We start from the raw sequence: 57671 nt of genomic DNA, 5'->3' as shown, positions 1-57671 counted from the left end.
TGAGGGGGCTGTCTTGCAGCAGTTCGAGGGCAGCCTGCTGGGCGGTGAGCGGGGTTTTGAGTTCGTGGGTGAGGCCTAAGACATAATTTTCAATGTGTTGGCGGTGGTCGAGTTCGTCGCGCAGGTGGGCGACGGCATTGACGAGGCGGTAGAGGTAGCTGTCGCCGAATTGGGGTTGCGGGGCTGGGCGGTTGGCGGCCATGGCTTCGGCATAATGGCGGATGCGGCTGATGCTGCGGGCAAGCCACCAGGCGAGTGTGCCGAGCACGGCGAGGTTGGCGGCGAGCAGGTGGGGGACGTAGGGGCTGCCGTGCGCCAGTGCCCACACGGTGAGCAGGAGGAGGATGCCGAGGATGGCAAAGAATAGGCGGAGGCTGAGGTGTTGGAAATATTTGAGCATGGGGAGCTTGGTTTGGGGTTTCAGGCTGCCTGAAAGCTGCCTTGGAACGACGCGTGGGCAATAAGTGCCCACCCTACGGAGCGTATCCGTTTTCAGGTATGGTGGATATGCTGGGGGCTTGGAGGCTACCTGAAAAGTGATATGGCTTGAACGCAGGGCATTTATGCCTGCGTGGTTTGCGAAAACCTAACAGGCGGCGATAAACAGGGCAACGATACACATCAAGCAGCCGTACCAGATATTGGAGCGCAAGGCGGCCTTATCCTGTGCGTATGCCCAAATATAGGCGGCGCGCAGTAGCAGGAACAGGGCGGATAGGATATTGACCGTGCTTTGCGCGGCTTCGCCCGTGGCGTGGGCGATGATGACGGCGGCGGCATAAAGCGGCAGCATTTCGTAGCCGTTCTGTTCTGCGGCAAAAAGCCGTGCCGCTTTGCCAGATGCCTGTGCGCTGTGGCGGCGGGGCTCGCGGTTGGCTTCGGCATCAAGCAGGCGGGCGGACTTTTTGGCCAAGAGGGAACACAGGCTGTTGAGCAGAGCAAAAACGAGTATGCTGAAATAGGCGAAGGTCATCGGGGTTTCCTGATTATTGGGCAGTTCTGGCATGGATAGCGTTCGCTCCGGCAATCGGATTCCGAGCTGTATAGGCTGCATTGGCGGGCGGGCACTGGCTGCCACCCTATGAAACCGAACGGGAAAGGCTACCTGAAAACCGTCAGGTTCATCAATCCGGCCTGCTCGCTGATCAGCGATGGCAAGCCGGGTAAATGATGGCTTTTCTATGATGATACGTGAGAAATATAGTGAATTAAATTTAAACCAGTACAGCGTTGGCTCGCCTTGCCGTACTATTTGTACTGTCTGCGGCTCGCCGCCTTGTCCTGATTTAAATTTAATCCACTATAATATCCGAATTGATGGCGAAATATTGCTTCAGGCTACCTGAAAACTTTTCAGGTAGCCTTTCCTATTCAGCCGAACAACGCGCCGATGGCGGCATATACGCTCAATACGGCTATCAGCGAATCCACGCGGTCGAACACGCCACCGTGGCCGGGGAGCAGGTTGCTACTATCTTTCACCCCGGCGGCACGTTTGAACCAGCTCTCCAAAAGGTCGCCGCCGATGCCCACGAACGTGAGCACGGAGGCGGTGAGCATGATACCGAGCCAGGAAATATTAAAGCCGAACCAGCCTGCAGCACGCGCCAATGAAGCGTACACCAGCACACACAACAGCCCGCCAAACACGCCTTCCCAGCTTTTGCCGGGGCTGATGGCGGGGGCGAGTTTGTGTTTGCCCCACAGCCGGCCGAACACATAGGCAAATACGTCGGCAACCCACACCAGCATCATCACGGCCAAAAGATGGAGCGCGGATTGGCTGTCGGGGCGCAGTTCCTGCAGGGCAAACCAGAATGGCAGCATCAGCAGCCAACCGGCAGCCAAGCCTTTCCAATCGGCCTGCAAACGCCACTTGAAACGCAGCCAGGCGGGCATACCGAGCAGCCAGAAGGTGAGCACGGCTGCCCACGCCGCCGCCGGCAGCCGCCAGCCGCCGCCCCAGGCCAGCGCCATAAACAGCGCAGTGCCGGCCAAATAAGGCCGCTGCACTTGCTCCGGCATGCTGCACAGCCGGCTGTATTCCCACAGGGCGAGCAGGGCAATCAGGCCGGAAAACAGCGCCCATAAGCCGCTGCCGGCGGCAAACAGCATGCCGAGCATCAGCGGCAGTAAAACCAGGGCGGTGAGGATTCGTTGTTTGAGCATAGTTGGATTCTTTCAGGTAGCCTTTGGGGGGATGGCGGCAAAACCGATACCGTATTGAAGGTTTATGGCCAATTTGTTTAAACGCCGGGATTATAAGCGAAACCGCCATACATAAGAAAAAAGGCTACCTGAAAAACCGAAAATGGGTTTTCAGGTAGCCTTTCTCCTGCTCCCGCCGCCGAACAACCAAACGCTTTTTGCTATAATCCCATCCTTGTTTTCACTCGATTTTCCCCAGCCAAATGGACCTCTCCCAAACCCTCTCCAAAGACCGCCACTTCCTGCAATCCGCCTTCAAAAATCCCAACAAATACGGCGGCTTGTCCAAAGTCGAAGAAAAATACCGAAAATCGCACGACCTCTATCTGCAACGCCTATCCAAACTGCCCAAACCTGAGTTCGACAACACTCTGCCCGTTCACGAAAAGCTCGAAGAAATCAAAAAAGCCATTGCCGAAAATCAGGTAACGATTATTTGCGGCGAAACCGGTTCGGGCAAAACCACGCAGTTGCCCAAGATTTGTTTGGAACTCGGACGCGGGGCGGCGGGTTTGATCGGGCATACCCAGCCGCGCCGTTTGGCCGCGCGCTCGGTGGCGGAGCGGATTGCCGAAGAGCTGAAATCGGAAATCGGCAGCGCGGTGGGCTATAAGGTGCGCTTTACCGACCACACCTCGCGCGATGCCTGCGTCAAGCTGATGACCGACGGCATCCTGCTGGCGGAAACCCAGACCGACCGTTATCTCACCGCCTACGACACGATTATCATCGACGAAGCGCACGAACGCAGTCTGAACATCGACTTCCTGCTGGGCTACCTGAAACAGCTGCTGCCGCGCCGCCCCGATTTGAAAGTCATCATCACCTCGGCAACCATAGATGCAGAACGCTTCTCCCAACACTTCAACGGCGCGCCCGTGCTGGAAGTGAGCGGGCGCACCTATCCCGTCGAAATCCTCTACCGCCCGCTGACCAGCAAAGACGAAGACGACGCGGAAGTGGAGCTGACCAACGCGATTGTCGATGCGGCGGACGAATTGGCGCGATATGGCGAAGGCGATATTTTGGTGTTCCTGCCGGGCGAACGCGAAATCCGCGAAGCCGCCGAAGCCCTGCGCAAATCCACGCTGCGCCGCAACGACGAAATCCTGCCCCTGTTCGCGCGCCTATCGCACGCCGAACAGCACAAAATCTTTCACCCCACCGGCGCAAAACGCCGCATCGTGCTGGCAACCAACGTCGCAGAAACCTCGCTCACCGTGCCGGGCATCAAATACGTCATTGACACCGGCCTCGCTCGCGTCAAACGCTATTCCGCACGGGCGAAAGTGGAACAGCTCCATGTCGAAAAAATCTCCCAAGCCGCCGCGCGCCAACGCTCCGGCCGCTGCGGACGCGTCTCCGCAGGCGTGTGTATCCGACTGTTTTCAGAAGAAGATTTCAACAGCCGCCCCGAATTCACCGACCCCGAAATCGTCCGCAGCAACCTGGCCGCCGTCATCCTGCGCATGGCAGCGTTGAAACTCGGCGACGTAGCGGCGTTCCCGTTTTTAGAAATACCTGACTCGCGGTATATCAATGATGGGTTTCAGGTGTTGTTGGAATTGGGGGCGGTGGAGGTCGTCTGAAAACAGGGAAATGTGTTGTGATTGTTATTTCTCGAAAAGAGAATAAGGGTGGTAGTATGGGTATTTTTCTGATTAATTTTTAGATATTTCTTGAATAAGGTATTACATGATATGGAACAAAAAGAGAATTGTATTAAGACAGTTAATGATTTGGCATTAGATGCTTGTAATTATTGGCCAACAGAGTTATCTGAAGAAGCAGCAGAAACAAGCACGTTAATGCCTTTACTGGAAACACAAGATATATTTTTAAGTATTTTGAAAGTGGCAGATAAAACACCATATATATGGAAAGATATAGTTAGATCTAATAGTAAATTGTCTGCTAATTTATTTTTGAAACACCTTATGGTGCTATCTGATATTGGTGGAGAAAGGTTGCAAAGATTTAGTAAAGACTTTGATAAATTATTTCCTTCATCTGAATTACATTTTGAGTTTTGTGGAGAATCATTTATTCATAAGTTTCATACGTCAAGTGGAAAAGTTAATTGGACAAATAAAAAACTAAGGGTTGAAAAATCTGTTTTATTAGAAAACCGCGAAGATTTTACTGAATCAATGCTTGATGTATGTATGCTGCTATTGTGGGGATCTGAGGCTAAAAATAGTAGCATATTACCTGATGAAATTTTAGAAAAATGTGTCATTGGTAGTTTGATAGGGAAGCCTGAAGAACTGGATAAATATGTTAAAGAACGATATTTATATGTGAGTAGACAAACAGGTGGCTCAGAGGCTAATGATTTAGGCTATGCTTGTGAACGATTTGCAAAGAAAAAGTTACTTTCCTATTTGCCCGAAAACTATTCAGCAAATGGACACACATTAGAAAATGTTACACAAAATTCAAATAACCTAACCAAATTTGATTTAGTCATTACAAATAGCAAGACTAAGAAATCTATTGGTATTGAAATCAGTTTCCAGGTAACCACCAATTCTGTTATTGAAAGAAAAGCACAAAATGCTTTAAATAGACAAGAGTTAGCTCACAAATATGGGCATAAAGTAGCCTATTTGATTGACGGGTCAGGTAATTTTCAGCGAAAAAATGCGATTCAGACTATATTGAATTATAGCGATTGCACAGTAAATTTTTCTGACATAGGTTTGCAACGATTAGCTAAATACATAGAAGAAAACATATAAAAATGATTAGATTTGTAGATTTATTTTCAGGAACTGGCGGCATTCGATTAGGATTTGAAAGTGCTATGCACGAACTTGGATATAAAACTCAGTGTGTGAAAAGTGCAGAGATTGATAAAGCAGCTTGTCAGACTTATGAATTAAATTTTGGTGAAAATCCATACTGCGATGTAACTACATTAGAAAATATAGAACCATTTGATGTTTTGTTAGCAGGTTTTCCATGCCAAGCATTTTCATCAGCAGGAAAGCAGTTAGGTTTTCAAGATACACGAGGTACTTTATTTTTTGATATAGCTCGGTTGATAAAGAAATATCAGCCATCATTATGTTTACTTGAAAATGTTCGCGGCTTATTATCACATGATCATGGAAAAACTTTTAATACAATAAAAAATGTACTTTCTGATTTAGGCTATTTTGTAGATTATCGATTGCTTAATTCAAGTAACTTTGGTGTGCCACAAAACAGGGTGCGAATTTACATTATCGCAACTAAGAAGATTAAACCAGTATTAACGCTAAATTCTGATTTGGGAGCAAAGGACTCTCATTCTTTTCAAGAGTACACAAAATCGCCTTTATTTGACAACTATCATCATTGTTTAGTTAAAGATATTTTAGAAAATAATCCTGATAAAAAATATGACTGTTCAGAAAAATTTGTTTCCCAGTTAAAAAAGGCTTTAAAAAATAATTTAAAAAAACTCCATGGATTGCGTTTGATTGATAGTAGAAATGGCAATTCTCTACATTCGTGGGATTTAGGTCTAAAAGGTGAATGCCAACCAAATGAGATTGAGTTTATGAACTTATTAATTGCTAATCGCAGAAAAAAAATTTTTGGAACGCATCAAGATGGAAAAGCTTTGAGTAAAGAACAAATTAAAACGTTCTACAAACATACAGATGTTGATATTGTTATCAAATCTCTATTGGATAAAAATTATATTAAGGAAAATGATGGTATGTACAATCTTGTAGCTGGCAATATGTCTTTTGAAGTGTTTAAATTCCTTGATCCTGAGAGTATTTCTATTACGTTAACAGCTTCAGATTCAAATCGATTAGGCGTTTATCATAACAATAGAATAAGAAAGTTAACGCCAAGAGAGTGTGCAAGACTACAAGGCTATCCTGATGATTTCATATTACATCCGATAGATTCTTCTGCGTATAAACAACTTGGAAATGCCGTTAGTGTTCCTGTAATTAAAAAAATTGTTGAGAATATTATGAATAATAATAAAAATATTATCTGATAACATTAATATATCAAAAGGAAATTCTATGTCCGACAGAAAGCCAACTTCATTCAAACCATGTCGGACATAAATAGCCGACCTACGAATTATGCAAAACACCAAAAACCACTATAACACACCCTCTGTCCCCCTTTCAGGCAGCCTGCTCCCCCGTCCAAACAAACCAAGTCTGTCTGGACCCTCTCCCCGTTACCGCTTGACCAAACTCGGCGAACAAATGGCGCGCCTGCCCATCGACCCGAAAATCGCACGCATTTTGCTGGCGGCGAAGAAACACGACTGTATGGCGGAAATATTGGTGATCGCGTCCGCGCTATCGATTCAAGACCCACGCGAACGGCCGCTTGAAGCACGCGATGCCGCCGCCAAGGCACACGAGCGTTTTACCGACAAGCAGTCCGATTTCCTTGCCTACCTGAACATTTGGGACAGCTTCCAGCGCGAGCGCGACAAAGGCTTGTCCAACAAGCAGTTGGTGCAGTGGTGCCGCCAATATTTCCTGTCGCACCTGCGGATGCGCGAATGGCGCGAGCTGCACCACCAGCTTGCCCAAACCGCGATTGAAATGGGTTTGACCACCAAGGAAGCCGCTTTCAGACGGCCTCCCGAAGTCAAGCAGCTCACGTCGTCTGAAAATGCAGGCGACCAAGACCTATCCGCCAAACTCAAACAAAAACAGTTGGATAAGAAACAACACCGCGCCCAAATCCGCGCTGCCAAAGAAGCAGGCTACGAACAAATCCACCGCGCCCTGCTCACCGGCCTCATCGCCAACGTCGGCATGAAATCGCCCGACGGCAACGACTACACCGGCGCGCGCGGCAGCCGCTTCCACCTTTTCCCCGCCTCCGCCCTGTTCAAAGCCAAACCCAAATGGGTGATGGCGGCAGAACTGGTTGAAACGACAAAACTTTATGCTCGCGATTTAGCTGCCATCCAACCCGAATGGATCGAGCAGGAAGCGCCGCACCTCGTCCGCTACCACTATTTCGAGCCGCACTGGGAACAAAAACGCGGCGAAGTCATCGCCAGCGAACGGGTAACGCTCTACGGCCTGACCGTCTTGCCGCGCCGCCCCGTGTCCTACGGCAGAATCGCTCCCGAAGAAGCGCGCGAAATCTTTATCCGCAGCGCGCTGGTGGCGCAGGAATGCGATTTGAAAGCGGACTTTTTTGTCCACAACAAAAAGCTGATTAAGGAAATTACCGAACTCGAACACAAATCGCGCAAGCAAGACGTGCTGGTTGATGACGAAGCGCTGTTTGCGTTTTATAACGAACGACTGCCCGATTTTTATACGGCGGACGCGGTTTCAGACGACCTGCGTCCTACAAATCCGCAGCAAACCACCCCCTCCCCCGTGGGGGAGGGCTGGGGAGAGGGCAAAACAGTTGCCGCACAAACCAAGTTTTCCGCAACCTCAGCAAGCCCTCTCCCTAACCCTCTCCCACAGGAGAGGGAACAGAGTGCCGCAGCTTCAACGGTTTCAGGCAGTCTGAAAACAATGTCTTGCGAAGCAAGGCTGAATTTCTGCGAAGCTAAAACTAAAACCGAAAGCAGCCTGCACTCCCAAAGGCTACCTGAAAACCACACACCCCAGTTTTCAGACGACCTGCGTCCTACAAATCCGCAGCAAACCACCCCCTCCCCCGTGGGGGAGGGCTGGGGAGAGGGCAAAACAGTTGCCACACAAGCCAACGTTTCCGCAACCGCAGCAAACCCTCTCCCGCAGGAGAGGGAACAGGGTGCCGCAGCTTCAACGATTTCAGACAGCCTGCACAGCGTAGGGTGTGTGGCGCAAGCCACGCACGCGGATTCCAAAGATACGGACAACCGCATGCGTGAACCGAGTTCACACACCCTACAAAACGTTTCAGACGACCCCAAACCCAAAAAGCAGCCTGCACCCCCAAAAGGCCGTCTGAAACCCCTCCCCCTCGCCGACATCCGCACCTTCCAAGCCTGGCTCAAAACCGCCGAGCGCGACAACCCGCGCCTGCTGTTCCTCAGCCGCGACGACCTCATGCAGCACGCCGCCGCGCACATCACCGAAGAACAATTCCCCAAACACTGGCAAACCGCAGACGGCAAATTCAAACTCAGCTACCGCTTCGAGCCGCACCACCCGCTCGACGGCGTTACCCTCACCCTGCCGCTTACCGTGCTCAACCGCATCAGCCCCGCCGCCCTCGAATGGCTTGTGCCCGGCATGATACGCGAAAAAATCCAGTTGCAAATCAAAGCGCTGCCCAAACAAATCCGCCGCATCTGCGTACCCGTGCCCGAATTCATCACCCAATTTTTAAGCCAAAACCCCGACCGCAACGCCCCCATCCTGCCCCAACTCGCCCAAGCCATCGCCAAAACCGCAGGCGACATCCGCATACTGGAGCAAATCAACCAAGACGAATGGGCCGCGTTCAGGCTGCCCGAACACTGCTATTTCAACCTCCGCATCATCGACGACGGCGGGCAAGAATTAGCCATGGGGCGCGATTTCATCCAAATCCAACAACAACTTGGCAAAGCCGCCGCCACCACCTTCCGCGACAACACCCAAGAATTCGAGCGCGACAACGTTACCGCATGGGACATCGGCACCCTGCCCGAATCCATCAAATTCGCCCGCGGCAAACAGCAGCTCACCGGCTACCTCGGCCTGCAAAAAGAAAAAGACGGCCGCATCGCCCTGCGCCTGTTCGACACGTCCGCCGCCGCCGGACAAGCCCACCGATTAGGCGTAATCGAGCTCATGAAACTGCAACTAAAAGAACAAGTTAAAGATCTGAACAAAGGCATCCAAGGCTTCACCCAAGCCGCCATGCTGCTCAAACACATCAACGCCGACACCCTGCGCGACGACCTCACCCAAGCCGTCTGCGACCGCGCCTTTATCGGCGAAGACGAGCTGCCGCGTCACGAAAAAGCCTTCAAAGAACAAATCAAACGCGCCCGCAGCCGCCTGCCCGCCGTCAAAGAAGCCCTCAGCCGCTACCTGCAGGAAACCGCCGCCGCCTACGCCGAACTCAACGGCAAACTCGGCAAACACCCGCTCACCCACCTCCTAAGACTACGCCTGCAAACCCTGCTCGCCGCCGGCTTCGCCACCCGCACCCCGTGGGCACAATGGCCGCGCCTCCCCATCTACCTCAAAGCCATGACCCTGCGCCTCGAAAAATACAGCGGCAACCCCGCCCGCGACGCAGCCCGCGAAGCCGATATACAGGAATTGGAACAAATGTGGCAGGAAAAAAACGACAGCCTGATCAAACAAGGCCTCCCCGTTTCAGACGACCTCGCCACGTTTAAATGGATGATTGAAGAATTGAGGGTGTCACTGTTTGCTCAGGAGTTGAAGACGCCGTATCCGGTGTCGGTGAAGAGGTTGTTGAAGGAGTGGGAAAATGTATAGTACAGATTTTATCTCATATGACTAACTCATCAATGATAACGTATAATTGATATAGTTAAGAAGAAAAATAATTGGAACTAAAATTTATGGAAATATCAAAACAGAAGGTTGGTTTACTTTATAATAAATTTGAAAATTGGATTACTGGGGGAGTGTTTTTATGGTATGGTATAAAACTTCCTAAGCTTTATGAAAAATATTCAAACATTACAAATTTAAATCTGTTAAATCAAAATGATTTGATTGATTTATTATATATATTGCCTATTCTAATTTTTTTGGCTCTTTGTTGGTATTTTAAATCTATTGAAACACCTAAAGAAATTAAGCTTACACAAGAAATAGATAATAAAAATGATGAAATACAAAATTTAAAAGATAGTTTAGATGAGGCTCAAGATGCTATATTGGTAATAAAATCACAAAATATAGATGATTTATTTTTAATAAGCTCACAATTCTTAAGGATGTTGGCATATGAACTAAAGTTTAATAATTATGATAGATTATCTGTTTATGCTCATGATCCTAAGGGTAATATGTTTAATTTGGTTGCAAGGTTCTCAAAAAATACCAAATTTTGTAAAAAGCATAGGAAAACATTTTCAGATGATGAGGGGGTATTAGGTCATGTCTGGAACAACAGGAATGGATTTTCTTTCAATAAAATATATCATTGTGGCCACACAAACCAAAAGTTTGCAAAGTTCTCTGAAGAATTAGGAATTCCAAGAGAGATATCGAAAAATTTTACTATGAAGAGCACAGAGTTCTTACTTTTCCCTATTATAAAAAATGAAAATGAAGTGGGAGTTGTAATGATTGAATCCACAAGGGTTCAGCAAGTAAAAGAAGATAATAGTTCTTTTATGCATCAACAAAAAGATAATATTAATGAATGCATTAGAAGAAATAATATGTATCTTGTTGAGCTTATAGATGCGTATAAGGTTGTTCAAGATCGAATTAATATTGCTAAGGAGAGTAATCATGAATGATTTAGCATATGTAATGGCTTATTTCTGTAAAAATTACCCTCATAAAAATGAAATATCTAATGCTAGACTAACTAAAATGGTATATTTAGCAGATTTATTCTCAATAGAAACTCGTAATATTCCAATTACAAAAATACGATGGTATTTTGATAACTATGGTCCATATGTTGATTCTATAAAAAATGAAGCTGAAAATAATTCTATTTTTAAAGCTATTGATGATGAAACTATATATGGCACCCCAAAATTACAAATCAAATTAGCTGATAATTCATTAAATTTATCTAATCAATCCAGAGATTATGACTATATTTTAGACAAGGTCATACAAGAAACTAAACATCTAAACTGGAATGATTTTATAAGATATGTATATAATACTAATCCCGTTAAACAAGGGCACAGATATAGCTATTTAAATTTAAATTCAGCAGAAAATCATAGCAAACCGTAGCTTGCATCAAGCCGCGTACCTGCCTTTCAAAACACACACTACCTACAAATCACGCAAAACTTGGAATCCTTGTATAGGGTGTGTGCGGTACGCACGCGGTCTTTCTAAACTACTCCTTTTCCAACCGTCCAAAAGGTCGTCTGAAACCCATTTTCAGACGACCTTTTGCCACTTTGCCAAACAAGAATTCCCGCCCCCCTCTCCCCAAACGTCGCCCGAACCAGTAAACTCCCCATATTTCAACAACTTTTTGGAAGCCAACCATGCCCCGTATCCATCCGCTCCATCTGTTCCCGCCCCATATCGCCGAACGCGGCCTGTTGTATTTTCAGCAGGGCAAGGTTCGCGATGTCCAAAAAACTTCCGCTGGGCGTTATCGGGCGGAAGTGTGCGGTTCGGAAAACTATTGGGTATGGCTGAAGCTGGATAGTGATTTGTACATTAAGGACGGGGGCTGCGATTGTCCTTATGGCTGGGCGTGCAAGCATATGGCGGCGTTGTGGTATGCGGTGCGCGCCCAAACGCCGGACGGGCAGCCTGACGAAACCGACGCGCAACAGCCTAAACAGGGCGGCAATCCGTATCGGCAGCAGCTCTCCCGAATCTTTTCCCGAACCCGATATTATGATTACTACGAAGCCGCTGATTTGGGCTTCAGGTTGCAAAACTGGTTGGAAGATGTGGCGCAGGAGGGGACGGCGGCGTTGCAGCAGGCTTTACCTCTGTTGATACCGCGTTTGCAGGATGCTTTTGAAAAGGCGGACGATTCGGACGGTATGTTGGGCGATGCTATGTATATGGCAATCGACCTGCTGGAAGAGGCGGTCATGGAAAACGTCCCGAAGCGTTTGATTAATTTTTTGGACAAATGTTTGGACGACAGCCGCTATTTTGATTTCTCGGAGGCAGGCAATAAAATCTACCAAATCCGCGCCCGAATCTGGCGGCTGCGCGGCGAATGGCAGGCGTGGCAAGATTATGTGGCTAAACGTTTGGCTGTTACCAAGTCGGGTTGGGAACATGAACTTTGGGCATTCGAGGGTTGGCAGGTTTTGCAGGCGAAAGGCGATACTGCTGCCGCGCAGGATTATTTCAGACGACATCTGCACCTGCCGCAATTCAGACAAATTGCGGTAGAACAAGCAGTCGGACAGCAAGATTGGGCGGAATCGGAACGCCTCTTGCGCGAAGGCATCAGCATTGCCGAAGATGAAGGAACACTCGGCACAGCGCACAAATGGAAGCTGCAACTTTTCGATGTATTGAAGGAAACCGGTAAAAATGTACGCGAAATCGCAGCGGATTTGGCATTTTCCACCAGCCTTTCATTGCCACATTACGAGGCATGGAAAGCCACGTTTCCCGCCACCGAATGGCCGAATGAATTCAACCGCCTGCTTGCGCGTTTGTCGGGTCAATATTCGCTGCAAGCTGAAATATTGGAGCATGAACAGGAATTCGATCTGCTGCTCGCCCTATTGCAGCAACATCTTTCGTTGTACATGATGGAACGTTTTGCCCCGTCTTTCCCCGAGCCGTATCACGATCAAATCGTAGCTTGCTACCTGAAAATCTTTGCGGCTGAAATCAATAAGGCAAGCAACCGTAAGCAATACCACCAGCTCTTTAACCAATTAAAGGTCCTCCGCCGCCAATATTCCGCACAACGGCAGGCAATAGGAGACTTCGCCGCCGAAATCAGGGCGCGGTATAGCGTCAAACCGCGCCGGCCGGCGCTGTTGGAAGAATTGGCTCAGGCTGGGTTTTAGGGTGCAGGCGGTTGGATTTGGCGTGCCTCACATCCTTGCCATTGTGGCCACATGGATAGCGGCCATTTGGCTCAGCAACTCATGCAGCTGTTCCAGTTTTTCTTTAGAAAGCTGATTTTCGATGCCGTCGTAACAGGCATCGATTTTGCCAACAAAGTCGTTGAAGGTACGCTCGCCTTCTTCGGTGAGCTTGAGGTAAACGCGGCGGTGGTCGTTGGCCGGGCGCAGGCGCACCACCAGTTTCATTTTTTCCAGGCGGGTGAGGATGCCGGTGAGGCTGGGTCGCAGGATGCAGGCGCTGCGTGCCAGGTCTTGGAAATCCATCGTACCGTTTTCGGCCAAAAGGCGCAGGATGCGCCATTGCTGGTCGGTCAGGCCGATTTCGTTGAGCAGCGGGCGAAAATGCGTCATCAACGCTTCGCGCGCCTGTATTAACGCAATATTGAGCGAAGAATGTTTGGAATGCTTGATCATCACGATCTCCCTTGGTACAGATAAAGTAGTTGGCAACATTTTTGTGTGGTTTTTTATAATTAATTCCCTATTAACAATCAGGGTATTGTTCAGTTTATTATATAACTCAAGCCTATAGTGTGCGGATAATTGATTTTCTTGATTAAAGTCAAGTTATTGACCATGCTGGGCAAAATTGTCTGCCTAAAAAGGCATCTTGGTCGAAAAATCAAAATAAATCACATTAGCAAGTATGTTTTTAAAAATCTATCGTTGCTAAGATAATGGTAGGCTAGATAATTATCAAGGCTACCTGAAATAATTGGCAAAAATTTTACAAACACTGTTGCATGTTTTGCCTCATTATCAGGTGAATAGATACAGTATGCTGAAGTTGCCAGTTTTTACGTCAGAAAAAGCCACATAAAAACAGCCGAACCTCAAAATAGGTTCGGCTGTTTTTCAGGTAGCCTCTACACGCGGCTGAAAATCAGCGTGGCATTGGTGCCGCCGAAGCCGAAGCTGTTCGACATCACGGCATTGAGCTTTTTGGCAATGTTTTCACGCACAATCGGCAGGCCGGTGGCTTTTTCGTCCAAATTTAGGATATTGGCGCTGGCACATACGAAATCGTTGAGCATCATCAGGATGGAATAAATCGCCTCGTTCGAGCCTGCCGCACCCAGCGCGTGGCCGGAGAGGGATTTGGTGGAACTGATGAGCGGCACGTCTTTGCCTTCAAAGGTTTCGCGGATAGCGCCGAGTTCTTTGGTGTCGCCCACCGGGGTGGACGTGCCGTGGGCATTGATGTAGTCCACACTGCCGCCGTGCTGGGCGAGTGCCATCTGCATGCAGCGCACTGCGCCTTCGCCGGACGGCTGTACCATGTCGTGGCCGTCGGAAGTGGCGCCGTAGCCGGTGAGTTCGCACAGGATATTGGCGCCGCGCGCTTTGGCGTGTTCGTATTCTTCCATCACCAAAATGCTGCCGCCGCCGGAAATCACGAAACCGTCTCGGTCGGCATCGTAGGCGCGGCTGGCTTGTTCGGGCGTGTCGTTGTATTTGCTTGATAACGCGCCCATGGCGTCGAACAGGGAGCTCATCTGCCACGATACTTCTTCGCCGCCACCGGCAAACACGATATCTTGTTTGCCAAGCTGGATGAGTTCGGCGGCGTGGCCGATGCAGTGGGCGGAAGTGGAGCAGGCGGAACTGATGGAATAGTTCACGCCTTTGATTTTAAACGGGGTAGCCAGGCAGGCGGCCACGGTGGAGGCCATGGTTTTGGTTACGCCGTAGGGGCCGATGCGCTTCACGCCGCTTTCGCGCAGGGTGTCGGCGGCTTCCACTTGCGAGGCGGGGGAGGCGCCGCCGCTGCCGGCCACGATGCCGGTGCGCACATTCGATACCTGCTCTTCGGTGAGCCCGGCGTGGGCGATGGCTTCTTTCATGGCGATATAGGCATAGGCGGCGGCGTTGCCCATAAAGCGCAGGATTTTGCGGTCGATATGCTCTTTGGTGTCAATTTTGATGTTGCCAGCCACGTGCGAGCGCAGGCCCATTTCGCGGTAGCTTTCGTCAAAAGCGATACCGGATTTGAGCTGGCGCAGCGATTCGAGCACTTCGCGGCAGTTGTTGCCCAAGCTGGACACGATGCCTATACCGGTTACAACTACTCGTTTCATAATAATGAACTCCGTTAGGAAAGTAGGCTACCTGAAAATTAAACGCAGTGGCTTCTGTTGGATTAAAGCCGGTGTTTTCAGGTAGCCCGTTGGCTAGAAATCGTCTGTGCTGGTAAACAAACCTACGCGCAGGCCGTTTCCTTCGTAAATCTTATGGCCGTCCACACTCATTTCCGCATCGGCAATGCCCAACACCAGCTTGCTGTTCATCACGCGTTTCATGTGGATGTGGTAAGTGATTTTCTTGTGTTTGGGCAATACCTGGCCGGTGAATTTCACTTCGGCGCAGCCCAAGGCGCGGCCGCGGCCGGGCGCGCCCGTCCAGCCCAAGAAGAAGCCCACTAATTGCCACATGGCGTCCAAACCCAGGCAGCCGGGCATCACCGGATCGCCGATGAAATGGCAGCCGAAGAACCATAAATCAGGGTGGATATCCAATTCGGCGATGATTTCGCCCTTGCCGTATTTGCCGCCGGTGTTGTTGATGTTCACGATGCGGTCGATCATCAGCATATCGGGCAGCGGCAGCTGCGCGTTGCCCGCGCCGAAAAGCTCGCCGCGGCCGCAGGCCAAGAGTTCTTCTTTGGTGTAGCTGTTTTGTGGAACGAAATTGCTCATGGGTATCCTTAATGCTGCCAAAAGCAGCTTGATATAGTGGGAGAAAAGCCAGGCAATGCACTGTGCTTGCGCAGCGTCGGAATTTCCAATGCATTGTTGCCAAAAGTTTATTTTGGAAATCCGGATTGAGGCTTTAGCTCTAGACCAAGCATTCTATTTGATTCCAGCGGGCGGCGCAATCTGCCTCCTGCGCCATCCTTGCCGCTGCCCAGTTTAGAGCCAGCTTGCGGGCATTCTAAACCTATCGGAACGGTTTGTGTGGTTTGTTGCTTGGGCGGGACGGCAAGAGGCTACCTGAAAAATGGTTTTCAGGTAGCCTTTTATTTGACTTGTTTGGCAAGGCTGCCTAAAAGTAATTGAATCAAGCACTCGTCTCCCATAAAAAGTGAATCAATTCATTTTGGTATTCTGCAACTGCTGATATACAGAGATCTGTTCTGAAGTCATGTAACAGAATGCCTCGAATAAAGGTATCAGTTGGATTAAGCGGCAAAGTAGGAGGAGATTTTAAATCACTGCACCAATCCGCAACTAATTTTTCCCAAGCTTGAACATTGAGCGGTTCAAATAGGGCGTTTATTAAATGATCCTGATAAAGCTCTTTCATAGGCATGAAAAAGCCTTCATAAGTTTCTGAGTTTATCCAAAATAGCAAATTTTTATTTGGGTATCTCCCAGGGAATTGCTGCTGTATGTGCTTATCGGCTCGGGTAATACGTATGTACTGTTCATTTGGACAATAAAATCCGTATGAGGAATATTTCAGGCACTGCGTTATACCAGAGAAGTCCCAACCTTCTGGAAAACTGAATTGTGTTTCATCAAACGGGAACTGTTGTACTAATTCAATCAAATCATTTTTTGTAAACATCGATATTCTCCGACTTTATTTAAACTTTATTGAAGCTAAATCTTTCAGATATCCTCCAAGGGTTGAGTCTAATTTGCTTTTGAGGCTACCTGAAACGGCTTTTCAGGTAGCCTTCTTCAAGCGCAGGAAAGGTTTACTCTTTAAGCTTCGCCAATGCGCTTTGCACTTTCGCCATCTTCTCTTCCAACTCCGCCAGTTCGGCTTTGTCTTTTTCCACCAAATGCGCGGGGGCTTTGTCCACATAGCCGGGTTTGCCCAATTTGGCGTTGAGTTTATCCAAGGCTTTTTGCAGTTTCTCGGCTTCTTTGCTCAAACGGGCGGTTTCGGCGGCTTTGTCGATTTCCACTTTCAGCATCAGGCGCGCGCCGTTGCAGACGGCGACGGGGGCGTCTTCGTTTTCAGGTAGCCTGTCCACTGTTTTGGCTTCGGTCAGTCGCGTGAGGGCGGGCAGGTATTTCAGTAATGCTTCGGGCACGCTGCCTTCCACAAACAGCGGCGCTTTCACGTTCGGGGCGATGCCCATTTCGCCGCGCAGGTTGCGCACGGTGCCTGCCAGGTCTTGCAGTTGCGCCATTTGGTCAAAAGCAGCCTGCACGATTTTTTCCGGGTCGGCTTCGGGGTAGGCGGCCAGCATGATGCTGTCGGCGGTTTTGGCGTTGGCCAGCGGGGCGACGGTCTGCCACAGTTCTTCGGTGATGAACGGGATAATCGGGTGCAGCAGGCGCAGGGTGGCTTCCAGCACGCGGACCAGGGTGCGGCGCGTGGTGCGCTGGGTGGTGGGGCAGCCGGTTTGGATTTGCACTTTGGCCAATTCGATATACCAGTCGCAATAGTCGTTCCACACGAATTCGTACAGCGTTTGCGCGGCCAAGTCGAAGCGGTAGGTTTCAAATGCTTCGGCGGCGGCGGCTTCGGTTTGTTGCAGGCGGCCGATAATCCATTGGTCGGCGAAGGTGTAGGCCAGCGGCTGGGTTTCGTCTTGGCCGCAATCTTGGTTTTCGGTGTTCATCAAGACGAAGTTGGTGGCGTTCCAGATTTTGTTGCAGAAGTTGCGGTAGCCTTCGGCGCGTTTGAAGTCGAAGTTCACGCTGCGGCCGAGGCTGGCGTAGCTCGCCATGGTGAAGCGCAATGCGTCCGCGCCCATGCTGGGGATGCCTTCGGGGAAGAGTTTTTTCGTGGCTTCTTCCACTTTCGGTGCGGTTTCGGGTTTGCGCAGGCCGGTCGTACGTTTCACCAGCAGCTTGTCCAAGTCGATGCCGTCAATCAAATCCACAGGGTCGATGACGTTGCCTTCGGATTTGGACATTTTTTTGCCTTCGTGGTCGCGCACGATGCCGTGGATATACACGTCTTTAAACGGTACTTTGCCGGTGAAGTGGGTGGTCATCATAATCATGCGCGCCACCCAGAAGAAGATGATTTCGTAGCCGGTAACTAGCACGTTGGACGGCAGGAAGGCTTTGAGTTCGTCGGTTTCAGACGGCCAGCCGAGCGTGGAGAACGGCACGAGTGCGGAGGAGAACCATGTGTCCAATACGTCTTCTTCGCGCGTGAGCCGTATGCCTTGCGGTTCGATATAAGTCCTAACAATATCGTCAAGTAGTTCTTTTAGGTAGCCTTCTCGTTCGATGCGGTATTCGGCGGTTAGATTGGGCTTTGACCAAGTTTCCTGCTCTTGGCGAATAACTTGGTTCAGATACATCGCTATCGCGCCCAACATATTAGTATTACCACCATTGGACAAATAATATTCAACAGCTTTCAGGTATGCCTGTGCTTCGCTACGGGCGACATAAACATTACCTGCTTCGTCGTACCACGCGGGGATTTGATGCCCCCACCACAGTTGGCGTGAGATACACCAGTCTTGGATGTTGTTCATCCATTGGTTGTAGGTATTGACCCAGTTTTCGGGGATGAAGCGTACCGCGCCGCTGTCCACCGCCTTTTTCGCCTTTTCCGCCAAACTCAGGCCGCGGTATTCGCTGTTCGGCTCGATGCCCTGCGGCTTGGCATTCATGGCGACAAACCACTGGCTGGTCAGCATCGGCTCAATCACGGAGCCGGTGCGGTCGCCTTTCGGGGTCATCAGCGTGTGCGGTTTGACTTCTTTCAGGTAGCCCTGTTCCTGCAAATCGGCCACCATTTGTTTGCGCGCTTCAAAGCGGTCGAGTCCCGCGTATTTTTCAGGTAGCCCGAAGCCCGGCTGCGCTTCGCCTTTGAAGTTGAACACTTCGGCGTTTGCCAGCACTTTGGCTTCCAAATCGAACACGTTAATCAGGCGCGTGTCGTGGCGTTTGCCGACTTCGTAGTCGTTGAAGTCGTGTGCAGGCGTGATTTTCACGCAGCCGGTTCCGAAGTCTTTTTCGACGTATTCGTCGGCAATCACGGGAATGGTGCGGCCGGTCAGCGGCAGAATCAATTCCTTGCCAATCAAATGGGTATAACGTTCGTCTTCAGGATTGACGGCAACGGCCACGTCGCCCAGCAGAGTTTCGGGACGGGTGGTCGCCACGATAACGGCTTCGGCGGGATTGTCCGCCAACGGATAGCGGATGTGCCACATGGAGCCTTGTTCTTCCACGCTTTCCACTTCCAAATCCGACACCGCCGTGCCAAGCACCGGATCCCAGTTCACCAAGCGTTTGCCGCGGTAAATCAAGCCTTGTTCAAACAGGCGCACGAACACTTCGGTAACAGTTTCGGCGCGCACGTCGTCCATTGTGAAATACTCGCGCGTCCAGTCGGCAGAGCAGCCCACGCGGCGCATTTGTTGGGTAATCGTGCCGCCGGAAACTTCTTTCCATTCCCACACTTTTTCCAAGAATTTTTCGCGGCCCAAGTCATGACGGGACACGTTTTGCGCGGCAAGCTGACGCTCGACCACGATTTGCGTGGCGATGCCCGCGTGGTCGGTGCCGGGAATCCAGGCAGTGTTGCAGCCTTTCATGCGGTAGTAGCGGGTCAGGCCGTCCATGATGGTTTGGTTGAAGGCATGGCCCATGTGCAGCGTGCCGGTTACGTTGGGCGGCGGCAGCTGGATGGAAAAAGACGGTTTGGTCAAATCCATATCGGGCTGGAAATAACCTTGGGTTTCCCAGTTTTGATAGTGTTTGGATTCGATTTCGGAGGGGGCGTATTTGTCGAGCATCGGAGGCTACCTGAAAATTATTGGCGTAAAGAGCGGATTATAGTGGAAGCAGATGGTTTTCAGGTAGCCCGGAGCGAGAGAGATGGCTAGCGGTAAGCCTTTTCTGCTTTCAGGTAGCCTTGCCAATTTGGCAAACCGTATAGGCTTCTTTTATAGTGCCGTTTATTTCTCGAGGAGAGCCTTTTATGCATATTCTGCCTTTTTCCATGCCGGTTAAGCCCTTCCAAATGCGTGGCATCGGGCCGCATCGGCCGATTATGATGGCTTTGGTGGCGCTGTTGTTGATGCTGCCGGTGGGCGCGATATTTGTTGCGTGGCAGAGTCATGTTGCCGCCGAAATTTATCAAGACTACCAAATCGGCCAACATGCCGTGCCGGTAAACGCGCGGATCGATGGTGAATGCACCACTCGCAAATCCATCTTCACCAGCTGCAAAACTACCATCACATACCGCGGTTACACAGTGAAAAAATCCTTTAGCTTTTTCAGTACTGGCGGCGATATTTACGCCCGTGCGCTGGCCGACGCCAACGATCCCTCGCGCCTGACGCTGGATGTGGCGGTGGAAAAAGTGGTTAACCGCAGCATGGGTGTGTTGTTGTTTGGCGGGCTGGGGCTGTTGATGATTGGCGCCGCGTTTTATGTCGCGCTGGTGCGTGTGCCGCGCTACCGCCGGATTTTGGCCGCCATCAACCGCCCCGAAGCCCAGCCTTGGCAGCTGGCCGCCGTGCCCTGCCTGAGTACCGGCAATGCGGGTAAAGACGCGGTATATCAAGCCGAAATCGACGGCAAAACCCGCAAAATCAGCCTCAGCTTCGGCAAACAGGAAAACCGTGCTTGGACGTTTCAAACCCCCGGCGGGCAGCACTACCTGCTGGCTTTCGTGCCTAATGGCGGCGGCGTGCCGGTGGCGCTGGATAGAAAGCTGCTGGCAGTGGCAGGCTTGAACAAGGAAGAGAAAAGCAAGCTGGCTGCCGAATTGAAGCGGGCGGCGGCAGCGGCAAAGGCAGAATGCTAGCGTGCGGTTTGGCATAAAATAGAGGCTACCTGAAAACGCATTTCCGGGTTTTCAGGTAGCCTTTCCCGCTATAATAGCGCCCGTTTTTCGATTCCAATCAAACCATGAAAACCGCCAAACGTTATCCCTTTCCCGATCTGTTGCGCCAACGCCTGCAACTGTATTTTGCCGACCAAGCCCGGCTGCCCGGCTGCCCGGGCGAGGCGCAATTCCGCCGCTGGGCCTGGCAGGCCGTGAAATCGCAGTACCGCCGTGCCGAAATCGGCCTGCTGCTGCTCGATGAAGAAACCGCCCGCGCCTACAACCGCGACTACCGTCAAAAAGACTACGCCACCAATGTGCTCAGCTTTGCGCTGGATGAAGGCGAGCAGGCCGCTTTGGCCGGGCTTTCAGGTAGCCTGCCCGTTTTGCGCGGCGACCTGGTTATCTGCCCGCAAGTGGTGGCGCGCGAGGCTGCCGAACAAGGCAAAACCTTAGAAGCACACTTCGCCCACCTCACCTTGCACGGCGTGCTGCACCTGATGGGGTACGACCACATCGAGCCCGATGAAGCCGAAGCCATGGAAGCACTTGAAATCCGCCTGATGAATCAGTTAGGATACCCCAACCCCTACGCACAGGATGCAGACTGAAATGGACGACCACCCGGCCAAGCCCGGATTTTTTGAACGGCTGTTCGGCCGCCTCGCCGGCGACAGCCCCGATTCCCCCGAAGACATACTCGCCCTGCTGCGCCAAGCGCGCGAACAGAAAATCTTCGATGAAGACACCCAGCAATGGCTGGAAAAAATCATCGATTTCCGCGGGCTGGAAGTGCGCGACGCCATGATCAGCCGCGCCCAAATGGACGTGGTGAAGGCCGGCGACAGCATCAGCCGCATCATCGCCTATGTGGTGGGCACCACCCATTCCCGCTTCCCCGTGATTGCCGACGACAAAGACAACGTGCTCGGCATCCTGCACGCCAAAGACCTGCTCAAATACACCCTCAATCCCGAACAGTTCAAGCTTGAAAACGTGCTGCGCCCGGCCGTGTTCGTGCCCGAAGGCAAGCCGTTGAACGTGTTGCTTAAAGAGTTTCGCGATATGCACAACCACCTGGCCGTGGTGGTGGACGAATACGGCAGCATCAGCGGCCTGGTCACGCTGGAAGACGTAATCGAGCAGATTTTGGGCGACATCGAAGACGAGTTCGACGAAGACGACAGCGCGGACAACATCTTCGCCGTTTCCCCCGACCGCTGGCGCATCAACGCCGTTACCGAAATCGAAGACGTGAACGAATTCTTCGGCACGGACTACAGCGACGAAGAAGTGAACACCATCGGCGGGCTGGTGATTAAAGAGCTCGGCCATCTGCCCGTGCGCGGCGAAAAAGCCGTTATCGGCCCCCTGCAATTCACCGTGGCCCGCGCCGACAACCGCCGCTTGCACACGCTGATGGCGGTGAAAGCCAAGCCCGAATAAGCCCACATGATAAAGGCTACCTGAAACCGGATTTCCATTTTTCAGGTAGCCTTTCGTTCCAACCTGCCCGCATGGTGAATGTATGCATAGAATCATAGGATACAGAGAATTACGTACAGGAAACGGCGAAGCTGTTGAGATTGCCTTGTATCAGCCCTTTTTTTCCGACGAATACAAGGCATATATTTGCCCATATAAAATAAGCAAACAGGATTATTTGGATGAAGGCAGGGTAATCGGTGAAGATATGCTGCAAGCCATTTATTTAGCCATGATTAAGCTCGGCGTTATCCTGTCTCACACAGATTATTGGAAAAAGGAAAATTTATCTTGGTATGGGGACAAAAATCTTGGGTTTCCCTTACCTGATCATTTAAACTAACGAATAGCAACTGCATTTTTAACCCCGTCGGGCAAAAATTAAGCACGGGGTAGAGCGGCAAGCCGCAGGCAGTACGGCAAGGTGAGCCGACGCCGTATGAGGAAATAAGCACTTTGGCTATAATGCCGCCGTATTCCAGCCCAACACACCCAAAAACAACAGCATCACGATTTTCAGGTAGCCTTCCGCCATGTCCAAAAGGCTACCTGAAATTTATATCACAAGGATTCAAAATGGTTTTCTCCTCCCTCCTCACCCTGCTCGACGACATCGCCTCCGTGCTCGACGACGTGGCCTTGATGACCAAAGTGGCCGCTAAAAAAACCGCCGGCGTAGTGGGCGACGATTTGGCGCTCAATGCCAACCAGGTAACCGGCGTGCGCGCCGACCGCGAGCTGCCCATCGTGTGGGCGGTGGCCAAAGGCTCGCTGGTGAACAAGCTGATTCTGATTCCCGCCGCCCTGCTGCTTTCCGTGTTCGCGCCCGCGCTGATTACGCCGCTTTTAATGTTCGGCGGCGGCTATTTGTGTTTCGAAGGCGTGGAAAAACTGCTGCACAAGCTGATGCACCGCCGCGACGGCAGCGCCCATAGCGTGCCCGACGAATTGATCGACGAAAACGCCAAAATCAAAGGCGCCATCCGCACCGATTTCATCCTCTCCGCCGAAATCGTCATCATCGCCCTGGGCGTGGTGGCCGGCTCTTCGCTCACCACCCAAATCGTCAGCCTGATCTTGGTCGGCATCGGGCTCACCATATTTGTGTACGGCATCGTGGCGGTGATTGTGAAGGCCGACGATTTCGGCCTCGCCCTGATGCGCCGCCCGGCCGCCGCCGCCGCCGGCAAAGCCATTATTTTGTTTATGCCGTGGTTTATGCGCGGCGTCAGCATCATCGGCACGCTGGCCATGTTCCTCGTGGGCGGCGGCATCTTCGCCCACAACTGGGGCGCGCTGCACCATTGGCTGCACGAACACCACTGGGACGGCGGCCTCGCCGGTATGCTCGCTTCCCTGCTCATCGGCCTCACCGTGGGCGCGGTTGCCTGCGCGGTGGTGTTGCCGCTGATGAAGCTGTGGGAAAACCGGCGGCAGGATTGAGTTGGCGCATAACGCAACGAAAGGCTACCTGAAAACGCAGCTTCCACGCAGTTAAAACGCGGCACAGCACAGTTTCTGCGAAGCTAAAAGGTTCAGGTAGCCTTTTTCTTATCTATACAACAGGCCGGATACTTAACATCGGGCAAAGCATTCGATATTCTCAATACAGTGAATGCAAACAAGAATGCTACTGCATTGGTTTGCCCGGCCGTTCCAGCGCTACTGTCTGCGGCTTGCCGCCTTGCCCCATTCCCATTTGAACAATAATAAAGGCTACCTGAAACTTTTCAGGTAGCCTTTTCATTGCCTTTATAGCGCTGGTTTAATCGCCTGCGGCCATCAGGTGGGCGTTGCCGCCGGCGGCGGTGGTGTTGATGCTGCAGGAGGTTTCTTCAAATAGCTGCAGCACGTCCACGCCGTTTTGGGCGTTGATGATGCGCACCAGTGCGCCATCGCGGCCGGCCAGTGCCTGTTTGATTTCCACCGGCAATTCTTCCAGGGCAACCACATGGCTGATGTCGGCGGAAGCGGGGGTGGCGGAGGTTTCCAGCAGGTCGGGCGCTTCGCTGGCGTAGGCGGCGAGCGGGTGCTGGCTGTCTACCAGCGCGGTGATGCCGGAACCGGCGAGCTCAATCCAGGCGGCGAAGGCTTGCGGCAGGCTGCCGCCGTAGAGCCATACGCGTTTGGGCGCCTGCCAGCCCAGCACGTTGTGTTCGCCGGTGGGGCCGCGCAACACTTGCTCGGCTTGGCGCAGGGTATGTACGCGGGCGCGGCCGAGGCTGCCGGCTAAGTCCAGCTTCTGCTCTTGGGTGAGCGGCAGGCTTTGCAGCAGGGTTTGCAGGCGGTTGAGCGCGTCTTCGTCGGCCTGGCCGCTGCGGGTGAGCGGGGGCGTGCGCCAGCTGTTGAGGCGGCTGAGGCGTTGCAGGTAGAAGGGGCCGCCGGCTTTGGGGCCGGTGCCGGAGAGGCCGTGGCCGCCGAAGGGCTGCACGCCCACCACGGCGCCGACGATGTTGCGGTTCACATAAAGGTTGCCGGCTTCGATGCGGCGGCGGATGTGTTCCACCGTGCCGTCGATGCGGCTGTGGATGCCGCCGGTGAGGGCGTAGCCTTTGGCGTTGATTTGGTCGATGAGCTGGTCGAGCTCGTCGGCGCGGTAGCGGATAACGTGCAGGATCGGGCCGAATACTTCGCGCTGCAAGTCGTTTAAATTGTTCAATTCAAACAGGGTGGGCGCGATGAAGGTGGCGTTATCGGCATTTTCAGGTAGCCTGATTTGGTGGCTGGATTTGGCGATGCCTTTCATGCGGTCGATGTGGCTTTGCAGATTGGCCTGCGCTTCGGCGTCGATAACCGGGCCGATGTCGGTGTTCAGTTCGGCGGGGTTGCCCACGCGCAATTCGTTCATCGCGCCGCGAATCATGTTCACCATGCGGTCGGCCACGTCTTCCTGCACGCACAAGATACGCAGGGCGGAGCAGCGCTGGCCGGCGCTGTCGAAGGCGGAGGCGAGTACGTCGGCGCACACTTGCTCGGCCAGTGCGGTGCTGTCCACAATCATGGCATTCTGGCCGCCGGTTTCGGCAATCAGCACGGGCTGGCCGCTGCGGCGGGCGAGCGATTGGTTGATGAGGCGGGCCACTTCGGTGGAGCCGGTGAACACCACGCCGTTGATGCGTTCGTCCTGCGTGAGGGCGGCGCCCACGTCGCCCGCGCCGAGCACGAGCTGCAGCACGTTGCGCGGGATACCGGCTTCGTGCATCAGCTGCACGGCGCGGTAGGCGATCAGGCTGGTTTGTTCGGCGGGTTTGGCCACCACGGTGTTGCCGGCGGCCAATGCGGCCACCACTTCGCCGGTGAAGATGGCCAGCGGGAAGTTCCACGGGCTGATGGTAACGATGGTGCCCACGCCCTGGCTGTTTTCAGGTAGCGTGTGTTCGGCTTCGTCGGCGTAGTAGCGGCAGAAATCCACGGCTTCGCGCACTTCGGCGATGGCGTTGTTCAGCGTTTTGCCGGCTTCGCGCACGGCCAAGGCCATCAGCTCGGGCATGTGCGCTTCCATCAGGTCGGCCAGGCGGCGCAGCATATTGGCACGTTCGGCGGCGGAAACGGCAGCCCAGCTGCTTTCGGCGGCTTTGGCGGCGGCGATGATTTCCGGCACGGCAGAAGCTTCTACGAAAGCGGCGCTGCCCACCACTTCGCTGTGGTCGGCCGGATTGCGCACTTCATGCGCGGCTTGGGTCGGGGCGGCCACGGCCAAAAGCGGCACGGCCTGCACCGGCGCGGCGGCTGCGGCGTTCATGGCGGCCTGCAATTCCTGCAGCGTGTTTTCGTTGCTCAGGTCGAGGCCTTGCGAGTTGAGGCGTTCGCCGCCATACAGATTGCGCGGCAGCGGCAAGCTGTTGTTGGGGTGGATGCCTTGTTCGGCGATGGTGTCGAAGGGGCTGCGGATGAGGGTGTCGATGCTGATGTTTTCATCCACAATCTGGTTGACAAACGAGGTGTTCGCGCCGTTTTCCAGCAGGCGGCGCACCAAGTAGGCCAGCAGGGTTTCATGCGTGCCCACCGGCGCATACACGCGCACGTGCCGCCCCAAGTTCTGCGGGCCGACCACTTGGTCGTACAGGGTTTCGCCCATGCCGTGCAGGCATTGGTGTTCGAACTGTTTGCCTTTGCCCATCTGGTAAATCGCGGCCAGGGTGTAGGCGTTGTGGGTGGCGAATTGCGGGAATACGGCGTCTTGCGCGTCGAGCAGTTTGCGCGCGCAGGCCAGGTAGGAAATGTCGGTGTGGACTTTGCGGGTGTAGGTGGGGTAGCCGTCCAAGCCGTCCACTTGCGCCCATTTGATTTCGCTGTCCCAATACGCGCCTTTCACCAGGCGGATCATCAGCTTCTGATTGTTGCGGCGGGCGAGGTCGATTAAATAGTCGATTACGAAGGGGCAGCGTTTCTGATAAGCCTGCACCACGAAGCCGATGCCGTGGTAGCCGGCCAGGTCGGGGTCGGAAACCAAGGCTTCCATCAAATCGAGCGAGAGTTCGAGGCGGTTGGCTTCTTCGGCGTCGATGTTGATGCCGATGTCGTATTTTTTGCCGAGCAGGAACAATTCTTTCAGGCGCGGCAGCAGCTCGCCCATCACGCGGCCGTGCTGGGCGCGGGAATAGCGCGGGTGGATGGCGGAGAGTTTGACGGAAATGCCGTTGCCTTCATAAATGCCTTTGCCGGCGGCATCTTGGCCGATGGCGTGGATGGCGTTGATGTAGTCTTGATAGTAGCGTTCGGCATCGGCTTCGGTCATGGCGGCTTCGCCGAGCATATCGAAGGAATAGAGATAGCCGAGTTTTTCGCGTTCTTTGCCGTTTTTCAGGGCTTCTTCGATGGTTTGGCCGGTAACGAACTGTTTACCGAGCATGCGCATGGCGTAGTCCACGCCTTTGAGGATGAGCGGCTCGCCGCCTTTGCTCACGATGCGGGTGAGCGCGTTGCCGAGGCTCTGGCCGCTGGGCGGGGCGGCGAGCTTACCGGTTACCAACAAGCCCCAGGCGGCGGCGTTTACAAATAGGGAGGGGCTGTTGCCGAGGTGGCTTTTCCAGTCGCCGCCGGAGATTTTGTCGTGGATGAGTTTGTTGCGGGTGGCTTTGTCAGGAATGCGCAGCAGGGCTTCGGCCAAACACATCAGGGCGATGCCTTCTTCGCTGGAAAGGGAGAACTCGTGCATCAATGCGTCCACCCCGCTGGCGCGGCGCCGCTCTTCGCGCACCTGTTTCACCAGCCGGCGGGCGAGCCGGTCGGCGGCGGTACGCTCGTCCTGGCTCATCTGGGCGCGTTCGAGCATATCCTGCACGGCTTCAACTTCGTCGCGGCGGTAGGCATCGGTAACGGCCTGGCGCAGGTTGGTTTGTTGGGGATGGGCGAATTGGAACATGGTTGGTCTCCGTGGTTGGCGGGGCTGCCCGATGAACCGCTTTTTCAGGTAGCCTCTGTTTCGTTATGAATAGCTGCTTGGTTTGAACGTCGGTAAAACGGCATCATAAACCAAACTGCGGATAATGTGAAAGAATGTTTGGTAGGGGAGGGGGTTGGTTAATCGGTTAAGGGCTACCTGAAAAGGCCGGGGGCGGTTTCAGGTAGCCTTTATTCCTTGATACAGGCTTAAATGAGGCTACCTGAAAATTTTCAGGTAGCCCTTAAACGCCTTTATTTCGCGGCGCGGTAATCCGCATCGGCTTTTTCGAAGCGTTGGCAGATTTCCTCGGAAGGCGCTTTGCCAATCAGCGATACAGCCGCGGCAGTCAGGCCGCAGGCGATGAAGCCGGGGATGATTTCATACAGCGTAGCCATGCCGGCGTTGGCCAGCGCGGGATTCACCACCTGCACCCACAACACCACCACCGCAGCACCGGCAATCATGCCTGCCAACGCGCCGTTGGCGGTCATGCGTTTCCAGAACAGGGAAAGGATGACGATGGGGCCGAATGCCGCACCGAAACCTGCCCAGGCAAATTCCACCAGTTGCAGCACTTTGCTTTCGGGGTCGGCGGCAATCAGGATGGCGATAACGGCCACGGCCAGCACCATGATGCGGCCGATCCACACCAATTCTTTCTGCGGCGCGTTCGGGCGCAGGAAGCCTTTATAGAAGTCTTCGGTGATGGCGCTGGAGCACACCAAAAGCTGGCAAGACAGGGTGGACATCACGGCCGCCAGAATCGCGCTCAAAATCACGCCGGCAATCCACGGGTTGAACAACAGGGTGGACAAAGCAATGAACACGCGCTCGTGGTTGCCCTGCATGGCGGCGGCATCGGCGGGATGCGCGCCGAAGTAGGCAATGCCGAAATAGCCCACGGCCACCGCGCCGCCCAAACACAAAATCATCCAAGTCATGCCGATGCGGCGCGCGCCCACCAGAGATTTCACGCTTTCGGCGGCCATGAAGCGCGCCAGAATGTGCGGCTGGCCGAAATAGCCCAAGCCCCAGGCGGCGGTGGAAATGATGCCGATGAAGGTCGTGCCGTGCAGCAGGCTGCCGTATTCCTTGCCGTTGGCAGCGGCGGCGGTTTGGATGAGGGCGGAAATTTCATCTGCGCCGCCCGCGCCCAAATACACCATCACCGGCGTGAGGATGAGGGCGAAAATCATCAGCGTGGCCTGCACGGTGTCTGTCCAGCTCACCGCCAAAAAGCCGCCGATGAAGGTGTAGGCAATGGTGGCGCCCGCGCCCAGCCACATGGCGCTGGTGTAGCTCATGCCGGTGAACAGGCTTTGGAACAGGCGTGCGCCGGCCACAACGCCGCTGGCGCAGTAAATAGTGAAGAAAAACAGAATGATGAACGCGGAAATCACCTTCATTGCCTGCCCGTGCGCACCGAAGCGGTGGTGGAAATAATCGGGCAGGGTGAGCGCGTTGTTGTTGTATTCGGTGTGCACGCGCAGCCGCCCGGCCACCAAGAGCCAGTTGAGGTACGCGCCGATAATCAGGCCGATGGCAATCCAAGATTTGCTCAGGCCGCTCAAATACACTGCGCCCGGCAGACCCATCAGCAGCCAGCCGGACATATCCGAAGCCCCGGCCGACATGGCGGTAACAAACGGGCCCAGGCTGCGGCCGCCGAGGATGTAGTCGTCGAAATTGCGGGTGGAGAAATAGGCCGCGAGGCCGATTAGCAGGACGGCAACCAGATAGATGCCGAAGGTGATGTACATCGGGTTCATGCTCTGCTCCTTGTTGTTTTCCTTGATTTTCCTAGCCGCCCCGGGGCGGTTTGACGGTGTATTGCTGGGGTATCGCCAAAGCACCTGTTTCTTCATTACCGCGTTGGCTTGCCTTGCCATACTGCCTCCGGCTTGCCGCCGGCATGAAAAAATAAGTGTTTTTGCTATGGCTGCCTGCTGCAAAAACGGACAACCTAGTTTTGCTTATACTGGAAAGCAACAGAATAAGTCAATATGCGTAAAGAAGCTTGCAAATAACCTGCAGAAGTAGAACAAAATAAATGTAACTGAGAATAAAATTAAACAATGTTTTAACGCACTGAACCGATGTTTCGATGAAGCCCGAGCCGGTATTTTGGCGGAATAAAAGCGCAAACTTAAGTGAAGAACACAAGGCCTCAAGCCGATGGCTATCGAAACAGCCCGCGCAGACGGGCTACCGGCCGAACAGGCTACCTGAAAATATATTTTTTCATTCTTATCAGATTGTTATCTTAACCCAAATCCCAAAAAGGCTACCTGAAAACCATTTGAATGTTTTCAGATAGCCTTTTCCTTGCGCTGCCGTGCCAAGCAAAAACCGTGCCGAACGGGTTTGTGCCCGTGCTAGGGCATGTTATCATGGGTCTAATTCGAAATTGAGATTGCCCGCATGAGCCCTATTCTGCCCGAATTGCCCGAATACCTGCGCCGCCGTGCCGCCGAAATCAAACTGCTGATTATGGACGTGGACGGCGTGCTCACCGACGGCCGCATCTTCATCCGCGACAACGGCGAAGAAATCAAGGCCTTCCATACGCTCGACGGGCACGGCATCAAAATGCTGCACCAATGCGGCGTGCAAACCGCCATCATCACCGGCCGCGATGCCCCTTCTGTGGCCGTGCGCGCCAAACAGCTCGGTATCCGGCACTACTTCAAAGGCATCAGCGACAAACGCGCCGCCTACGCTCAATTGCGCGAAGCCGCCGGCGTGGCCGAACACGAATGCGCCTACATCGGCGACGACGTGGTGGATTTGCCCGTGATGGTGCGCTGCGGCCTGCCCGCCGCCGTGCCCGAGGCGCACGAATGGGTGTTGCAGCACGCCGCCTACATCACCCGCCGCCCGGCCGGCGCCGGTGCCGTGCGCGAATTGTGCGAAGTCATCATGCAGGCCAAAGGCTACCTGAAAACCGCTTGGGAGCAATACACAGAATGATTAAACGATTCGGCGGCTGGTGGTTTCCGCTGGTGTTGGCACTCGCGCTCGGCGGCGTGAGCTTCTGGCTCGACCGCATCAGCCAACTCGAAACCGCAGACACCCCGCTCGACCCGCACGAGCCGCAATACCAGATTTTCGGCATCCGGGGCCGCCGCTTCGCCGCCGACGGCAGCCTGACCCAACAGCTCACCGCCACCCGCGCCTGGCAGTTCCCCAACCGCCAAGACGGCTACCTGGCCGAGCCCAACGTGATGTTTTCGCAAGGCGGGCAGATGGTGTACCGCATCAGCGCCGATCAGGCGCACTATATCGGCAGCGAAAACCAAGTGGTGTTCGAGAAAAACGTGGTGTTCGACAAACCCGCCATGAACGGCCAGCCCGCCGGCCGCCTTCAAACTAATAGCCTCACCGTCAACACCCAAACCCAAACCGCACAAACCCAAGATTTGGTGAACTATCAATACGGCGCCTCCCACGGCACCGCCCAAGGCATGACCTACAACCACAAACAAGGATTGCTCAACCTCTCCTCCCGCATTAAGGCCGTGATTTATGACCCCAAACAACAACATTAAACCCGCCCGCGCCCTCCTCCTCGCCGCCCTGCTGCTGCCCGTCGCGGCTTCTGCGCTCACCTCCGACCGCAACCAGCCCATCCAAATCGAAGCCGACCAAGGCTCGCTCGACCAAGGCAACCGCAGCACCGAATTTTCCGGCAACGTGGTTATCCAGCAGGGCACCATGTATATCCGCGCCGCCAAAGTGCGCGTGGTGAAAGCCGCCGATGGCGCGCAAAGCATGACCGCCTCCGGCAGCCCCGTACACTTCGGCCAGCAGCTCGACCGCCAAGGCACCGTGAAAGGCCAGGCCGCCCGCGTGGAATACCAATCCGCCACCGGCATCGTGAAACTCAGCGGCGGCGCCAAGCTCGAACGCGGCGGCGACCGGGCCAGCGGCGACACCATTACCTACAACACCCGCACCGAAGTTTATACCGTGCTGGGCGGCAGCCGCAGCAACGCGAACAAAGGCCGCGTGAGCATCACCATCCAGCCGCAGCAGAAATAAGGAAAGCGGGATGAAGGCCGAAACCCTGTTTGCCGAAATGGCCGAATGCTACCGCGCCGCGCCCGACCATCCCTTTTCCCGCTTCCCCGAATACGCCGTATTCCGCCACGGCGGCAACCGCAAATGGTTTGGCGTGTACCTGCCCGTACCGGCGGAAAAACTCGGGCGCGCCCCCGGCCGCACCGTGCCCCTGCTCAATGTGAAATGCCGCCCCGAACACATCGGCGCCATGCGCGCCCAAACCGGCATCCTGCCCGCCTACCACATGAGCAAAGAACACTGGCTGAGCATCGAATTGGAACAGGCCGACGACGCGCTCATCCGCCAACTGATCGACGACAGCTTCCGCCTCACGCAAGGCAAAGCCAAGATCAGGAAACAGGCTACCTGAAAGCCTGCAATACCGGTTTCAGGTAGCCTCAAGCGGTTTCAGGCAGCCCGCATTTGAGGGGCTACCTGAAAAATAAAACGCTTTTTGCATTGCTGAACAGAATATCCAGCCAGCCCCACGCCGCACAGGCTACCTGAAACCGAAAACCAAGCAACCATGAACATCCGCGCCCTCTTCCTCGTCTGCCTGGCCATGCTGACCGCCTGCACCGCCCCGCAGCCTGCCGCCACCGCCGCGCCAAGTGCACTCAGTGCCCAGCCGGAACAGGCAGCTAACCGGGTGCTGATTGTGTTATACGACCCTGCCGTCGGCGCGGAGCCGCTGCTTCAGGCCGTACGCGAAATGCAGGCCGAGCTGGTGTACCGTTATACAAACATCAACGGCATCGCCGCTCGCATCCCGCCGCAGCAAGATATGGCACAGGCCATCCGTAGCCTGGAGCGCGTGCCGGGCGTGTTGCAGGTGCAGCGAGACCAAATAATGCAGCTGCAAAACCCTGCCACACATTGAAACCGCATATGGCAACCCTATTTTTCAGGTAACCCCAGAGCTGCCTCCGATACCCAACAAACACAAGGGAAAACCAAACCATGACCACACCGCACAGCCGCCTCAGCGTTAAACAGCTGCGCAAAAGTTTCAAACAGCGCCAAGTGGTGCAGGATTTCTCGCTCGATATCGAAAGCGGCGAAGTAGTCGGCCTGCTCGGCCCCAACGGCGCGGGCAAAACCACCAGCTTTTATATGATTGTCGGCCTGGTGGCCGCCGACCACGGCACCATCCGGCTGGACGGTCACGAGCTGCGCCACATGACCGTGTATCAGCGCGCCCGCCTAGGCCTGGGCTACCTGCCGCAGGAAGCCTCGATTTTCCGCAAGATGACGGTGGAGGAAAACATCCGCGCCATCCTGCAATTGCACGAAACCGACCGCGACGCCATCGAAGCGCACCTCAACGACCTGCTGGCCGACCTCAACATCACCCACCTGCGGCAAAGCCCCGCCCCCGCCCTCTCCGGCGGCGAACGGCGCCGGGTGGAAATCGCCCGCGTGCTGGCCATGAGCCCGCGTTTCATCCTGTTGGACGAGCCCTTCGCCGGCGTCGACCCGATTGCCGTTATCGACATTCAAAACATCATCAACTTCCTCAAACAGCGCGGCATCGGCGTGCTGATTACCGACCACAACGTGCGCGAAACCCTGCGCATCTGCGACCGGGCCTATATCATCAACAACGGCGCCGTGCTGGCCAGCGGCCGCCCCGAAGAATTGGTGGGCAACGAAGAAGTCCGCGCCGTGTATTTGGGCGAAAACTTCGATTACTAAGGTTTCAGGTAGCCTCAAATGACCCAGCAATCCGTCAAACTCAAACTGCGCCAAACCCAGCAGCTTAATCAGAAGCAGCAGCAATCATTGCGCATTTTGCATATGTCGTCGCTGGAATTGGCCGAAGAAGTGGAAAACTGGCTGGCCGACAACCCTCTGCTTGAACGGCCGGAACACGACCCGGCCGACAGCAGCGAGCCCGAACCCCATTATTCCGCCGCCCTGCCCGTTACCCGCAAAACCAACAGCATGGAAGAGAGCGACGTGTGGGAAACCGTGGCCGACGAAGCCGATTTCCGCCGCATGCTGCACGAACAGGTGTGCGAACACCCGCTAGACGAAGACCAAGCCGCCCGCGTGCATTTGCTGATTGATTATCTCGATGACCAAGGCTACCTGAACGACAGCCTCACCGACATCGTGGAAAACTCCCCGCTCGAATGGATGCTTGATGAAGACGACATGGCCGAAGCCCTGCGCCACCTGCAACAGTTCGACCCCCCCGGCGTGGGCGCGCGCGATTTGGGCGAATCATTACTGCTCCAGCTGTCGCGGCGGCAGCCGGACGACACCGTATTCTGCGCCGTGCAGCTGGTGAAACACTTCCTGCCCGACATCGCCAAAAGCAGCCTGCCGCAGCAAGTGCGCAAAAAATTCCCCCAATACAGCGCCGCCACCATCGAAGCCGCTCAAGCCCTCGTCGCCTCCCTCAACCCCTTCCCCGCCTACGGCCTTTCCGGCTCCGGCCACACCGAATACGTCGATCCCGACGTGTGGATCCGCCCCGACCCCGAAACCGGCGAATGGACGGTGGGCATGTACCGCCAGGCCTGGCCGCAAGTGCAGCTCAATCAGGAATATTCCGACCTGCTCGCCGAATACGGCAGCGAAGCGCCGGAGTTGAAACAAAAGCTCAATGAAGCTAAAGTATTGCTAAGCTCGCTGGAGCAGCGCAAAAGCACCGTGTTGCGGCTGGCCGAAACCATTTTGGAGCGTCAGGCCGACTTCTTCTCCTTCGGCGCTATTGGCCTTGTGCCGCTCACCATTAAAGAAACCGCCGCCAACCTCGGCCTGGCCGAGAGCACCGTGTCCCGCGCCGTGAACCAAAAATATTTGGCTTGCCCGCAAGGCGTATTTCCGCTACGCTATTTTTTCAGCCAGGCAGCCGCCTACAGCAACGAAGAAGACGGCGACGGCATCAGCGCCAACGCCGTGAAAGCCCTGATCGAAAGCCTGATTGCCGGTGAAGACAAACGCAAACCGCTCTCCGACCAAGCCATGTCCGAGCGGCTCGCCCTGCAAGGCATCGTACTCGCCAGGCGCACCGTGGCCAAATATCGCGAAGAACTCAATTTCCCGCCTGCGCACCAACGCAAGCAGAAAGCCTAGCTTGCCGCCGCGCGCAGCCAACCCACCTGAAAAGGAGTGAGCCATGAACCTGAAAATCAACGGAATCAACATCGAGATTACCCAAGCCCTGAACGACTACATCAGCGGCAAACTCGAACGCATCGTCCGCCACAGCGACAACGTGATTTCCGCCACCGTCACCCTGTCGGTGGACAAACTGGTGCAGAAAGCAGAAGTGGATTGGCATATGGCCGGCAAAGACCTGCACCTCGACCAAACCGATAAAGACATGTACGCCGCCATCGACCTTTTGGTGGACAAACTCGACCGCGCCGTACTCAAACACAAAGAGAAAAAACAACAGCACCGCGCCGAACCCAGCGGCAAGCTGAACATCGAATAAACTTTGAACCGCCCGGTCGGGCATAGAGAAAGCAGGCTGAAAAGCCTGCTTTTTTACTAGAACGGGAGGATTGGAAAAGGCTACCTGAAAACCAAACTACCCCATTCCACCCGTTTGCGCCGCCCAACCGTTTATAAGATAATGGCGGCGTTTTGCGCGGCTGGCACAGCCGCCCGATTTTTCCAACCAAATAACTGAAACCAAAAGAGATAACCATGTCCTTCCTCAAGCTCACCGAACAAAACGTGCGCGGCAAAACCGTGCTGATCCGTGCCGACCTGAACGTGCCGATTAAAGACGGCAAAATCGGCGACGACACCCGCATCCGCGCTTCGCTCGCCTCCGTGCGCCACTGCCTGGAAAACGGCGCGGCCGTTATCCTGATGAGCCACCTCGGCCGCCCCACCGAAGGCGAGTTCAAGCCCGAAGACGACCTCGCGCCCGTGGCCGCACATTTGGGCAGCCTGCTCGGCCTTACCGTGCCTGTGAGCAGCGATTGGCGGCAAAATCCGCCGTGCCCGCAGCCCGGCGAAGTGGTGATGCTGCAAAACGTGCGCGTGAACAAAGGCGAGAAGAAAAACAACGCCGAGCTCGGCCAAGCCTATGCCGCGCTGTGCGATATTTATGTGAACGACGCCTTCGGCACCGCACACCGCGCCGAAGCCTCGCTGGTGGCCGTGGCCGAAGCCGCGCCCGTTGCCTGCGCCGGCATTTTGCTGGCCGCCGAATTGGACGCGCTGGGCAAGGCGCTGAAAAACCCCGCCCGCCCGCTGGTGGCGATTGTGGCCGGCAGCAAAGTGTCCACCAAACTCACCATCCTCAACAGCCTGGCCGATAAAGTGGACCAGCTGATCGTGGGCGGCGGCATCGCCAACACCTTCCTGCTTGCCGCCGGGCAGCCCATCGGCAACTCCTTGGCCGAAGCCGACCTAGCCGCCGAAGCCCGCGCCGTGGCCGAAAAAATGGCGGCCAAAGGCGGCGCCGTGCCGCTGCCGCAAGACGTGGTGTGCGCCAAAGCCTTTGCCGCCGATGCCGCAGCCGAAACCAAAGCCGTGGCCGAGGTGGCCGCAGACGACATGATTCTCGACATCGGCCCGCAATCCGCCGCCTCGCTTGCCGCCCTGCTGCGCGAAGCCGGCACGATTGTGTGGAACGGCCCGGTGGGCGTGTTTGAGTTTGACCGTTTCGCCGAAGGCACGCGCGTGATGGCCGAAGCCATCGCCGAAAGCCGCGCCTTCTCCATCGCCGGCGGCGGCGACACCCTGGCCGCCATCGCCAAATTCGGCATCGCCGATAAAATCAGCTACATCTCCACCGGCGGCGGCGCGTTCTTGGAATTCCTGGAAGGCAAACAGCTGCCCGGCGTGGCCGTGCTGGAAAAACGCGCGGCGGGCTGATGCCGGTTTGAATACCTAGGAACAGGCTACCTGAAAACGGATCGAACCGATTTTCAGGTAGCCTTTTGTCTGGCTGTTTCCGGCTAAATAGCCGATGTATAGTGAATTATAGTGAATTAACAAAAATCAGGACAAGGCGACGAGCCGCAGACAGTACAGATAGTACGGCAAGGCGAGCCAACGCTGTACTGGTTTAAATTTAATTCACTATAACAAAAAACGCTTCGGCGTTGGCCAACCTTGCCCTATTCTTATTTTAATCCGCGATCCTACCGGGAAGGCTACCTGAAAAATCAAACAGCGGCGGCATCGAACGGGTAGCGGGCTGCCCACCCTTGTTTATGGGCATTTTCCCCAAGCCATCCCTGCTTTCAGGTAGCTTCCTTGCGGTATGGCAACCTTTCAGCGTCTGCGCCGTTTGCCTTGTTTCGGCGACTGCGCAGGCGGGTGCGACCGAAAGCACAATCGGCCGACAACATGCCAGATGCCGATTAGGGGCAAGGCGCACAGCATGGCGGCCATGGGGGCGAGCAGCCAGGCATACCAAACCAGCGTGCCGAAATGCCGCTGAGCCAGGGCGAGAAACAGCAGCGTGAACAGGCCGATGAGGCCGACAGCGAGTTTCGGATACCGTTTGAACGCGCTTTCCAGCACCCATTCAAGCAGAGCCTCGATGGGGAGGAAAACCAGGCGGAGCAGGAGTTCGAAGAGGAAGTCCATATTGCGGGGATGAGATGTGGCCGCCCCCGATAAGCAGGGGGAAGGCGGCATGGGAGCGGAAGTGGTTTTACGCGAAACCGGCCGCATCAAGGCTAGCTGAAATTGCAGCGGGCAGGCGGCGAGCGTAATCCGGTGTTTGCAGGCGCTACCGGCGTGCGGCGGCTAAATCGGGATACTCAGGTTTGTATAGTGGATTAAAAAAATCAGGACAAAGCGGTGAGCCGCCGACAGTACACACGTTACGGCAAGGCGAGCCAACGCTGTACTGGTTTTTGTTAATTCACTATAGCCTTATCCGGCAGCGGATGATAGCGGGTTAAATCGCTATGCTGCCGCGTTGGCCCGCCTCGATGTACTCTCTGTATGCCCTGCTACCCGCCGACTGGCACATTGATTTTAATCCACTATAAAGGCTACCTGAAATTTCAGGTAGCCTTTCGGCATTTCAGCGCCATGCGGCCAGGAATTCCTGCCAGTGCACTTTGTCTTCCTGGGTTTTCAGGTAGCCTTTGAGCCGGCGGATTTCCATTTCGTATTCGTCGGCATCGGCCGCGCCGCTCATCAGGCGGAAGCGTTGGAACATGAGGTAGGTGTTGGCGGCGTCGGTTTCGCAGTAGTCGCGGATTTCGCGCAGGCGGCCTTCGTGGAAGGCCTGCCACACTTTGCTGCCGTCCATGCCCAGCTTGCCGGGGAAGCCGCACAGCTTGGCCATGTCGTCTAAGGGCACGCTGGCGCGGGGCTGGTAGAGGGCGAGCAGGTCCATCAGGTCGCAATGGCGGTTGTGGTAGCGGTTGATGTAGTTGTTCCACTTGAAGTCGCGGCTGTCGCCAAAATCGCCCTCGCCGGTGTCCCAATAGCGGGCGGCGGAGAGGCCGTGAATCAGGGCGCGGTAGTGCAGCACGGGCAGGTCGAAGCCGCCGCCGTTCCAGCTCACCAGCTGCGGGGTGTGGTTTTCGATCAGCTCGAAAAATTTGGCGATGATGGTTTCTTCGCTGTCGCCGATTTCGCCGATGGTGCCGACGTGGATTTTGTCGCTACCCCAGCGCATGCAGCAGGAAATGGCCACCACCTGCTGCAAATGATAGGGCATGAAATCGCTGCCGTTGTGCGTGGCGCGGCGCTGCTGCTGCGCCCAAGCCACCACGTCGGCAGCGGGCGTGTCGGCGGGTAGGCCGTGCAGTAGGCGGATGCCGTTGGCATCGGGAACGGTTTCGATATCGAAGGCGAGAATGGGGGGCATGATGGGCGGCTTGAGGATGGGAACGGCATGGATTGTGGCACGAAGCGGGGGTTTCGCCAAGGCCGGTTAGGGGTTTCAGGCGGCCTCTTGGCATTTTGTATAGTGAATTAACAAAAACCAGTACAGCGTTGCCTCGCCTTGCCGTACTATCTGTACTGTCTGCGGCTCGTCGCCTTGTCCTGATTTTTGTTAATTCACTATACAGGATTTAGGCTACCTGAAAGCCGGTTTGCGTATCAAACAAAAGGCTACCTGAATATTCAGGTAGCCTTTCTTCAATCGGATTGCCGAACCGTTTTATTTGGTCAGGATTTCCGCTTCTTTGTCGCCATATACCGGGCGCAGGGTTTTTTCGTAGGCGGCGTGCATGCGGCCGTCTTGTTTCATGGCGGCGATTTCCTGGTTCACCCAGTTGAGCAGGGATTGGTCGCCTTTGCGCACGGCGGGGGCGATGTGTTCGGCCGGGCCGATGTTGCCGATGGCTACTTCAAAGTTGGGGTTTTCTTTAGCCCATGCCCACAGCAGCGCGTTGTCGTGCGCCAATGCCACGCCGCGGCCGTCTTTCAGCGCATCGAAGGTTTCGGTGTTTTGGTCGAATTTCAACAGGTTGATGTTGGGTTGGTTTTTGGTGAAGTAGGCATCGGCGGTGGTGCCTTTGTTCACCAACAGGGTTTTACCTTCCAGCTGGGAAAGGTCGGTAATCGGCGCGCCTTTGGGGGAAACCACGCCCAAGGCCACGTTCATATAGGGGCTGGCGAAATCCACCACTTCGGCGCGTTCGGGCGTTTGGGTGAAGTTGGCGAGGATTAAATCCACTTTGCCGGAGCGCACGTATTCCACGCGGTTGGCGGCTTCGGTGAGCACGAATTCCACTTTGTCGGGGCTGCCGAGCAGGTCGTTGGCCAGATATTTGGCGATTTCTACGTCGAAGCCTTGGCTTTTGCCGTTGGCGTCCACATAGCCGAAGGGGGGCTTGTCGCCGAACACGCCGATGCGGATTACGCCGCGCTCTTTGATTTTGGCCAGTGCGTCATCGCTGGCGGCGGCGGAAGCGGCGGAGGCGTTGGCTGCGTTGCTGCCGGAAGCGGGCTGCTCGCTGCTGCCCTGCGAGCCGCCGCCACCGCAGGCGGCCAGGCCGAAGCCGAGCACGACGGTGGCCAATAGGGTTTTGAAAGATTGGTGTAACTGCATGATGTTTCCTTTTCTGTTAGAGGTAGGGTGAAACCGCCGTAAAGGCTACCTGAAAATACGGCAGTGTTTTTAAACCAGGTTAAATCGAATAGTCCATGCCGCTGAGGAACTGCTGGGCGCGGCCGCTTTCGGGTTTGGTGAAGAATTTGTCGGGCGTGCTCTCCTCGATGATGTGCCCTTGATCCATAAAGATAATCCGGTCGGCCACTTTGGCGGCGAATTCCATTTCGTGGGTAACAATGAGCATACTCATGCCCTCGCGCGCCAGCTCCAGCACCACATCCAGCACCTCGCGCACCATTTCCGGGTCGAGCGCGGCGGTGATTTCGTCCAGCAGGATCACTTCCGGGTTCATGCACAGCGCGCGCACGATGGCGATGCGCTGCTTCTGCCCGCCGGAAAGCTCGCGCGGGAAGGCGGTTTTGCGGTTGAGCAAGCCCACACGAGCCAGCAGCTTGTCGGCCTGCGCCTCCACTTCTTCGCGGCGGCGGCCCTGTGCCTTCAGCGGGCCGAGCAGGATGTTGTCGATCACGTTCATGTGGGCAAACAATTCATAGCTCTGAAACACCATGCCCACTTTCTGGCGGGCGGTTTCCCACGGCACGTCTTTGCCGAATTCGCCCACACCTTCCATTTCAATGCTGCCACCCTGGTGCGGCTCCAAGCCGTTGATGCAGCGCAGCAGGGAGCTTTTGCCGCTGCCCGACGGGCCCAAAATCACCACCACTTCGCCCTTCTCCAGGCTCAAATCCAAATCCTGCAGCACCACTGTGTCGCCGTAGCCCTTGCGCAGGTGGCGCACATTCAGCAAAGCCATATCAGCTCTCCCATTTCTTTTCCAAATAGCCCGCCAGCAGCGACAGCGGCCAGCAGCACAAGAAATACAGTATGAAAATCAGGCCGTACACCCAAAACGAAGCGTTCGGCATGGTGAGCAGCGAATTCTCGATAATCTGCTGCCCCACCTTCACCACCTCCACCACGCCGATCAGGGCGGCCAGCGAGCTGGTTTTCACCATGCGCGTGAATAAGTTAATTGCCCCCGGCAGCGCCCGCTGCACGCTCTGCGGCAGCTCGATATACCAAAACACCTGCCGCCGGTTCAGCCCCAGCGCCTTGGCCGATTCCACCTGATGCTTTTCAATCGATTCCAGCGCGCCGCGCACCAAATCGCCCATCTCGCCGGTGCCCCAAACCACAAACACCCAAATGCACACCCACACGCCGCTCAAATGGATGTCCGTCCAAGCCGAAAGCCCGAAATACAGCACAAACAGCCACACCAGAATCGGCACAATCCGCACCGTTTCCAAATACAGCGCGCAAATAAACCGCACCAGCGGCTGGCGCACCCGCATCAGCAGCCCGAACAGCGTGCCCAGCACGCAGGAAAGTGCCACCGAAATCAACGAAATCTTCGCCGTGAGCCACAAGCCCTGCGCCAAACGCGCCGCATTCTGGCCGGCAAACAGCCATTCAAGCACCATATTTCGCCTCCCGCAGCCTTCTTTCCGCCCAACGCGCCAGTAGCGACACCGGCAGCAGAATAATCAGGTAGCTGATAAACAGCAGCAGCAGCGCCTCATTGGTTTTATAGTCCATGCCGATGATGTCTTTGGTAACAAACATCAATTCCGCCACCGCCACCGCGCTCACCACCGAAGTTTCCTTAATCAGAAACAGCACATTCGCCCCGACCGCCGGCACAGCCACCGCCCAAGCCTGAGGCAGCACCACAAAGCGGAACACCTGCCAGCGCGACAAACCAATCGCCTTAGCCGCCTCCACCTGCCCCTTGGGCACCGAAAGCAAACCCGCCCGCAGCGCCTCCGACATATAGCTCGCGCCCAGAAAAACCAGCGCCAGGATGCCGCAGGTAAAGCCGTCCCACTTAATGCCCACCTTCGGCAGGCCGTAATACAGGAAAAACAGCTGGATCAGCAAAGGCGTGTTGCGCGAAAGCTCGATATACGCCCGCGCCGGCCAATACAGCGGCCGCACGCGATAAGCCGTTACCACCGCCACCGTCAGCCCCAGCAGGAGCGACAGCGCAATGCTGTAGGCCGACAGCTTCAACGTAATCAGCGCGGCATCGGCAAACTTCGGCGCCACACGCCAAAAATAAGACCAGTTCATAATCAGGCAAAATTGAAAATAAGCGGGCATTATAAAAACCGCCTCATTGCTTGAGAAAGAAGTATTGGTAATATGCTTAGAGGGAAAAGGCATAAGAGGCTACCTGAAAACCGACAGAAGGTTTTTCAGGTAGCCTCTTACTGTGCCTTTCTATGCCACTTGGCACGCTGATGCCGCCGCAGCCTGCCGTTTTATGGGCTTATGGCATAGCAAGGATTCGGGCGACAGCAATAAGATGTGTTAGACGGCTCTCGGCATTAAAATATTCATCAGCGTGATATTGATATAGTAGTTGCTTCTGCCTATCTTTTCTTTGTGCAGGAATCCGCCTTCCGTCAGTTCGTCCAGATATTTAGCGGCACTGGGGCGGGAAACGTTCAGCGTTTTCATCAGGAAATCGATTTTTGTGTAGGGATGATTGAACAGGTGGTTAATCAGGTCTTGGCTGTAGAAGCTGAAGTTTTGCCTGATGCGGTGTTTGTAGTCCAGCATCGCCTGATGGATGTGCTGCACGGTATCGATGCCGTCCTTGGCGGTTTGTTCCACGGCTTCCAGCATATACAACAGCCAACCTTCCCATTCACCCGTATCGCGTACGTGTTGCAGCAGGCGGTAATATTCACTTTTGTTCCGTACTAGATAGCGGCTGAGGTATAAGACGGGAATCTCCAGCAATCCGGTTAAAACCAGATACAGCACATTGATAATCCTGCCTGTTCTGCCGTTGCCGTCGTAAAACGGGTGAATGCTTTCAAACTGGTGGTGGAGCAGCGCCATGCGGATCAGCGGGTCGATAGGTTTTTCTGTGTTGTCGTCGTTGATAAATGCTTCCAATCTGCCCATCAGGCGAATGATGTCGTCCATATGTTGCGGCGGCGTATAGACGGTTTCGCCGGTACGGTCGTTTTTCAGCATCGTTCCCGACTGTTTGCGGAATCCGGCGCGGTTCTTTTCCAACTCGGCCTGTATCGTCAAAATATGATTGTTGGTCAGCATTCCGTGTTTTCGGATAAGGCCGAAGCCGCAATGCAGTGCGGAAGCATAATTCTGCACTTCTTTGATGGCGGGGCTAGACGGGCTTGCCGATATTCCTGCGCGGAACAGCTCGTCATGGGTGGTAATGATATTTTCGATTTCGGAACTGTCTTTGGCTTCCTGCAAAGACAGCGTGTTAATCAGAATGCCTTGGTTGGGAATACTGCGGCAGATGCCTTTTAATTCGGCCAGATAACGATGGGCGGAAGCCAGTTTTTTCAAGACGGCGACTGTTTCGAAATCTATTTCGGGAGGAAATTGTTCGATTGAGTACATTTTAGGGTTTCGGTTAAATAATAAAAAAATCCCGTTTTTTTGCTATATCGCTTCGATATGATAAAAAAACGGGATTTTTTTTACAAGTCGTTTTTAATATATTGTTTCAACAAACTATTTTAAGTCACTCTTCAGGTAGCCCTATCTTTTCAACTTTGCAAACGCATCCGCCATCGCCGAATTTGCAGGCTGCTTTTCACGCTGCGGCTTGCCGGGGCGGCTGTTTGCGCTGCGTTTTTCGGTTTCAGGCAGCCTGCGCCCGCGTTTTTCTGCACCCGCTTCGTCATCCAGCCGCATGGTCAGCGCGATGCGTTTGCGTGCGGCATCGACTTCCAGCACTTTCACTTTCACCACGTCGCCGGCTTTCACCACTTCGCGCGGGTCTTGGACGAATTTATTGGACAGGGCGGAGATGTGCACCAAGCCGTCCTGATGGACGCCGATGTCCACGAATGCGCCGAAGTTGGCGACGTTGGAAACCACGCCTTCGAGTATCATACCGACTTGCAAGTCGCTGATTTCGTGAATGCCTTCGGCGAATGATGCCGTCTGAAATTCACCGCGCGGGTCGCGGCCGGGTTTTTCCAGCTCGGACAGGATGTCCAAAATGGTCGGCAGGCCGAAGCGTTCGTCGGTGAAGTCGGACGCTTTGATTTGCTTCACGCGCTCGCGGTTGCCGATGAGTTCGGCGGCGGTAATGCCTTGTTGCGCCAGCATTTTGGCGACGACGGGATAGGCTTCGGGGTGGACGGCGCTCGCGTCCAGCGGCTCTTTGCCGCCGTTAATCCGCAAAAAGCCTGCTGCTTGCTCGAAGGTTTTTTCGCCCAAACGCGGCACTTTCAGCAATTTTTTGCGGCTGTCGAACGCGCCGTTTTCATCGCGGTAGGCGACGATGTTTTGGGCAAGGGTTTGATTCAAACCGGAAATCCGCGCCAAGAGCGGGGCAGAGGCGGTGTTCACGTCCACGCCGACGGCGTTCACGCAGTCTTCGACCACCGCGTCCAGCGATTTGGCGAGCTGGCTTTGGTTCACGTCATGCTGATACTGGCCCACGCCGATGGATTTGGGGTCGATTTTGACCAACTCGGCGAGCGGGTCTTGCAGCCTGCGGGCGATGGACACCGCGCCGCGCAGGGAAACGTCCAAGTCTGGGAACTCGCGTGCCGCCAGTTCGGACGCGGAATAAATCGACGCGCCGGCTTCGGAGACGACGATTTTGTGCAGCCCCATTTCCGGCATTCCGCGCACCAGTTCGCCCGCGATTTTGTCGGTTTCACGGCTGGCAGTGCCGTTGCCGATGGCGATGAGTTTCACGCCATGCTGTTTAATCAGGCGCGAAAGCGTTGCCAACATATTGTTTTCTTGATGCAAATAGACGATGACCGTATCCAGCAGCTTGCCCGTGTCGTCCACCACGGCGCATTTCACGCCGTTGCGGTAGCCGGGGTCGAGACCCAAAGTGGTCAGCCGTCCGGCGGGCGCGGCGAGCAGCAAGTCTTTGAGATTGCGGGCGAACACGGTAATCGCATCGGTATCGGCGGCTTCTTTCAGACGACCTAAGGCTTCGAGTTCCAGCGACAAAAAGATTTTCGCGCGCCAAGTCAGGCGCACGGTGTCGCGCAGCCATTTGTGGCCGTCTGAAACCTTGAAGCGGCGGGCGATGATTTGTTCGTATTCACTTTGCTGGGTAATCGGCGTGTCGTCGGGTTGGTATTTGAGCGCGATGTTCAACACGCCTTCGTTGCGGCCGCGCAAAACCGCCAGCGCGCGGTGGCTGGGCATGGCGCGGACGGGTTCGCGGTGGTCGAAATAATCGCTGAATTTTTCGCCTTCAGTTTCTTTACCTTCAACGACTTGCGCGTGGATTTCGGCTTCGTTCCACAGCTTGTCGCGCAGCGTGCCGATGAGTTCCGCGTCTTCGGCAAACTGCTCCATCAGAATCGCACGCGCGCCATCCAGCGCGGCTTTGGCGTCGGGGACGTTTTCGTTCAGGTAGCCCTGCGCGGCGGCTTCCACGTCCTGCGGCTGCTCGGCAAGCAACAAATCCGCCAGCGGCTGCAAACCGTGTTCGCGCGCGATTTGCGCCTTGGTGCGGCGTTTGGGCTTGTAGGGCAGATACAGGTCTTCCAGCGCGGTTTTGTTGTCGGCAGCTTCGATTTGCGCCCTGAGGTCGTCTGAAAGCTTGCCTTGCTCTTCAATGCTTTTTAACACAACGGCTTTGCGCTCTTCCAACTCGCGCAGGTATTGCAGCCGCTCGGCAAGCTGGCGCAGCTGCGTATCGTCCAGCCCGCCCGTGGCTTCCTTGCGGTAGCGGGCGATAAAGGGGACGGTCGCGCCGTCGTCCAAAAGTTCGACGGCGGCGGTGATTTGCGCGGCGGTGGCGGAAAGTTCTTGAGAGAGGATTTGGGTGATGTTCATGGGGGGCCTTGTGTGAATGGGGTGCAGGCTGCTTTTGAGGCTACCTGAAAACGATGTCTTGGCAAAGCCAAGGCTGGGTTTCTGCGTTAGCTAAAATGCGGTTTCTGCGGAGTTGAAAATATCAGCGGTTTATTCTTCGTCATCCTCGTCGTCATAAGAAGTGTAGAGCCAGTTGTCCCAGCCGAACAGTTCGAGCAGCGTGTCGAAGCGGTCTTGCTCGGCTGTACCGATAAATACGCCGCCGACGTTGCCGTTTTCGGCAAAGCAGAGCAGGGTGATTTCGTGGAAGCCATCGGTATAGAAGCGTTGGTTTTCTTGGCGAAGCTCGACGATTTCGCTGCGGTTTTGCCGGATAAACTGCACAGATTGGGGGCTTACCGATTCTTCGTCCATGATGTTGGCGCAGTAGGGCAAGCCGCCCATAGTGGCGTTGGTGCAGGCCAGTTCCAGCAGCAGGGCGCGGGTGTCGGGCAGATGCGGCTGCCATTCGTAGTTGTCGGTTTCGCCAATATAAAAGCCGATGTGGGCGGGCGGATTGTCTTGCGCCAAATCGGCTTTGGCTATGCCGCAACGGGACACGCCTTGATTTTCTTCCGTCAGCACCAAATAGCCGCCGTCAAAATCCATTTCGCCTAAGGGCAGCAGGCGGTTAAACGATTGATTGACCGCTTCATTGCCGCCCAATGTGAGCAAATATTCGCGCAACACGGCGGGAAAGCGTATGCCCAGCCGCTGTTCGGCGGCGGCTATTTGGTGTTCAGACAGGCCACAGCGGGTGTGATCAAGCCGGTAGAGGGTGGTGATGTGGTGGAGAGAGCTCATGGCATCGCGGGTGGTTCAGGATGATACGCCTAGGCGACGGTGTTGCGGTTGTTGCCGCTTTTGATGACAGATGGCAGGGTTTTGTGCTGTTTGGTCATAAGAAGATTTGATGAGAGGTTGGGTATCGTCCAGTCCGCCCGTGGCTTCCTTGCGGTAACGGGCGATAAAGGGCACGGTCGCGCCGTCGTCCAAAAGAGAAACGGCGGCGGTGATTTGCGCGGCGGTGGCGGAGAGTTCTTGGGAGAGGATTTGGGTGATGTTCATAAAGTTCCTTGTGTGAATGGGGTGCAGGCTGCTTTTGAGGCTACCTGAAATTAAGGGTTTTCTGTTTTCTCAAAATAGCCCAGATAGCCGGTAGAAGGTGGCGAATCCATATTTTCCAATTCTAGGGGATTGATACTCCACAAACCCGCCAGTTGCGCGGGCGTTTCTTCATCTTGCGCGGCTATCCATTTTTCAAATACTTCGCCTTGTTCAAACTCTTCTTCGGATTCGACATATACAAGGTTTAAGGATTTTTCGGCGGCGGTTTGCCCGCCAAAATTTTCCAAGATACAGCTGTCGGAAGTTTCAAAACGCCGTATCCATTTTCCATCCTCCGCCTTTGCCCATGCCAGATAATCCGTTACACGGTAAGAACCGAAATATTGTACTTCTTTGAATCGGTCTAATAATGGCTTGGTCAGCATATCGAACGGGTGTTCCGGATGGAGGCACGGCAGAGCCAAATGGCTGACAACGAACACCCAGCCGCGAATGCAGGACGATACGAAAACGGGCTGCAGGCTGCTTTGATAATCCGCTGCTTCCATGATTTGAAAACTGCTTTGCCAGTTGGCCGGCTGTATGTTTTGCAACGGCAGCTTTTCCAATACGGCTTCGGGCGAATCAGATTTGACCGCCAGCCAATTGGTTTTGAAACCGAATGGCAGCGGCCGGTCGGGCTGTGTGTGGATTTCCGGCATCGCGGTTTGGTTTGCAGCTTGGCTTTCGGTTTGGCTTGATGATGCAAAACCCAATTTGTTCAGCAATCCGGACAAAAATTTTTGCATGGCGTTTTTCCTTTCAGGCTACCTGAAACTACCGTTTCAACGCTTCCAATTCGGCAATATCTTCCGCTTCTGCTTGCCGCTTAATATTTTCAACCTGCCAACTCTGTTGATTTTACTGTAACCGATAAAGTGCAGGCTGCTTTTTCATCAGAACTGCTTGAATACATCCAAAAACACGCGGTGGTTGTTATAGCGGTAATAGAAATGGTTGCTGTGGATGTGCGACCAGGTCCAGTTCAGGCGCGGGGTGAAGCCTTTCCAGGAGAGGCGGTTGTGCGACAGCGCCAGGCGGGTGAAGTATTCGGTGTCGCGGCGCTGGATGTTGAAGATGTCGGGGCCGCGGTAGTTTCTGCGCTGCACGCTGATGTTGAACGATGTGGCGAAGGCGCGGCTGCTGCCCCAGTGGCGCGTCCAACCGCCGTGCAGGCTGCTTTTGTAATCTGCTAAAATCTGCCTATTCCCATTTTCCTAGCAAGGATTTCCCCATGACCGACCGCAACGAACAACTCTTCACCCGCGCCAAAGCCGTGATTCCCGGCGGCGTGAATTCGCCTGTGCGCGCCTTCGGCAGCGTGGGCGGTGTACCGCGCTTTATCAAAAGGGCTGAGGGCGCTTTTGTGTGGGACGAAAACGGCAAACGCTATATCGATTATGTCGGCTCATGGGGGCCGGCGATTGCGGGGCACGCGCATCCGGAAGTGTTGGAAGCGGTACGCGAAGCGGCTTTGGGCGGGCTGTCGTTCGGCGCCCCCACTGAAGCCGAAATCGTAATTGCCGAAGAAATCTGCCGCCTGGTGCCCAGCGTAGAGCGGCTGCGACTGGTCAGCTCCGGCACCGAGGCCACCATGTCGGCCATCCGTTTGGCACGCGGCTACACGGGGTGCGACCAAATTGTGAAATTCGAAGGCTGCTACCACGGCCATTCCGACAGCCTGCTCGTGAAAGCCGGCAGCGGCCTGCTCACCTTCGGCCACCCTTCCTCCGCCGGCGTGCCCGCCGATTTCACCAAACATACTTTAGTTTTGGAATACAATAATGTAGCCAAACTGGAAGAAACTTTCGCCCAAGCCAGCAACCAAATCGCCTGTGTGATTTTGGAGCCGTTTGCCGGCAATATGAACCTGGTGCGCCCAACGCGCGAATTTATCCGCGCCCTGCGCGAGCTGACGGCGAAACACGGCGCGGTGCTGATTTACGACGAAGTGATGACCGGCTTCCGCGTGGCGCTTGGCGGCGCGCAATCGCTGCACGGCATCACGCCCGATTTAACCACCATGGGCAAGGTCATCGGCGGCGGCATGCCGCTGGCGGCCTTTGGCGGCAAGCGTGAAATCATGGACTGCATCTCGCCATTGGGCGGCGTGTATCAGGCCGGCACGCTCTCGGGCAATCCCGTGGCCGTGGCGGCAGGCTTGAAAACGCTGGAAATCATCCAGCGCCCGGGTTTCTACGAAAACCTCACCGCACGCACCGAGCAGCTGGTGCACGGGCTGAAACAGGCGGCAGAGCAAGCTGGCATCACCTTCACCGCCGACAGCGTGGGCGGCATGTTCGGCCTGTATTTTTCAGGTAGCCTACCGCAGAACTATGCCGATATGGCCGCCTCCAATATCGAAGCCTTCAAAACCTTTTTCCACGGCATGCTCGACCGCGGCGTGGCCTTCGGCCCCTCAGCCTACGAAGCGGCATTTGTATCGGCGGCGCACACGAAAGAACTGGTGGCGGAAACCGTGGCAATCGCAGCAGACGTGTTGGCACACATGGCTTCTTAATCCGCATGCGGTTTAAAGGCTACTTGAAACACTGTGTTGAAGCTTATGTTTTCAGGTAGCCTTTAAAACATCCTATATTCAGCCGCTGCTATAATGCGGCATCTTTCCAACCGATACCGAAGCAAAACCATGGAAAATCCTGTTCCAATTAAGAAAGCCGTCTTCCCCGTGGCCGGGATGGGCACGCGCTTTCTGCCCGCCACCAAGGCCAGCCCCAAAGAAATGCTGCCGATTGTGGATAAGCCGCTGATTCAATATGCAGTGGAAGAGGCCGTAGCCGCCGGCTGCACCGAATTGGTGTTTGTGACCGGCCGCAACAAACGCAGCATCGAAGACCATTTCGACAAGGCCTATGAGCTGGAAACCGAACTGGAACAGCGCCACAAAACTTCGCTGCTCTCGCATGTACGCGATATTTTGCCGCCCGATGTTACCTGCCTGTATATCCGCCAGGCCGAGGCCTTGGGCTTGGGGCATGCCGTGCTGTGTGCCCGCGCGGCAGTGGGCAACGAACCCTTTGCCGTGATTCTGGCCGACGACCTAATCGATGCGCCGCAGGGTGCGATTGCGCAAATGGCCGAGGTATACCGCCAAACCGGCAACAGCGTGCTGGGCGTGGAAACCGTAGCACCTTCGCAAACCGGCTCCTACGGCATCGTGGAAGTGTCGCCGTGGCAGCAATATCAGCGCATTCAAAGCATTGTGGAAAAACCGAAGCCGGAAGAAGCGCCGTCCAACCTGGCTGTGGTGGGGCGCTATATCCTCACGCCGCGCATTTTCTCCCTGCTGCAAACCATAGGGCGCGGCGCGGGCGGTGAAATCCAACTCACCGACGGCATCGCCAAGCTGTTGGAACACGAACCGGTGCTGGCACACGCCTTTTTAGGCAAACGCTACGACTGCGGCAGCAAACTGGGCTACCTGGAAGCCACGCTGGCCTACGGGCTGAAACACCCGGAAACGGCGGAAGCGTTTCGCACGTTATTGCAGAAATACAGTCAGGCAGAAGCATAAACACGTTGCATGCGGCATGTAGCGGATTAACAAAAACCGATGAGCGCAAAAAATTCAAGCTGTTCCTTTCATTCCTCCTTGCTTACTAGACCGGCACAATTGTTAATCTGCTTCAGCATCAAAAATTTCAGGTAGCTTTTATTCATAGAAAATAACCCAGTCAGTTCATCACAGGCTAAGAAAAAAAGCCTGTAACACTTTAAACGGCATATTGTCGTCCAAACCGTGGTGCGGCTTCATCATATTGTGATGATTAATGAAGCCGCACAAATTCTTCTACTACTATTTCAGGCTATTAAAAAACTGTTTCTCGTACCTCATTTCCGTCAAGGCATGGACAACCCGGAGATTTCTTCCATCTGCAAACCACGCTAGGGATTCCTACGCCTTAGAAACCAGCAGTTTCTATGCTAAAATCCGCCATCTCAATATTCCAACCAAATAAAGCGGTTTTCCCTTTTAAATGAATATATTCTACGAAGAAAGCGGCCAATTCAAAGTGGCCGCCGTGGTGCAAAAAAACGATAGCACCTATCAGGCCACCACCCAACACGGCAAACGCGCCAAAATCAAAGCCAACAACGTTTTCGTGGAATTCACCGAGCCGATGGACGCTTTTCTCGAACGCGCCCAGGCCGAAGCCGCACAAATCGACACCGACCTGCTGTGGGAATTTTGCGGCGAAGACGAATTCACCGCCCAAAGCATCGCCGCCGAATACTTCGGCCACCCCCCAAGCCAGCACGAACTGGCCGCCACCCTGATTGCCCTTTACGCCGCACCGATGTATTTCTACAAAAAGGGCAAAGGCGTATTCAAAGCCGCACCGGAAGACACCCTGAAACAGGCGCTGGCCGCCATCGAGCGCAAAAAACAGCAAGACGCGCAAATAGCCACTTGGGCGGAAGAATTGGCACAAGGCCGGCTGCCCGCCGAAATCGCCACCGATTTGCGCAGCATCCTGCACAATCCGGACAAACAATCGCTCACCTACAAAGCCTTCACCAAAGCCGCCGCCGAACTGAAAATTTCCGCCTATCAGCTCGCCCGGCAAACTGGCGGCGTGGGCTCGCTGCCGCAATACCTGATCGACGGATTTTGCTGCAAACACTTCCCGCAAGGCACCGCCGCACCGGAAACCACCGTGCCCGCTGTCCCTGAACTGCCAGATGCAGCCGATTTGCCCGTATTCTCCATTGACGATGTCGAAACCAGCGAAATCGACGACGCGCTTTCTGTGCAAGACCTGCCAGGCGGCGGCAAACGCGTCGGCATCCACATCGCCGTGCCCACACTGGCCATTGCCGAAAACAGTCCGATTGAAACCCTTATTAAACAAAGGCAAAGCACCGCCTACTACCCCGGTGGCAAAATCACCATGCTGCCGGACAACTGGATTCAAACCTTCAGCCTAGACGAAGGCAAACGGCCGGTATTGAGCCTGTATGTGGAAGTGGGCGAGGATTTTCAGGTAGCCTCAACGCCGCAAACCCGCCTCGAAAACCTAACCATCAAACACAACCTGCGCATCCAAGACATCGAGCCGCATTTCAACGCTGACACCGGCCTCTCCGAAAATGAACCCGTACAATTCCCCTGCCAGCCGCAGCTGCGCTGGCTGTACCGCTTCGCCGTCGAACGCCAAAAACAGCGCGACCGCTACGAAGAAAACCGCACCCTGCAATACGACTACGGCATCGAATTCAATCCCGACGGCAGCGTGCGCATCAGCCGCCGCGAACGCAGCTCGCCCATCGACACGCTGGTATCCGAAATGATGATTCTGGCCAACAGCACTTGGGCGCAAATGCTGGACGAAAACGGCCTGCCCGGCCTTTTCCGCGTGCAAACCGGCGGCAAAGTGCGCATGAGCACCCAATCCGAGCCGCACAGCGGCATGAACTTGGCGCACTACGGCTGGTTTACCTCCCCGCTGCGCCGCGCCGCCGACTGCATCAACCAGCGCCAGCTGCTCAGCTTAATCGAGCCCGATTTGCCGCCGCGTTTTGAAAAAAACAGCAGCGATCTGTTTGCCGCCCTACGCGATTTCGATGCCGCCTACACCGCCTACGCCGATTTCCAGCGCCAAATGGAAGCCTATTGGAGCCTAGTGTATATGCAGCAGGAAAACCTGCGCGAGCTGACCGCCGTATTGCTGAAAGAAGATTTGGTGCGCATCGAAGGCCTGCCGCTGGTGGGCCGCGTGCACGGCGTGCCGATCGACATCCCGCCTAGAACCCGCATGAAACTGGCCGTTACTCAATTGGATGCCGAACAGCAGCTGTTGTCTTTGAAATATTTGAACGTATTGCCGCCGGAATCAGCCGCTTAAATGATAGGGCACTGGCTCAGCACGACAATGGCTTATTTCCACTATTCTCTGCGGATAAAGCAGACAAATGATCAATTTATCCACAAACAGCCGATTAAACCAGCCACTATTCCACAACAATCTACAGTTGAACGACAAGCAAACAACAGGGTTTAATTAGCCTATCTAAATAGTTTTAATGGATTTTCTGGATAATCCACTATTTTTATGCTGCTTCAACATAAACAACAAAAAATTAATTAGAAAATTTAGATTAAAGAAAACCAACTTAGTTCAATCTAACCCAATACTAAATCTCAAACTTCGTAATCTAAAAATATCATGCAAAACTCTCTTTACAATAAAAGCGACATTGCCGTTATCGGCCTGGCCGTTATGGGGCAGAACCTGATTCTGAACATGAACGATCACGGCTTCCAAGTGAGCGCCTACAACCGCACGGCAGCCAAAACCGAGCAATTCCTCAACGGCCCGGCCAAGGGCACAAAAATTATCGGCGCCTACAGCTTGGAAGAACTAATTAGCCAATTAAAGCGGCCGCGCAAGGTGATGCTGATGGTGCAGGCCGGGCGGGCGGTAGACGAGTTGATTGCGCAGCTGGTGCCGTTTCTGGATAAGGGCGACATCATCATCGACGGCGGCAATGCCCATTATCCCAATACCGAACGGCGTACCGCCGAGCTGGCCGTACAAGGTATTTTATTTATTGGCACCGGTATTTCCGGCGGTGAAGAAGGCGCGCGCCATGGGCCGTCTATCATGCCCGGCGGCAATCCGGAAGCCTGGCCAGCAGTGAAGCCGATTCTACAGGCAGTAGCTGCCAAAACGGCCGGTGGCGAGGTATGTTGCCACTGGGTGGGCAAAAACGGTGCCGGCCATTTTGTGAAAATGGTGCACAACGGCATCGAATACGGCGATATGCAGCTTATCTGCGAAGCCTACCAGTTTATGAAAGACGGCCTGGGTATGAGCCATGCCGAAATGCAGGCCGCCTTTGCCGAATGGAACAAGACCGAGCTCAACAGCTATCTGATTCAAATTACCGCCGATATTTTGGGCACAAACGATGCAGACGGCACGCCGCTGGTAGAAAAAATCCTCGACCGCGCTGGCCAGAAAGGCACCGGGAAATGGACCGGTATCAATGCCTTGGATTTGGGCACGCCGCTCACGATGATTACCGAAGCGGTGTTTGCCCGTTGCATTTCCGCCTTAAAAACCCAGCGGGTGCAGGCTGCAACGGCTTTTGGGCATAAAATCGAGCCGGTGTCCGGCAAGCGGGAGGAATGGCTGGCTGCTTTGCGCCAAGCATTGCTGGCTTCCAAAATTATTTCTTATGCTCAAGGCTTTATGCTGATGCGTCAGGCCAGCGAGCATTACGGCTGGGATTTGGATTACGGGAATACCGCTTTGTTGTGGCGAGAAGGCTGCATCATTCGCAGCGCGTTTTTAGGCAACATCCGCGATGCCTACGCCGTCAATCCGGATTTGGTGTTCCTTGGCAGCGATGCCTATTTCAAAAACCTGTTGCAGCAGGCTCTGCCGGGCTGGCGCAAAGTGGCCGCCGCCGCGATGCAGCACGGTTTGCCGATGCCCTGCACCGTATCCGCCCTTTCCTTCCTCGACAGCTACACCTGCGGCCGCCTGCCCGCCAACCTGTTGCAGGCGCAACGCGACTACTTCGGCGCCCACACCTATGAGCGCATCGATCGGCCGGAAGGCGAGTTTTTCCACACCAACTGGACAGGCACCGGCGGCGATACCGCTTCCACCGCCTACAATGTTTGAGGCTACCTGAAAGCTGATGTAGCTTAGTGGCACTTCAAAATTAAAGGCTACCTGAAAACCTTTTGCTGGTTTTCAGGTAGCCTTTTATAGTGGATTAAAATAAAAATGAGACAAGGCGGCGAACCGCAAGGCGTACAGGTAGTACGTCAAGGCGAGCCAACGCCGTATCATTGCGATTTTAATCCACTATATCTGCTTGCCGGTTTATGCCGCAGCAGGCAGGGCGTGGAAAGCGGCGGGCAGGTTTTGGTTATGTGGGAAAGTGACCCATTCGTAGCTTTCCGGGTCGGCGAGAATGGCGCGTAATAAGGCGTTATTGATGGCGTGGCCGGATTTGTGGCCTTCGAATGCGCCGATAATCGGTGCGCCGATGACATATAAATCGCCCACGGCATCGAGGATTTTGTGGCGCACGAATTCGTCGGGGTAGCGCAGGCCTTCCGGATTGAGCACGTCATTGTCGTCAATCACCACGGCATTGCTCAAGTTGCCGCCCAAACCTAGGCCGTGTGCGCGCATCATTTCTACTTCCTGCATGAAACCGAAGGTGCGGGCGCGGGCGATTTCTTCCACATAGGATGCGCCGGCGAAATCGATTTCAAAGGTCGGATTGCTGCGGTTGAACACGGGGTGGTCGAAATTGATGGTGAGGCTGACTTTAAAGCCGTCATACGGGGTGAAGCGCACCCATTTTCCCGGCTCCTGCACTTCCACCGGCTTTAAAATACGCAGGAAGCGTTTTTCGGCTCTTTGATCCACGATGCCCGCATCTTGCAGCAGATACAAAAAAGGCAGGCTGGAGCCGTCCATAATCGGGATTTCCGGCGCATTCAATTCAATCAACACGTTATCGATGCCGTAGGCAGCCAGTGCCGACATTAAATGCTCAATCGTACCCACCCGCACGCCGTCTTCGGTAACGATGGTGGAGGAGAGGCGGGTGTCGTTAATCAGTTCGGGTACGAGCTTGATCGGGCGGCTCTGTTCGCCGGCCAAATCGGTGCGGCGGAATACGATGCCGCTGTTTTCGGCAGCCGGATGCAGGGTAAGCAAAACCCGCTCGCCGGAATGTAGGCCGACGCCGGTGGCTTGAACGGATTGGGCTAGGGTGCGCTGTTTCATAAAAACTCCGGAAAATCTGCATAAAGCAGCCGCCATCATACGGGAAATATGTTTGCCTGTCTTTCCGATTAAATTTGACTATGGTTTGTTTTCAGGTAGCCTTTTCCCTTGGGCTACCTGAAAACGTCATGCAGCCTACTTGCCAAGCTTCATCTTGTATAATTCCACCCATTCCAACCACAGGCTTTCCCTCCGATGAAGATTTTACTGGTGCGCCTCTCCAGCATGGGCGATCTTATCCACACCCTGCCGGCGGTGCAGGATTTGGCGCGGCATTGCCCGCAGGTGGAGCTGCATTGGCTGGCTGAGGCCGGGTTTGCCGATATTGCGCGGCTGCATCCGTTTGTGGCCAAGGTGATTCCGATGCGCTGGCGGCAGTGGCGCAAGCGCCTGTTTGCGGCGGATACGCGGCGGCAGATGCGCGCGCTGAAGCAGGAGTTGGCCGGTGGCGGCTATGATTTCGTGCTCGACAGCCAAGGCCTGATAAAAAGCGCATGGTTTGCCTGCCAGGCGGGCGTGCCGGTGAAGGGTTTGGACAAACACAGCGCGCGCGAGGGCTGGGCGGCGGCGTTTTATGCGCAAGGTTTTCAGGTAGCCAAAGGGCGCGATGCGGTGTGGCGCAACCGCGAGCTGTTTGCCCAAGTGTTCGGCTATCGGTTTGACGGCGTGGCGGATTTCGGTGTGCGTGTGCCGGATGGCGCGGCGGTGCAGGGGCTACCTGAAAACTACCGCGTGGCCCTGCACGCCACCAGCCGCGAGAGCAAATTGTGGCCAGACGAATACTGGGTGGAATTGCTGAACCGGCTGCATTCGGCAGACGGTGCGGCGGTGTGGCTGCCGTGGGGCAGCGAGTCGGAGCGGCAGCGCGCATTGGCCTTGGCCAATCAGATAGAGGCGGCGCAGGTGCCGGAAGAAAAGCTTGGCCTGCTGCAGGCGGCCTATGTATTGCGTGGTGCGCGCAGCGTTATCGGCGTGGATACCGGTCTGCTGCATTTGGCCAATGCGCTGGATAAGCCGCTGATCGGCATTTATACCGACAGCGATCCGGCAAAAACCGGCGTGCAGCCCTCGGCTTGGGCGGAGAATATGGGCGGTATCGGCTGCCCGCCGCAGCCGGAGGAGGTATTGGAACGGTTGCTCCTGCTGGAGCAGGCTTATCAAACCGGGCGGGGGGTTTTCAGGTAGCCCCAAGCGTTTGCGGCCGGGTTTTGGCCATACTTGCATTATTTCCGCCAAATCGGCACAATCAGCCCGTTTTGCCGGATAAGTGAATCACTAACTAGATAGAAGGAAAAGGAAATTTCATGAAAACACTGGTTGCCGTAAAGCGGGTGGTGGATTACAACGTGAAGGTGCGGGTGAAGGCCGACGGTTCGGATGTAGACATCGGCAATGTGAAAATGTCGATGAACCCGTTTGACGAAATTGCCGTGGAAGAGGCCGTGCGCCTGAAAGAGGCCGGAAAGATCAGCGAAATCGTGGTGGTATCGCTGGGCGTGAAGCAGTGCGAAGAAACGCTGCGCACCGCACTGGCGATGGGCGGTGACCGCGCCATCCATGTGCAGACCGATGACTATTTGGAGCCTTTGGCCGTAGCCAAACTGCTGCGCAAAATCGCCGAGCGCGAGCAGCCGCAGCTGATTTTGTTGGGCAAACAGGCGATTGACGATGACGCCAACCAAACCGCGCAAATGCTGGCCGCCTTGCTCAATGCGCCGCAGGGCACGTTTGCCAGCAAGGTGGAATTGGGCGAAAACGAAGTAACCGTGGTGCGCGAAGTGGACGGCGGTTTGGAAACCGTGGCCCTGAAGCTGCCGGCAGTAATCAGCGCCGATTTGCGTTTGAACGAGCCGCGTTATGTGAAGCTGCCAAACATCATGCAGGCCAAGAAAAAACCGCTGGAAAAGCTTGCGGTGGAAGAATTGGGCGTGGACATTGCGCCCAAATTGCAGCGGCTGAAAGTGGCCGAGCCCAAACCGCGCAGCGGCGGCGTGAAGGTGCAAAGCGTGGCCGAACTGGTGGCCAAATTGAAAAACGAAGCCAAAGTAATTTGAGGATAAAGCCATGACTGTATTGATTATTGCCGAACACGACAACCAACATTTGGCCGCCGCCACACGGCATGCCGTTACCGCCGGCAGCAAGCTGGGCGAAGTGCACGTATTGGTGGCCGGCAACGGCGCGGCAGCGGTGGCCGAGCAGGCCAAACAGGTGGCCGGGGTGGCCAAAGTATTGCTGGCCGATGCCGAACATTATGCCGGCGGGTTGGCCGAAGAACTGGCGCCTTTGGTGGTGGAACTGGCGTCGGAT

At 54.8% G+C, this 57671-nt stretch carries 50 protein-coding genes and 2 pseudogenes (2 of these 52 cut by a window edge); 28 read left to right on the top strand and 24 right to left on the bottom strand.

Features of this window, described 5'->3' with window-relative positions; genetic code table 11:
• The 4 genes and pseudogenes from A7Q00_RS04665 to A7Q00_RS04655 form a co-directional block, all read right to left on the bottom strand.
• Positions 1 to 400, bottom strand: the 5' portion of a protein-coding gene (locus tag A7Q00_RS04665; RefSeq protein ID WP_064089459.1) for a histidine kinase dimerization/phospho-acceptor domain-containing protein. Its footprint begins 572 nt before the window's first position; only the first 400 of its 972 coding nucleotides appear in the window; the start codon lies at positions 398 to 400; its stop codon lies beyond the left edge, outside the window.
• A gap of 186 nt (positions 401 to 586) precedes the next feature.
• Complete coding sequence (locus A7Q00_RS04660; protein ID WP_064089458.1) at positions 587 to 973, bottom strand: MAPEG family protein; 387 nt, start codon at positions 971 to 973, stop codon at positions 587 to 589.
• A 225-nt stretch (positions 974 to 1198) separates the two neighbouring features.
• Positions 1199 to 1305: pseudogene (locus A7Q00_RS13930) on the bottom strand (IS5/IS1182 family transposase); the annotation flags it as partial.
• Between the two features lie 66 nt (positions 1306 to 1371).
• The gene (locus tag A7Q00_RS04655) at positions 1372 to 2169 is read right to left on the bottom strand and encodes a phosphatidate cytidylyltransferase (RefSeq protein WP_064089457.1); all 798 of its coding nucleotides are present in this window, start codon (positions 2167 to 2169) and stop codon (positions 1372 to 1374) included.
• A gap of 227 nt (positions 2170 to 2396) precedes the next feature.
• On the opposite strand from A7Q00_RS04655, the gene hrpA reads away from it, so the two are divergent.
• The 7 genes from hrpA (at position 2397) to A7Q00_RS12775 (ending at position 12847) form a co-directional block, all read left to right on the top strand.
• A complete protein-coding gene (hrpA, locus tag A7Q00_RS04650; RefSeq protein ID WP_156503733.1) occupies positions 2397 to 3797 on the top strand; it encodes an ATP-dependent RNA helicase HrpA in 1401 nt (466 codons plus the stop codon).
• A 111-nt stretch (positions 3798 to 3908) separates the two neighbouring features.
• Positions 3909 to 4949 (top strand): hypothetical protein, encoded by a 1041-nt coding sequence (locus tag A7Q00_RS04645; RefSeq protein WP_064089456.1) that lies wholly within the window; start codon positions 3909 to 3911, stop codon positions 4947 to 4949.
• A 2-nt stretch (positions 4950 to 4951) separates the two neighbouring features.
• Positions 4952 to 6211: a DNA (cytosine-5-)-methyltransferase gene (dcm, locus tag A7Q00_RS04640; RefSeq protein WP_064089455.1), complete on the top strand. Its 1260-nt coding sequence runs from the start codon at positions 4952 to 4954 to the stop codon at positions 6209 to 6211.
• A gap of 220 nt (positions 6212 to 6431) precedes the next feature.
• On the top strand, positions 6432 to 9626 hold the full coding sequence (locus tag A7Q00_RS04635) for a DUF3418 domain-containing protein (RefSeq protein ID WP_245637530.1): 3195 nt from the start codon (positions 6432 to 6434) through the stop codon (positions 9624 to 9626).
• 71 nt (positions 9627 to 9697) lie between these two features.
• The gene (locus A7Q00_RS04630) at positions 9698 to 10624 is read left to right on the top strand and encodes a hypothetical protein (RefSeq protein ID WP_064089454.1); all 927 of its coding nucleotides are present in this window, start codon (positions 9698 to 9700) and stop codon (positions 10622 to 10624) included.
• Complete coding sequence (locus tag A7Q00_RS12780) at positions 10617 to 11078, top strand: Panacea domain-containing protein (protein ID WP_179946193.1); 462 nt, start codon at positions 10617 to 10619, stop codon at positions 11076 to 11078. Before A7Q00_RS04630 ends, A7Q00_RS12780 begins: the two co-directional genes overlap by 8 nt.
• Positions 11079 to 11341: 263 nt before the next feature.
• Positions 11342 to 12847: an SWIM zinc finger family protein gene (locus tag A7Q00_RS12775; protein WP_082887745.1), complete on the top strand. Its 1506-nt coding sequence runs from the start codon at positions 11342 to 11344 to the stop codon at positions 12845 to 12847.
• 27 nt (positions 12848 to 12874) lie between these two features.
• Here A7Q00_RS12775 and hpaR read toward each other — a convergent pair whose 3' ends face one another.
• The 5 genes from hpaR to A7Q00_RS04595 all read right to left on the bottom strand — a co-directional run bounded on the left by hpaR (position 12875) and on the right by A7Q00_RS04595 (position 19625).
• Entirely contained in the window at positions 12875 to 13321 is a 447-nt protein-coding gene (gene hpaR, locus A7Q00_RS04615) for a homoprotocatechuate degradation operon regulator HpaR (protein WP_064089452.1), read from the bottom strand.
• A gap of 452 nt (positions 13322 to 13773) precedes the next feature.
• Positions 13774 to 14985, bottom strand: coding sequence for a beta-ketoacyl-ACP synthase I (gene fabB, locus A7Q00_RS04610; RefSeq protein ID WP_064089451.1), 1212 nt, complete (start codon positions 14983 to 14985; stop codon positions 13774 to 13776).
• Positions 14986 to 15078: 93 nt separating this feature from the next.
• Positions 15079 to 15603 (bottom strand): 3-hydroxyacyl-[acyl-carrier-protein] dehydratase FabA, encoded by a 525-nt coding sequence (gene fabA / locus A7Q00_RS04605; RefSeq protein WP_064089450.1) that lies wholly within the window; start codon positions 15601 to 15603, stop codon positions 15079 to 15081.
• A gap of 361 nt (positions 15604 to 15964) precedes the next feature.
• Entirely contained in the window at positions 15965 to 16474 is a 510-nt protein-coding gene (locus A7Q00_RS04600; RefSeq protein WP_064089449.1) for a hypothetical protein, read from the bottom strand.
• 133 nt (positions 16475 to 16607) lie between these two features.
• Positions 16608 to 19625, bottom strand: a complete 3018-nt coding sequence (locus A7Q00_RS04595) for a valine--tRNA ligase (protein WP_064089448.1) — start codon at positions 19623 to 19625, stop codon at positions 16608 to 16610.
• A gap of 185 nt (positions 19626 to 19810) precedes the next feature.
• Between A7Q00_RS04595 and A7Q00_RS04590 the strand changes: the two genes are divergently transcribed.
• From A7Q00_RS04590 to A7Q00_RS04570, 5 genes are all read left to right on the top strand, one after another.
• Positions 19811 to 20644 (top strand): hypothetical protein, encoded by an 834-nt coding sequence (locus tag A7Q00_RS04590; protein WP_064089447.1) that lies wholly within the window; start codon positions 19811 to 19813, stop codon positions 20642 to 20644.
• Positions 20645 to 20748: 104 nt separating this feature from the next.
• Positions 20749 to 21276 (top strand): rRNA maturation RNase YbeY, encoded by a 528-nt coding sequence (ybeY, locus tag A7Q00_RS04585; protein ID WP_064089446.1) that lies wholly within the window; start codon positions 20749 to 20751, stop codon positions 21274 to 21276.
• A 1-nt stretch (position 21277) separates the two neighbouring features.
• The gene (locus tag A7Q00_RS04580; protein ID WP_023887464.1) at positions 21278 to 22111 is read left to right on the top strand and encodes a CorC family transporter; all 834 of its coding nucleotides are present in this window, start codon (positions 21278 to 21280) and stop codon (positions 22109 to 22111) included.
• 82 nt (positions 22112 to 22193) lie between these two features.
• Complete coding sequence (locus A7Q00_RS04575; RefSeq protein WP_064089445.1) at positions 22194 to 22493, top strand: DUF6968 family protein; 300 nt, start codon at positions 22194 to 22196, stop codon at positions 22491 to 22493.
• A gap of 233 nt (positions 22494 to 22726) precedes the next feature.
• Positions 22727 to 23593 (top strand): DUF808 domain-containing protein, encoded by an 867-nt coding sequence (locus A7Q00_RS04570; RefSeq protein WP_064089444.1) that lies wholly within the window; start codon positions 22727 to 22729, stop codon positions 23591 to 23593.
• Between the two features lie 322 nt (positions 23594 to 23915).
• On the opposite strand, the gene putA is transcribed toward A7Q00_RS04570, so the two are convergent.
• A complete protein-coding gene (putA, locus tag A7Q00_RS04565; RefSeq protein ID WP_064089443.1) occupies positions 23916 to 27515 on the bottom strand; it encodes a bifunctional proline dehydrogenase/L-glutamate gamma-semialdehyde dehydrogenase PutA in 3600 nt (1199 codons plus the stop codon).
• Positions 27516 to 27787: 272 nt separating this feature from the next.
• Positions 27788 to 29305, bottom strand: coding sequence for a sodium/proline symporter PutP (putP, locus tag A7Q00_RS04560; RefSeq protein WP_064089442.1), 1518 nt, complete (start codon positions 29303 to 29305; stop codon positions 27788 to 27790).
• A 652-nt stretch (positions 29306 to 29957) separates the two neighbouring features.
• On the opposite strand from putP, the gene A7Q00_RS04550 reads away from it, so the two are divergent.
• The 9 genes from A7Q00_RS04550 to A7Q00_RS04510 all read left to right on the top strand — a co-directional run bounded on the left by A7Q00_RS04550 (position 29958) and on the right by A7Q00_RS04510 (position 36443).
• Positions 29958 to 30506: a KdsC family phosphatase gene (locus tag A7Q00_RS04550; RefSeq protein ID WP_064089440.1), complete on the top strand. Its 549-nt coding sequence runs from the start codon at positions 29958 to 29960 to the stop codon at positions 30504 to 30506.
• The gene (gene lptC / locus A7Q00_RS04545; protein WP_064089439.1) at positions 30503 to 31084 is read left to right on the top strand and encodes an LPS export ABC transporter periplasmic protein LptC; all 582 of its coding nucleotides are present in this window, start codon (positions 30503 to 30505) and stop codon (positions 31082 to 31084) included. The genes A7Q00_RS04550 and lptC overlap by 4 nt, the downstream gene beginning before the upstream one ends.
• Positions 31062 to 31577, top strand: coding sequence for a lipopolysaccharide transport periplasmic protein LptA (gene lptA / locus A7Q00_RS04540; protein ID WP_245637525.1), 516 nt, complete (start codon positions 31062 to 31064; stop codon positions 31575 to 31577). Before lptC ends, lptA begins: the two co-directional genes overlap by 23 nt.
• A 10-nt stretch (positions 31578 to 31587) precedes the next feature.
• On the top strand, positions 31588 to 31968 hold the full coding sequence (locus A7Q00_RS04535) for an MmcQ/YjbR family DNA-binding protein (RefSeq protein ID WP_064089438.1): 381 nt from the start codon (positions 31588 to 31590) through the stop codon (positions 31966 to 31968).
• Between the two features lie 156 nt (positions 31969 to 32124).
• A complete protein-coding gene (locus tag A7Q00_RS04530) occupies positions 32125 to 32478 on the top strand; it encodes a protease inhibitor I9 family protein (RefSeq protein WP_082887744.1) in 354 nt (117 codons plus the stop codon).
• 80 nt (positions 32479 to 32558) lie between these two features.
• The gene (gene lptB, locus A7Q00_RS04525; protein ID WP_064089437.1) at positions 32559 to 33293 is read left to right on the top strand and encodes an LPS export ABC transporter ATP-binding protein; all 735 of its coding nucleotides are present in this window, start codon (positions 32559 to 32561) and stop codon (positions 33291 to 33293) included.
• An 18-nt stretch (positions 33294 to 33311) separates the two neighbouring features.
• Positions 33312 to 34682: an RNA polymerase factor sigma-54 gene (gene rpoN / locus A7Q00_RS04520; RefSeq protein WP_064089436.1), complete on the top strand. Its 1371-nt coding sequence runs from the start codon at positions 33312 to 33314 to the stop codon at positions 34680 to 34682.
• A 43-nt stretch (positions 34683 to 34725) separates the two neighbouring features.
• Positions 34726 to 35046, top strand: coding sequence for a ribosome hibernation-promoting factor, HPF/YfiA family (hpf, locus tag A7Q00_RS04515; RefSeq protein ID WP_064089435.1), 321 nt, complete (start codon positions 34726 to 34728; stop codon positions 35044 to 35046).
• A gap of 215 nt (positions 35047 to 35261) precedes the next feature.
• Complete coding sequence (locus A7Q00_RS04510) at positions 35262 to 36443, top strand: phosphoglycerate kinase (protein WP_064089434.1); 1182 nt, start codon at positions 35262 to 35264, stop codon at positions 36441 to 36443.
• A 402-nt stretch (positions 36444 to 36845) separates the two neighbouring features.
• Here the strand turns inward: A7Q00_RS04510 and A7Q00_RS04505 are convergent, their stop codons facing one another.
• The 12 genes and pseudogenes from A7Q00_RS04505 to A7Q00_RS04450 form a co-directional block, all read right to left on the bottom strand.
• A complete protein-coding gene (locus tag A7Q00_RS04505; protein WP_064089433.1) occupies positions 36846 to 37163 on the bottom strand; it encodes a hypothetical protein in 318 nt (105 codons plus the stop codon).
• 445 nt (positions 37164 to 37608) lie between these two features.
• On the bottom strand, positions 37609 to 38403 hold the full coding sequence (locus A7Q00_RS04500) for a 3'-5' exonuclease (RefSeq protein ID WP_064089432.1): 795 nt from the start codon (positions 38401 to 38403) through the stop codon (positions 37609 to 37611).
• Positions 38404 to 38700: 297 nt separating this feature from the next.
• Positions 38701 to 39594 (bottom strand): cysteine ABC transporter substrate-binding protein, encoded by an 894-nt coding sequence (locus A7Q00_RS04495; protein WP_064089431.1) that lies wholly within the window; start codon positions 39592 to 39594, stop codon positions 38701 to 38703.
• A 79-nt stretch (positions 39595 to 39673) separates the two neighbouring features.
• Positions 39674 to 40411: an amino acid ABC transporter ATP-binding protein gene (locus tag A7Q00_RS04490; RefSeq protein ID WP_003824615.1), complete on the bottom strand. Its 738-nt coding sequence runs from the start codon at positions 40409 to 40411 to the stop codon at positions 39674 to 39676.
• A gap of 1 nt (position 40412) precedes the next feature.
• Positions 40413 to 41081 carry an amino acid ABC transporter permease gene (locus tag A7Q00_RS04485; RefSeq protein ID WP_064089430.1) on the bottom strand — a complete coding sequence of 223 codons (669 nt, stop codon included), beginning with the start codon at positions 41079 to 41081 and terminating at the stop codon, positions 40413 to 40415.
• Positions 41071 to 41730, bottom strand: a complete 660-nt coding sequence (locus tag A7Q00_RS04480; RefSeq protein WP_064089516.1) for an amino acid ABC transporter permease — start codon at positions 41728 to 41730, stop codon at positions 41071 to 41073. Before A7Q00_RS04480 ends, A7Q00_RS04485 begins: the two co-directional genes overlap by 11 nt.
• Before the next feature lie 240 nt (positions 41731 to 41970).
• Positions 41971 to 43041 carry a Fic family protein gene (locus tag A7Q00_RS04475; protein ID WP_064089429.1) on the bottom strand — a complete coding sequence of 357 codons (1071 nt, stop codon included), beginning with the start codon at positions 43039 to 43041 and terminating at the stop codon, positions 41971 to 41973.
• A gap of 141 nt (positions 43042 to 43182) precedes the next feature.
• Complete coding sequence (locus A7Q00_RS04470) at positions 43183 to 45459, bottom strand: Tex family protein (RefSeq protein ID WP_064089428.1); 2277 nt, start codon at positions 45457 to 45459, stop codon at positions 43183 to 43185.
• 129 nt (positions 45460 to 45588) lie between these two features.
• Positions 45589 to 46281, bottom strand: coding sequence for an SMI1/KNR4 family protein (locus A7Q00_RS04465; RefSeq protein WP_064089427.1), 693 nt, complete (start codon positions 46279 to 46281; stop codon positions 45589 to 45591).
• A 117-nt stretch (positions 46282 to 46398) separates the two neighbouring features.
• Positions 46399 to 46545, bottom strand: a pseudogene (locus A7Q00_RS14285) (Tex-like N-terminal domain-containing protein); the annotation flags it as partial.
• A 50-nt stretch (positions 46546 to 46595) separates the two neighbouring features.
• Positions 46596 to 47333 (bottom strand): hypothetical protein, encoded by a 738-nt coding sequence (locus A7Q00_RS04455; RefSeq protein ID WP_064089425.1) that lies wholly within the window; start codon positions 47331 to 47333, stop codon positions 46596 to 46598.
• 147 nt (positions 47334 to 47480) lie between these two features.
• Positions 47481 to 47759, bottom strand: a complete 279-nt coding sequence (locus tag A7Q00_RS04450; RefSeq protein ID WP_245637529.1) for a surface lipoprotein assembly modifier — start codon at positions 47757 to 47759, stop codon at positions 47481 to 47483.
• A gap of 59 nt (positions 47760 to 47818) precedes the next feature.
• On the opposite strand from A7Q00_RS04450, the gene hemL reads away from it, so the two are divergent.
• From hemL to gnd, 4 genes are all read left to right on the top strand, one after another.
• Positions 47819 to 49105, top strand: coding sequence for a glutamate-1-semialdehyde 2,1-aminomutase (gene hemL, locus A7Q00_RS04445; RefSeq protein ID WP_064089423.1), 1287 nt, complete (start codon positions 47819 to 47821; stop codon positions 49103 to 49105).
• Between the two features lie 129 nt (positions 49106 to 49234).
• Positions 49235 to 50119 carry a UTP--glucose-1-phosphate uridylyltransferase GalU gene (gene galU, locus A7Q00_RS04440; protein WP_064089422.1) on the top strand — a complete coding sequence of 295 codons (885 nt, stop codon included), beginning with the start codon at positions 49235 to 49237 and terminating at the stop codon, positions 50117 to 50119.
• Between the two features lie 463 nt (positions 50120 to 50582).
• Positions 50583 to 52451, top strand: coding sequence for a ribonuclease catalytic domain-containing protein (locus A7Q00_RS04435; RefSeq protein WP_064089421.1), 1869 nt, complete (start codon positions 50583 to 50585; stop codon positions 52449 to 52451).
• A 321-nt stretch (positions 52452 to 52772) separates the two neighbouring features.
• A complete protein-coding gene (gnd, locus tag A7Q00_RS04430; RefSeq protein ID WP_064089420.1) occupies positions 52773 to 54239 on the top strand; it encodes a decarboxylating NADP(+)-dependent phosphogluconate dehydrogenase in 1467 nt (488 codons plus the stop codon).
• Positions 54240 to 54443: 204 nt separating this feature from the next.
• Here the strand turns inward: gnd and lpxC are convergent, their stop codons facing one another.
• Complete coding sequence (lpxC, locus tag A7Q00_RS04425; RefSeq protein ID WP_064089419.1) at positions 54444 to 55361, bottom strand: UDP-3-O-acyl-N-acetylglucosamine deacetylase; 918 nt, start codon at positions 55359 to 55361, stop codon at positions 54444 to 54446.
• Between the two features lie 195 nt (positions 55362 to 55556).
• On the opposite strand from lpxC, the gene waaC reads away from it, so the two are divergent.
• The 3 genes from waaC to A7Q00_RS04410 form a co-directional block, all read left to right on the top strand.
• Positions 55557 to 56546 (top strand): lipopolysaccharide heptosyltransferase I, encoded by a 990-nt coding sequence (gene waaC / locus A7Q00_RS04420; RefSeq protein ID WP_064089418.1) that lies wholly within the window; start codon positions 55557 to 55559, stop codon positions 56544 to 56546.
• A gap of 119 nt (positions 56547 to 56665) precedes the next feature.
• Positions 56666 to 57415 carry an electron transfer flavoprotein subunit beta/FixA family protein gene (locus tag A7Q00_RS04415; RefSeq protein ID WP_064089417.1) on the top strand — a complete coding sequence of 250 codons (750 nt, stop codon included), beginning with the start codon at positions 56666 to 56668 and terminating at the stop codon, positions 57413 to 57415.
• A gap of 10 nt (positions 57416 to 57425) precedes the next feature.
• A protein-coding gene (locus A7Q00_RS04410; protein WP_064089416.1) for an electron transfer flavoprotein subunit alpha/FixB family protein crosses the window boundary here: on the top strand, positions 57426 to 57671 show its beginning. Its footprint extends 690 nt past the window's final position; only the first 246 of its 936 coding nucleotides appear in the window; it begins with the start codon at positions 57426 to 57428; its stop codon lies beyond the right edge, outside the window.

Origin of the sequence: Eikenella halliae (assembly GCF_001648475.1) — a bacterium.
Taxonomy (GTDB): Bacteria; Pseudomonadota; Gammaproteobacteria; order Burkholderiales; family Neisseriaceae; genus Eikenella; species Eikenella halliae.
The sequence above is the reverse complement of the archived record's forward strand: the minus strand, read 5'-3'. Positions and strand labels throughout refer to the sequence as shown.

What these genes read in the sequence shown, in the direction of transcription:
- A7Q00_RS04660 (WP_064089458.1), bottom strand. Translation starts at nt 973, where the DNA reads ATGACCTTCGCCTATTTCAGCATACTCGTTTTTGCTCTGCTCAACAGC.
- A7Q00_RS04655 (WP_064089457.1), bottom strand. Translation starts at nt 2,169, where the DNA reads ATGCTCAAACAACGAATCCTCACCGCCCTGGTTTTACTGCCGCTGATG.
- A7Q00_RS04645 (WP_064089456.1), top strand. Translation starts at nt 3,909, where the DNA reads ATGGAACAAAAAGAGAATTGTATTAAGACAGTTAATGATTTGGCATTA.
- dcm (WP_064089455.1), top strand. Translation starts at nt 4,952, where the DNA reads ATGATTAGATTTGTAGATTTATTTTCAGGAACTGGCGGCATTCGATTA.
- A7Q00_RS04635 (WP_245637530.1), top strand. Translation starts at nt 6,432, where the DNA reads ATGGCGCGCCTGCCCATCGACCCGAAAATCGCACGCATTTTGCTGGCG.
- A7Q00_RS12780 (WP_179946193.1), top strand. Translation starts at nt 10,617, where the DNA reads ATGAATGATTTAGCATATGTAATGGCTTATTTCTGTAAAAATTACCCT.
- A7Q00_RS12775 (WP_082887745.1), top strand. Translation starts at nt 11,342, where the DNA reads ATGCCCCGTATCCATCCGCTCCATCTGTTCCCGCCCCATATCGCCGAA.
- hpaR (WP_064089452.1), bottom strand. Translation starts at nt 13,321, where the DNA reads ATGATCAAGCATTCCAAACATTCTTCGCTCAATATTGCGTTAATACAG.
- fabB (WP_064089451.1), bottom strand. Translation starts at nt 14,985, where the DNA reads ATGAAACGAGTAGTTGTAACCGGTATAGGCATCGTGTCCAGCTTGGGC.
- fabA (WP_064089450.1), bottom strand. Translation starts at nt 15,603, where the DNA reads ATGAGCAATTTCGTTCCACAAAACAGCTACACCAAAGAAGAACTCTTG.
- A7Q00_RS04600 (WP_064089449.1), bottom strand. Translation starts at nt 16,474, where the DNA reads ATGTTTACAAAAAATGATTTGATTGAATTAGTACAACAGTTCCCGTTT.
- A7Q00_RS04595 (WP_064089448.1), bottom strand. Translation starts at nt 19,625, where the DNA reads ATGCTCGACAAATACGCCCCCTCCGAAATCGAATCCAAACACTATCAA.
- A7Q00_RS04590 (WP_064089447.1), top strand. Translation starts at nt 19,811, where the DNA reads ATGCATATTCTGCCTTTTTCCATGCCGGTTAAGCCCTTCCAAATGCGT.
- ybeY (WP_064089446.1), top strand. Translation starts at nt 20,749, where the DNA reads ATGAAAACCGCCAAACGTTATCCCTTTCCCGATCTGTTGCGCCAACGC.
- A7Q00_RS04580 (WP_023887464.1), top strand. Translation starts at nt 21,278, where the DNA reads ATGGACGACCACCCGGCCAAGCCCGGATTTTTTGAACGGCTGTTCGGC.
- A7Q00_RS04575 (WP_064089445.1), top strand. Translation starts at nt 22,194, where the DNA reads ATGCATAGAATCATAGGATACAGAGAATTACGTACAGGAAACGGCGAA.
- A7Q00_RS04570 (WP_064089444.1), top strand. Translation starts at nt 22,727, where the DNA reads ATGGTTTTCTCCTCCCTCCTCACCCTGCTCGACGACATCGCCTCCGTG.
- putA (WP_064089443.1), bottom strand. Translation starts at nt 27,515, where the DNA reads ATGTTCCAATTCGCCCATCCCCAACAAACCAACCTGCGCCAGGCCGTT.
- putP (WP_064089442.1), bottom strand. Translation starts at nt 29,305, where the DNA reads ATGAACCCGATGTACATCACCTTCGGCATCTATCTGGTTGCCGTCCTG.
- A7Q00_RS04550 (WP_064089440.1), top strand. Translation starts at nt 29,958, where the DNA reads ATGAGCCCTATTCTGCCCGAATTGCCCGAATACCTGCGCCGCCGTGCC.
- lptC (WP_064089439.1), top strand. Translation starts at nt 30,503, where the DNA reads ATGATTAAACGATTCGGCGGCTGGTGGTTTCCGCTGGTGTTGGCACTC.
- lptA (WP_245637525.1), top strand. Translation starts at nt 31,062, where the DNA reads ATGACCCCAAACAACAACATTAAACCCGCCCGCGCCCTCCTCCTCGCC.
- A7Q00_RS04535 (WP_064089438.1), top strand. Translation starts at nt 31,588, where the DNA reads ATGAAGGCCGAAACCCTGTTTGCCGAAATGGCCGAATGCTACCGCGCC.
- A7Q00_RS04530 (WP_082887744.1), top strand. Translation starts at nt 32,125, where the DNA reads ATGAACATCCGCGCCCTCTTCCTCGTCTGCCTGGCCATGCTGACCGCC.
- lptB (WP_064089437.1), top strand. Translation starts at nt 32,559, where the DNA reads ATGACCACACCGCACAGCCGCCTCAGCGTTAAACAGCTGCGCAAAAGT.
- rpoN (WP_064089436.1), top strand. Translation starts at nt 33,312, where the DNA reads ATGACCCAGCAATCCGTCAAACTCAAACTGCGCCAAACCCAGCAGCTT.
- hpf (WP_064089435.1), top strand. Translation starts at nt 34,726, where the DNA reads ATGAACCTGAAAATCAACGGAATCAACATCGAGATTACCCAAGCCCTG.
- A7Q00_RS04510 (WP_064089434.1), top strand. Translation starts at nt 35,262, where the DNA reads ATGTCCTTCCTCAAGCTCACCGAACAAAACGTGCGCGGCAAAACCGTG.
- A7Q00_RS04505 (WP_064089433.1), bottom strand. Translation starts at nt 37,163, where the DNA reads ATGGACTTCCTCTTCGAACTCCTGCTCCGCCTGGTTTTCCTCCCCATC.
- A7Q00_RS04500 (WP_064089432.1), bottom strand. Translation starts at nt 38,403, where the DNA reads ATGCCCCCCATTCTCGCCTTCGATATCGAAACCGTTCCCGATGCCAAC.
- A7Q00_RS04495 (WP_064089431.1), bottom strand. Translation starts at nt 39,594, where the DNA reads ATGCAGTTACACCAATCTTTCAAAACCCTATTGGCCACCGTCGTGCTC.
- A7Q00_RS04490 (WP_003824615.1), bottom strand. Translation starts at nt 40,411, where the DNA reads ATGGCTTTGCTGAATGTGCGCCACCTGCGCAAGGGCTACGGCGACACA.
- A7Q00_RS04485 (WP_064089430.1), bottom strand. Translation starts at nt 41,081, where the DNA reads ATGGTGCTTGAATGGCTGTTTGCCGGCCAGAATGCGGCGCGTTTGGCG.
- A7Q00_RS04480 (WP_064089516.1), bottom strand. Translation starts at nt 41,730, where the DNA reads ATGAACTGGTCTTATTTTTGGCGTGTGGCGCCGAAGTTTGCCGATGCC.
- A7Q00_RS04475 (WP_064089429.1), bottom strand. Translation starts at nt 43,041, where the DNA reads ATGTACTCAATCGAACAATTTCCTCCCGAAATAGATTTCGAAACAGTC.
- A7Q00_RS04470 (WP_064089428.1), bottom strand. Translation starts at nt 45,459, where the DNA reads ATGAACATCACCCAAATCCTCTCTCAAGAACTTTCCGCCACCGCCGCG.
- A7Q00_RS04465 (WP_064089427.1), bottom strand. Translation starts at nt 46,281, where the DNA reads ATGAGCTCTCTCCACCACATCACCACCCTCTACCGGCTTGATCACACC.
- A7Q00_RS04455 (WP_064089425.1), bottom strand. Translation starts at nt 47,333, where the DNA reads ATGCAAAAATTTTTGTCCGGATTGCTGAACAAATTGGGTTTTGCATCA.
- hemL (WP_064089423.1), top strand. Translation starts at nt 47,819, where the DNA reads ATGACCGACCGCAACGAACAACTCTTCACCCGCGCCAAAGCCGTGATT.
- galU (WP_064089422.1), top strand. Translation starts at nt 49,235, where the DNA reads ATGGAAAATCCTGTTCCAATTAAGAAAGCCGTCTTCCCCGTGGCCGGG.
- A7Q00_RS04435 (WP_064089421.1), top strand. Translation starts at nt 50,583, where the DNA reads ATGAATATATTCTACGAAGAAAGCGGCCAATTCAAAGTGGCCGCCGTG.
- gnd (WP_064089420.1), top strand. Translation starts at nt 52,773, where the DNA reads ATGCAAAACTCTCTTTACAATAAAAGCGACATTGCCGTTATCGGCCTG.
- lpxC (WP_064089419.1), bottom strand. Translation starts at nt 55,361, where the DNA reads ATGAAACAGCGCACCCTAGCCCAATCCGTTCAAGCCACCGGCGTCGGC.
- waaC (WP_064089418.1), top strand. Translation starts at nt 55,557, where the DNA reads ATGAAGATTTTACTGGTGCGCCTCTCCAGCATGGGCGATCTTATCCAC.
- A7Q00_RS04415 (WP_064089417.1), top strand. Translation starts at nt 56,666, where the DNA reads ATGAAAACACTGGTTGCCGTAAAGCGGGTGGTGGATTACAACGTGAAG.